The following is a 55,426-nucleotide window of genomic DNA, read 5'->3' as shown; positions in this document are numbered from 1 at the left end:
CCCGGGCACGGTGAGGATCCGGCGGCCGAGCCTGTCGATCAGAAGCACGCTGGTGACGACACCTGCGGCCGCAAGGGCGGACAGCCCCACTCCACCGGCCCAGCCGCCGCCGAAGCCGAACTGGGTGAGCACGTCGTCGGCGAAGGTCGCGATCGCGAAGTACGGAGTGACCGCGCAGAACCAAAAACCCGAGGTGAAGACGGTGGCGCGCCAGTGTTCCTTCGAGAACAGCATTCCGAAGGAGGCGTTTTTGATTTTGGTCCTGCCCTTTGCGGCCTGGGCCTCCTGGATCATCCGCAGGTCGATCTCCTCGGTGATGCTGTCGTGCATCTGCGGCGATTCGACATATTTGTGGGCGATTGCGAGTGCTTCGTCACGCCGTCCCTTGGTGATGAGCCAGCTCGGCGATTCGGGGAGGCCGATGCGGGCGAGGAACAGGACGAACGCGAGGATGGTGCTCGTCCCGATGACGACGCGCCAGGGGGTGCCGGCCTCGTGCAGGAGCGTGCCGATGATGAATGCCATCATGAAACCGACATACCAGGCGATCAGGGTCAGCCCGAGCAACCGCCCGCGGAGCTTCGGAGGGGAGAACTCGGACAGCAAGGGCCCGCCGATCGAGTACTCGCCGCCGATCGCGACACCCATCATGAACCGGATAATGGCCAGCTGGATCACGGCACCGTCTCCGGAGGTTACGAAGAACTGGGCCGCTGAGGCAACCAGGAACAGGCCCATGTCCACCAGGAACATGGGCTTGCGTCCGAACTTGTCAGTAGCCCAGCCGGCCAGCGGGGAGCCTACGAAGATCCCGGCCAGCGGGCCCGCGGCGATCATGCCCAGGGACAGTGCGTCGAGCTGGAGGTCTGACCGCATGGGGCCGGTGACGGGTCCGATGATTCCGAGGATGTAGCCGTCGAGGAACATCCCGCCGATAAAGACAGCGACGAGCCGCACCATGAAGCGGCGTTTGAATTTGGAGCTGGTCCCTTCGGCACTGCTTTGATCGATGGTGCTGGCACCTTTGAAAGTCATAAACAGTTTCCTTTAGTGATCTGGCGCTGCGGCATGGATGCGGACAGCGTGTGCGGCCGATGCGCGGGCCGGGCTCCCCTTCGGATCGGCCTTCATAAGTTTGTCCGTCTGCTTCCAGGGCCATCGCGGATGGCGTCGGAAGGGCGGGAGGAGCATATCCAGGTGAGCTACGTTCCGTGATAATCAACAACGTTCGCTGTATGCAACAAGATCGTGCGCTAGCTCACACTCAATGTCAAGAGTGTGTCCTGTGGAAGACGAAGCACGTAAGCGTTCCTGCCGCGTGCTCCGGGGGCACGCCCGTGGCGGGGTCCCGTTTTCCGAAAACGGTGCTTCGATGAGGAATACCTCCCCAGGTCTTAGGCCCATCGAAGCACCTTTCACGGAGAACGGGACGCCCGTTGCCAACGCCGTGGCGTTCTTAGCCCGCGGCTTCCAGGACCCGCGGCTCCAGGGCCTTGGGCGCCGGCGGCGCGGATGACACTTGCCTGCGTGCGGCCTCCACAGTGTGAAGGAGCAGCAACGCCGTGGTCACTGAGCCCACGCCGCCGGGAACCGGAGTGAGCGCCGCTGCCGTCCCGGTGACGCTGGCTTCGTGCACGTCACCCACCAGCGAGCCGTCGGGAAGGACGTTCGTGCCGACGTCGACCACCACCGTCCGAGAGGAGACGTCGCTGCCTCCCAGCAGTCCAGCGCGGCCGGCGGCCACCACCACCACATCGGCATCCTTCGTGTAGCGGGCCAGCGGGCCCGACCTGGAATGGCAGACCGTCACGGCGGCGTCGCGTGCCAGCAGCAGGAGGGACAAGGGTTTGCCCACTACGGCGGACCGGCCCACCACCACAACGCCCTTGCCCGCCAGCGGAATCCGGTAATGCTCCAGGATTTCGACGACGGAGCGCGCGGTAGCGGGTGCAAAGGCCGGCTGACCGACGGCAAGGCGTCCCAAGCTCAGTGGATTGGCGCCGTCAATGTCCTTTTCCGGGGCGATGAGGCCCACCAGGTTGTCGGTCCGGACACCGGGAGGCAGCGGTGTTTGCAGGATGATGCCGTTGACGGAAGGTTCGGCGCTGAGGTCCCGCAGGACGCTTGCCAGCACCGGCTCCGTTGCGTCGTGTCCCAGGTCGATGATCCGGCAGCCGACGCCGGCGCGCTCTGCTGCCCGCTCGATGGAACGGACGTACCAGTGCGTTGATTCGTCGCCGGTTGCCATGACCACTGCCACGACCGGTCGGACGCCCTCACGTTGCAGCGACCGGACCTCTTCCTGGACCTCCTGCTGGAATAGACCGGCCAACGTCTTCCCCGAAAGTACTGTTGTGCTCAACCAAGGATCCTTTCGCGCACGCGGGCCGAGAGGGCATCTGCCGCCAAGACCACCTTTTCCTCAATGCCGTCCGTCTGCCGCGCAAGCCGGGCGCGTGCCTCCGGGTCCTTGACCGCCACGACATTGATGTCGATGTTCACGCGTGCAGTAGTGGCGGCTGCCCTGGCGGCATCGGCGGCCGCCGCCACGTCGCTGATGACGTTGGCGTTGGCGACCTCGAACAGCTCCGTGGCCAGGTCCACGATGTCGCCGGACACCTTGACCAGCCGGGCGGGTGTTTCTGCCGCCTGGATGAGTGCGGACTGGATCCCGGCTGCACGTGCGGCCTTGAGCTCAGCCGTCTCGGACGGGAGTTGGTAGGAGTCGATGACTGCCTGGAACGCCGCCTCGTCCGCCTCGGCCAGCTGCAGCGCCTCCTCGATAAGGCCGTCGGCTTCCGCCGTGATGCGCTGCACCAGGGGCGCGTGCTGCTCGTACTTGGCGCCGGTGGTGTACCGCGCCACCATGGCCACCAACGCTGCACCCTGTGCGGCGTGCAGCGCCGCGGCAGCACCGCCGCCAGGCGTCGGCTGCTTGGCGGCCAGCCGGGCGAGGTAGCTGCCGATTGACTCTGAGCTGATCATGGCCCTACCCGCGGAGCCGGGTCATGGTCGGGTCGTACAGCGGGTCCTGGGTGACCGTGGCGACGATCCTGCGCCCGAAGTACTCGATCTCCACGGAGTCGCCGATCGAAACTTCGGCGGGCAGGTAGGAGTAGGCGATCGGTTTCCTGACCGAGTAGCCGTAGGCGGCGCTGGTCACGTAGCCAACTGCCTGGTCCTTGTAGAACACCGGTTCCTTGCCGAGCACCAGGCTGCGGCCGTCGTCGACCGTGAGGCAGCGCAGACGACGCGCGGAGTTCTCCTCGGTGCGGCCTTCCAGGGCCGCCTTCCCGACGAAGTTGTCCTTGGCCATCTTCACCGCGAAGCCCAGTCCGGCTTCGAAAGGATCGTGCTCGGTGGTCATGTCCGTGCCCCAGGAGCGGTAGCCCTTTTCCAAACGAAGCGAGCTGAATGCGGCCCGCCCGGCCGCGATGACGCCGAACGGCTGGCCGGCCTTCCAAAGTGCATCCCAGAGGCGCTGGCCGTTGTCGGCGCTGGTGTACAGTTCCCAGCCAAGCTCACCGACGTAGGACAGTCGCATGGCGGTGACCGGGACGCCGCCGATGACCACCTGCTTGGACCGGAAATACTTCAGGCCGTCGTTGGAGAAGTCGTCGCTGCTGACCGCACCGACCACCTCCCGGGCCAGCGGACCCCAGAGGCCGATGCAGCAGGTGCCGCCGGTGGTGTCGCGGACCTGGACCCAGTCTTCGGCGCTGCCGCTTGCTGTCTGGTGCCGGGCTGCCCGGTCGAAGTAGGCGGTGTCGATGTTGCCGTTGGCGCCAAGCTGGAAGGTCTGCTCGTCCAGGCGGGCCACGGTGATGTCGCTTCGGACCCCGCCCTGCCCGTCCAGCAGCAGCGTGTAGGTGACGGCTCCGGGCTTCTTGTCCATTTCTGCGGTGGTCAGTTCCTGCAGCAGCTTCAAGGCGCCGGGCCCGGAAATTTCGAGGCGCTTCAGCGGGGTCATGTCGTACATGGCGACGGCGGTGCGCGTCTTCCAAGCCTCAGCCGCGGCAATGGGCGAGCTGAACATGCCGGACCAGGAGTCGCGGGCCGGCGGCTGCCAGTCGGCGGGCATTTCCTTGAGGAGTTCGGCGTTGGCCTCGAACCAGTAGGGCCGCTCCCAGCCGGCACCTTCCAGGAAGAAGCCGCCCAGCTGCTTGTGCCGGGCGTGGAAGGGGCTGACGCGCAGATTCCGCGGCGAGAGCTTGGGCTGCAGCGGGTGCAGGACGTCGTAGATCTCCACGAAGTTCTGCTGCGAGGTTTCGCTGACGTATTCCGGGGTCAGCTGGACGTCCTCGAAGCGGTGGATGTCGCAGTCGCCCAGGTCGATGGAGGACTTGCCGTCCACCAGGAGCTCGGCCACGGCGCGGGCAATGCCTGCCGAGTGGGTGACCCACACGGCTTCGGCCACGAAGAAGCCGTCCAGTTCCTTGGACTCACCCACCAGCGAGCCGCCGTCCGGGGTGAAGGAGAAGATGCCGTTGAAACCGTCCTCGATTTCGCTTTCGCGCAGGGCAGGCAGAATCTGCTTGGTGGCCTCCCACGCCGGGAGGAAGTCTTCCACGGTGAAGTCCAGGCGGGAGGGCATGTGGTGTTCGCTGATCTCGTCCGGCTTGAAGCTGCCGAGTTCGTCCAGGTCCACGGGCATGGGCTTGTGGGCGTAGGAGCCAATGCCGTACCGGTCGCCGTGTTCGCGGTAGTAGAGGTCCTGGTCCTGGTGGCGGAGGATGGGGAGCTGTGCACCGTTGGGCAGCTCGTTCTTCCCCTTCAGGGCCGGCACCGGCGTGGTCTTGACGTACTGGTGTGCCAGCGGCAGCAGCGGCACGGACATGCCGATCAGCTCTCCCACCTTTGCGCCCCAGAACCCGGCGCAGGAGACCACGATGTCTGCCGGGATCACGCCGTCGGGCGTCTGGACTCCGGTGACGCGGCGGCCTGACTGTTCGAGGCCGGTGACTTCGGTGTTTCCGATGTACTTAACGCCGGCTGCCTCGGTGCGCTTAATCAGCAACTGGACCGCGCGGGCGGCGCTGGCCAGGCCGTCGCTGGGAACGTGGAGGCCGCCCAGGATGTCCTCGTCGTTGATGAGCGGGTAGAGCGCCTTGCATTCTGCCGGGGAGAGGATGGAGCCCTCGATGCCCCAAGCCTGCGCGTAGCCGAGCTTGCGCTTCAGGTCCGCGAGCCGGGTTTCGGTGGTGGCGACTTCCAGGCCACCCACCTGGTTGAAGCAGCTGACACCGTCTTCGGTGAGGGACAGCAGTTTCTCCACGGTGTACTTGGCGAACAGGGCCATGGACTTGGAAGGGTTGGTCTGGAAGACCAGTCCCGGAGCGTGCGAGGTCGAACCGCCGGGCATGTTGAGGGGCCCCTGGTCCAGGACGGTGATGTTGTTCCAGCCCCGCGTGACGAGTTCATCCGCGAGGTTGGTGCCGACGATGCCGGCTCCGATAATGACAATGCGTGGCGACGATTCCAAAGTGGTTTCTCCTGCTGCTTTACGGATTGTGCCTGGGTAAGGGCCGGTGCTCACCGGAACACCACGGTGCTGGTCTGGTCCAGCAGCACCCGGTGCTGGCAGTGCCAGCGGACGGCGCGGGAGAGGGCCAGCGCCTCAGCGTCCTGGCCCACGGTGGACAGTTGCGCCGGGCCATAGGTGTGGTCCACGCGGATCACTTCCTGCTCGATGATTGGACCCTCATCCAGGTCCGCCGTGACGTAGTGGGCGGTGGCACCCACCAGTTTTACGCCGCGGTCGTAGGCCTGGTGGTAGGGGCGCGCGCCCTTGAAACCCGGGAGGAACGAGTGGTGGATGTTGATGGCTCGGCCCTCCAGGGCGCGGCACAGGTCATTTGAGAGCACCTGCATGTAGCGGGCCAGGACCACGAGGTCGGCGTTGAACTCATCCACCAGCTCCAGGAGCCGGCGCTCGGCGTCGGCCTTCGTGTCCGGGGTGACGGGGACGTAAATGAAAGGCAGCCCTGCGGCTTCCGCCATGGCGCGGTGGGTTTCGTGGTTGGAAACCACCGCTACCAGCTCTGCGCCGAGGCTGCCGCCGCGCCACCGGAAGATGAGGTCGTTCAGGCAGTGGCCGAACTTGGACACCATGACCAGGACGCGCTTGGGGGTCTGGCCGTGGAAGCTGGCCTTCATGTCGAAGCGGCTGGCGATGCCGGCGAACTCTTCTTCGAGCATCGCCGGCGTGTAGCTGGGGGAGCCGGAGAACGCTGTGCGCAGGTGGAGCGTCTCGCGCAGGCTGTCGTCGAACTGCTGGTGTTCGTCGATGTTGAAGCCACGTTCGAAGAGGAATGTGGTCACGGCCTGCACAATTCCGGCCTGCTCACGGCAGGACAGGGTCAGCACGAACTTCTGCGTCTGCTCTTCCTTGAGCGCCGGCAGGGTGGCGGTTGCTGAAGCTGTTTCGATGAGGGTCATGTCCCTCCTCCTTCTTCTAGATATATTCAAAAGCTGCGGACTGATATATTAGATTGGATGCCAGCGTATACTGGTCCACAAGCGAGGTCAATAGTTTTTTCCAGGTTGCGAAGAAGGGGCTCAGCATGGCAATCGAAGCTTTGGCGGCGGCGGACGATGCCGGCAGGAAATCGCTGGCGGATGTCGCCTATGAGAGCATCCGCGACTGGTTGCTGATGTTGGAAATCAAGCCGGGCGAACTGCTCAACGACGAGCTCCTTGCCAAGAATCTGGGCATGGGGCGGACTCCGGTGCGCGAAGCCCTGAAGCGGCTGGAGCTGGACCGGCTGGTGAAGACCTACCCGCGGCGCGGTACTTTCGCCACCCGGGTGGACGTGACGGACCTTTCCTTCATCTCGGAGATCCGGGCCCAGCTTGAGCCCCTTGCGGCCGCCCGGGCCGCCCGGGTGGCCTCCCCTGCGGTCCGGGACGGGTTGCGGGCCACGCTCGAGAGGGTCGAGGCATTCGACGTTGCCGCGGCAACCGTGACCGAGACGCTGCAACTGGATGCCCGGGTGCACCGGGGTATCTATGCCGCCGCCGCCAACCCGCACCTGGAGGACATCCTGATCCGGTACGACAATCTGGCAACGCGGATCTGGTGCATGGTGATCGACCGCCTGCCGGACCTGTCGCACCACGTGCGCGAACACCTCGATCTGCTCCGGGCCGTCATTGACGGCAACGAGGAGCGGGCTTCCGAGCTTGCCAAGGTCCACGTGAGTGGCTTCGAGCATGCGGTGCGCGAGGCGCTCTTTAGCGCCTAGGTCCGCTGCGTCACCCGGCTGTTGACAAGCAATGTGACCTGCACCATACTCTGACTCCAGATTGATATATCAATCAAATATTAGTGTTGGATATTTGCGAGCGGCGATGGCGCCGGCGAACGGAGCGACCAGTGAATTCCCAGGCAACCCTCGAAGCCCCATTTCGCGCCTCAAGCCTCGACCTCCAGCAGGGTGGTCCGGACGGCGGCATGTCGAAGAAGCCCCTCGGACTGCGGACGGACTGGGCCCGGCTGCCCGGCCGCAGCGTCGAAGTATGGCTGCTCGGTGAGCTTGTGGCCAGTGGCGTGGTGGACCAGGCCGCGGAGGACGGCTCGGTGCTCTGGATAGCCGCCGAAGGCATCAGCACGCGACGGATCTTCGACAAGTCATCGGGCTACCAGGTCTGGGTGTGACCCTGCGCTGCGGCCGGCCCATGTTCGCGGCGCCAGCCAAGAGCCCCGCCCGTCGTCCCGGCGGTTGATCAGCGGGTTCCTGAAGCCTGGGCCGCATCGCGTGCGCGGCTGGAAGAACCAGGGGAAGCAGTCCGGCGCTGAAATCCTCCGGGCTGCTTCCCCTGGTATGGCCCTGGGAACGCGTGTCAGCTAAGCCAACCATCCACCACGCTCTGGTGGGCATCCACCCACTTCTTTGCCGCCGCTTCAGGCGTCATGCCGCCTTGGATATCCGTAGCAACCGAGTTCTGGTCCTCGTTGGTCCAGGTGAATGCCTTGGCCAGCTTGGCAGCCGGCGAGCCGCTGTCCGCCAGCTTTTTCGACATGACTTTGTTGAGCTTGTAGGTCGGGTAGTCGCACGCAACCTTCTCGGGGTTGGAGTCGCAGCCCTCGGTCCACGCCGGCAGGTTCACCTTCTTCAACGGAACCTCGGAAAGGAACCACTGCGGCTCGTAGAAATAGCCGAGAAGGGGTGTCTTGTTCTGCTGCGCGGTCCGGAATGACTGGATGAGTGCCGCCTCCGACCCGGCGAAGACCACCTTGTAGTCAAGATTCAGGTTCTTCACCAGTGCCTCGTCGTTGGTGACGAAGGCGGGGTCGCCGTCAAGGACCTGCCCTTTACCGCCGGACTCCGACGTCGTGAACATCGACGCGTATTTGTTGAGGTTCTGGCCGTCGGTGATGTCCGGGTACTTCTCTGCCATCCATGGCGGAACGTACCAGCCGATGTGCCCTTCGTTGCCGGTTGGGCCGGCATCAACGGCCACCTTCTGGTCGGTGATGTACTGCTTCGCCAGGTCGGCGTGCCCCCAGTTTTCGATAATGAGGTCCACTTCCCCTGAGGCGAAGCCCTGCCAGGAGACCTGCTCATTGAGGTCCTTCTGGACGACGCTGCATCCGAGCTTGTTCTTCGCCACGTAGCTGTAGACGGCCGCGTCAGCGGTGTAACCCACCCACGCGTTCATGGCGACGTTCACATTGCCGCAGGGCGTTCCCGTGGCACCGCCGGCCGCAGCGGCCTGGTTTACCGATGCACCGCCACAGCCTGCGAGGAACAGTGCGGCGGCAGCAGCTCCGGCCATTGCCGGCAAGGTGCGTTTTATCAGCCTTTCAGCTTTCTTCATGGTGGGTCTCCTTGTTAGGGCATACGGGACTTCTCGCCTGGGAGCAGGCAAGTTTTCAGGGGGCATTTCGGGGCGTAAGCGGGGCTGGGACGCTTACGTGGCGGACGTGGACACCGGGATTCTGCGCGTCGGAGCGGCGGCGGCGGCCTGCGTCATCCTGTCCATCATGATTCCAAGGAACACGATGGCCAGGCCGGCCGCGAGGCCCTTGCCGAAGATGGAGCTTTGGACGAAGCCTGCCACCACGTCGTAACCGAGGCCGCCGGCGCCCACCAAGGCTCCCACCACCACCATGGCCAACACATAGATCAGCCCCTGGTTGGCAGCGAGCGCCAGTGATTGCCTGGCCATGGGCAGCTGCACCTTGGTGATCACCTGCCACGGCGTCGACCCACTGGCGATTGCCGACTCGACGACCGTTGGGGAGATCGCCGCGATTCCATCAGCGGTGATCTTGATGGCGACCGGGGCGGCGTAGATGATGCCCGCGATGATCGCAGTGAAGCGGGTGGCTCCGAAGAGGCCAAGGAAGGGCACCAGGTAAACGAAGGAGGGCATGGTCTGGCCGGCGTCGAGCAGGGGCCGCATGAGCTGGTCGACGCGGCTGGACCGGCCCATGGCCACGCCAAAGACAATTCCCAAAACCATCACCACGGCGGTGGCAACGAGGGTTCCGGCGAGGGTGACCATGGCGTCACTCCAAAGCCCGAGGTAGATGATGACTCCCAGGCAGGCGGTGGTTACGGCAGCGAGTTTCCAGCCGCCCAGTGCGTAGGCCACGACGGCGACCACTGCGACGAGGATGAAGAAGGGCGTCTCGGTCAGCAGCGACTGGAACGGGTTGAGGATTGTTCCGGTAACACCTTCACGCAGGGATACCGTGAACAGTGACACGTTCGATTGCAACCAGTGGCTGGCGGTGTTCACGGCCTGCACGATGGCCGGCCCCACGTTCAGGTCCTGGGGAAAGGCTGCCGCCCACAGCATGGTCCTGGACAACTGAACCATGACCAGGACCACTGCCAGCGCTATCCCGAGGAGTCCGGCGCGGGCCTTGCGGCCCAGGCGGCGTTTGGCGGCTGCGCCGGGTTCCGCTCGGCGGCTGGCTGCTGTGGTTACCCGGTCCAGCACGATGGCCAACAGGACGATGGAGAGGCCGGCGTTGACTGCAGTACCGACGTCCAGGGACTGCAGGGCCCGGACCACCGTCTGGCCAAGGCCCGGAGCGGCGATCAGGGCGGCGATGGTCACCATTGACAGGGCGGCCATGGTCCCCTGGTTGATGCCCATCACGATGGTCCGGCGCGCCATGGGCAGCTGCAGTGTCAGCAGCCGTTGCAGGCCGGTGGTGCCGAGCGAGTCGGACGCTTCGCGGGTGTTCTCTGGAATGCGGCGGATACCGTGGGCCGTAAGGCGTATGACGGGTGGAGCAGCGTAGATCACCGTGGCGATCACCGCCGACGCCGGCCCGATCAGGAAGACCAGGGCAAGCGGGGCGAGGTAGACGAAGGTGGGCAGCGTCTGCATGAAGTCCAGCACGGGGGTGATGACCCGGGCTACCCTGCCGTAGATGCCGGACAGTACGCCAAGCGGGATGCCCACCAGCAGGGTCAGCAGCACGGACGTCAGAACCAGGGCGAACGTGTAGGTGGCTTCCACGAACAGCCCTTGAAATCCGAAGAAGGCAAACACCACGGCCGTCAGCAGGGCTACCCGGACATTGCCGACTGCAAGTGCGATCCAGGTGAGCAGGCCTACCGTTCCCAGCCAGCCGATTTCCGGAAGGCGCAGGCCGGTGGAGGTTGCTGCGAAGGTGGTGGTAAACAGGTTAGCCACCGCGTCCACGGCCGTCCGAAGCGGCGTGAAAAAGTAGAGGAAGACCGGGTTGTCAGCCCGGTTTGCTGCCACCCAGGCGTTGAATTGATTCAGCGAGCGGTGCAGGTCAGTCAGTTCCGAGGCCGGCAACGCCAGGGTTGCCGTGCCGTTGAGGAGCAGGAATCCCAGGATCCAGAGTGCGCCGGCGGCCAGCAGGAGGACTGCCTTTCTGCTCGGCCTGCGGCGTGCTTCAAGGATGATGGGGGCAGCCTGGACGGTGTTCTGTTTTTCGAGGAGGGCAGACATCAGGCCGCCGCTTCTGCCGGTTGCAGCACCGAAAGAATGCTGTCGCGGTCGATCTGTCCGGTGATCCTGCCGCCCTCTTCGACAAGGACCGGGCAGGCGGAGTGCATGACGGCCGGGATGGCGTCCCGGATGATCATCCTGGAGTTGAGCACTGCGGCATCCCTGGGCGTGCTGTCGGCCAGCGGTCGCGTGATCCATTTGAGGGTCAAGACGTCGGCGCGCGGAACTTCGGAGACGAAGTCCGCGATGTACTTGTCCGCCGGGGATCCTACAAGGTCGTCACCGGTGCCGCACTGGACAGGCTCACCGTTGCGCATGATCAGGATCCGGTCTCCGAGTTTCAGCGCTTCGGCGAGGTCGTGGGTCACGAACACCATGGTCTTGCCCATTTCCTTGTGGAGCCGGATGACTTCCGCCTGCATGTCACGCCGGATGAGCGGATCCAAGGCCGAAAAGGGCTCATCGAAGAGAATGGTGTCGGGGTCTCCGGCCAATGCCCGGCCCAAGCCGACCCGCTGCTGCATACCGCCGGACAGTTGGTCCGGGTAGTGCTGTTCGTAGCCTTTGAGCCCAACCAGTTCGATGATTTCCCGGGCCTTGGTGTGGCGTTCGTTCTTCGCCGTTCCGCGTATCTGCAGCCCGTACGAGACGTTGTCCAGGACCGTGCGGTGCGGCAGCAGCCCGAAGTGCTGGAAAACCATCGACACTTTCCGCCGGCGGAGCTCCCGAAGTTCAGCCACGCCTGCCTGCAGGACATCGTTGCCGTCCACCAGGACCTGTCCGGACGTGGGCTCGATGAGCCTGGTGAGACAACGGATCAGGGTGGATTTGCCTGATCCGGACAATCCCATGACCACGAAGACTTCGCCTTTTGCGACGTCGAAACTCAGGTTGCGGACCGCCGCAACGCAGCTGGTGCGTTCAAGCAGTTCTGCAGAGCCAAGGGCGGACAGTTCCGGGTTTCCCGGGATCTTCTCTCCCCCTGGTCCGAAGACCTTCCAAAGGTCGCGAACTGAGATGGCGGGGTTGTTCATGGCTGTACTCCTGCTTGGGTGGAGGCTGGAACCGCATGCTTTGGGTGGGGTAGAGATTTTGCCGCGCGCCGGCGCAGGGAGAATCCGTTCCGGCTCCGGGCCCAACATCGGGGACGTCTCGAATTGTGCTCGCTGCACGGCGTCGAAACGGGGGGTAGGGCAGCCAGGCTGCGATCGACTCTTCTGCAATTCGGGTGACTCGGTGAGTTGTGTTAGCAGCAACGCACTTCGTCTTACGCAACAGAGTGATTTACGCCACTCCCTTTGTCAAGGGTTCTTTCTTGAAATCCGGATGTTACGGGGCTGCCGGCCGCGTCCCCGGATAACTATTGACAGCGCCGCATTCCAGGGGCTAGACGTTGCGCAATGCGCTATTAGTTGCGCAAGAAAGGTCAGTTTGAGGCTCAATGAGCCAGCCGCGGGCGCGGCAGAGGCGCGGGGTGTGGCGGCGGAATAAGCCCGCGCTGATCACGGAACGGGCCGTTAAATGCAGCCGGTGGACGGGCTCGCCGGAACCGGATTCCGACAAGCCCATCCACCGGTAGGGCGTTTAGTGGCCGTGGTAGCCCATGTTGGCGCTGACCTTCAGGCCTGCTTCCTTCAATGTATCCAGCAGGCCTGGGATTCCTTCGGGGTCGAAGCGGAATGCCGGCCCCGAAATACTGATGGAGCCAATCACGGTTCCCTGGTGGTTGCGCACGGGAACGGCAACGGCATTCAAGCCGATCTCGAACTCCTCGCGCACCACGGCATACCCGTCGGCCGCTGCCTTGAGCAACTGCGCGTCCAGTTCCTTGCGGCTGGTGATGGTCCGGGCGGTCCGGGCAGCCAGGCCGGTCTCCTTCAGGATGCGGTCCCGGTCGTCGGCCTCCAGCGCGGCCAGGAGGACCTTGCCGCTGGACGTGGCGTGCAGCGGCGTCAGGCTCCCCACCCAGTCGTGGGTGGCCAGTGTTGAGGGTCCCATGGCCTGGTCAACGTTAACGGCGTAATTCGAACGCAGCACCGCCAGGTTGACGGTCTCCTTGAATTCGTCCGCGAGGCTTTCCAGGACCGGCCTTGCCTCGTGGACCAGGCTGAGCCGCCCGGGAATGGAACTGGCCAGCCGGAGGATCCCGAAGCCAAGCTGGTACTTGCCCCGTTCGCTGTTCTGGTGGACCATTTGGCGGGTCACGAGCGAACCCATGAGTCGCGAGACGGTGGACTTGTGGATCCCCATTTCCTCGGCGATCTCGCTCACGCCCGCATGGCCGTCCCGGGCCAGGATTTCCAGGACGGTCAGGGCGCGCTCCACGGATTGCACCCCGCCGGACTGGCCGCCCTCGGCGTCGGTATCAGATTCAGGGTCTCTATTCGAAGCCATACTTCCAGATCCTATGCCGGAACTGTGACCGCCGTGACATTCGGTTTACGTGCTTGACACGCCGGCCCTGGCGGCCGGGCTAGCTCCCGCGGTACGTCGAGTAGGCAAACGGGCTCAGTAGCAGGGGGACGTGGTAGTGCTCAGGGCCGGTCACTTCGAAGACCAGGTCCACCTCGGGGAAGAAGGTGGCTGTACGCAGCCCGGCGTAGTACTTTCCGGTGGCGAAGTTCAGTTTGTACTGCCCGGGTTCCAGCTGCTCGGGCCCCAGGTCCTTTGCCCGGCCGTCGGCGTCGGTACTGGAGGCGGCCAGCTCGTGCCAGGTGCCGGCGTCGTTCTTTGAAAGGACGACGGCGACCCCCGCGGCCGGGCGCCCTGCGCCGGTATCAAGGATGTGGGTGGTGACGTGGGAAACGCTCATTCGCTGATCAGTCCTTCAAGCCGCAGCACGGCAATTTCGCGCAGCTGCTGGGCCACGATGGTGTCTTCTTCTTCGGGGGAGTTGGCGAGCCGCTGGTTCAGGGCCTGCAGGATTTCCGGCGCGGTGCGTCCGGCGGCGCGGATGAGGAAGACCCGGCCGAATTTTCCCTCGTATTCCCGGTTCCCCCTGGCGAGGGCCTCTGCGGCTTCAATATCCGCGGGGTCAACCCCGGCCTGCTCGGAACGGGACATGGACGCCTCGGTGCCGGCCGTCGTCGGGCGTTCCCCGATCCGCGGGTGGTGGGCCATGGCGGCCTCGACTTCGGCGGGAGTGAACGGCTTGGCTGCGTCCGCGGCGAAGGCCAGGAGCCCGTCCCGGCTGGCGAACGGCCTGGCTCCAGCCACTGCCTCCACCCAGCGGGTGACGTCGATGCAGGGCCGGAGGGTGGCTTGGGCCGCGGCGGGCTCCGCGGTGTTGAATTCGGCAAGCTTCATGCTGGCGTATTCCTTGGTGGTCATGCTGGCATCCATGGTGACGGCTATGCGGGTGCCGGGTGACCCGGCGCCGATCATCCGAGCGGCTTCCGCATCATGGAACTGTTATTTCAGCATACGTAATATCTAAGGACAGGCTGGCGCCCGTGTCAAGAGCGTACATCAGCCGTTTGGGCCAGCCGGTAGGATCACGGAAGGGCCACGTGCCGACGCTGATGATACTGGGGGCATAAGGGAATTATGGACGGGGCGGCTATGCAGATGCTGACCGATCAGGATGCAGGACGCGACGCGGGCCTGCGGGCGTACGGGCTGGTGCCATTGGTGGCGGGAGACACGCCGGGTCTTTTTGATGACGGGGCGCAGGAGGCGCTCGACAACCTGGTGCGCCTCGCCGCCTCGCTGTGCGGGGTGCCGTACAGCGTGGTCAACATCATCACGTCAAGTGAACAGGTCCAGATCGCTGCGCATGGCATCGACCCCGGGGTCTGCGCCCGCGAGGACTCCATGTGCGCCGTGGTCTTCCTCGACCACAGCACCACGGTGGTCCGGGACGCCTCCCAGGATCCCCGGTTCGCCGCCAACCCGTTCGTCACCGGCCGCATCGCCGACGTCCGCTTCTACGCATCCGTGCCGTTGGAGACATCCTCTGGACTGGTCCTTGGGTCGCTGTGCGTGTTCTCCGATGAGGCGAAACTCCCCGCGCCGGAGCAGATCGAACTGCTGGAGGTGCTGGCACACCAGGTAGTCGAACTCCTGGAACTGCAGCACCGCACCCTCCAGCTCAACGACGCCCTGGCCGAACTGCGGCGCAGCAACGACCTGCTCTCCGAATTCGCCGGGCGGGTCAGCCATGACCTTCGCACTCCACTGACCACCATCCTGGGCTATGTGGAGCTGGCACAGGACGATCCCGGAATCACGCCGTCAGACCCATCCGCGGAATACCTGGACCTGATTGGCAACGGCGGCCGGCGCATGCTGGGCATGCTGGAAGAAGTCCTATCCTATGCCCGGGCCGACGGCGAAATCCGGCCTGAACGGGTATCCCTGCTGGCCATCACCGCCGAGGCCGCGCAGGACCTGGGGTTGGACCTGGGCTACGGCAGCGGCATCTCGTGCGAGGACGCGGAAATCTTCGCTGACCGGGCCCAGTTGCGGACGCTTGTGCAGAACCTGTTGGCGAATTCCTTGAACTACGGCCGCGCCGACCGTGCGCTGCAAATAACCGTCAGCGCCAGCGAAGGACCCCAAGGTGCCACCCTTACCGTGGCCGACAACGGCAAGGGGATCCTGCCCGCTGACCGGGAACGGGCAGTACAGCCGTTGGTCCGCCTGAACCGGCCCGGCGACGGGCCTGGGACCGGGCTGGGACTGGCGACATCGCGCCGCATCGCCCAAGCGCACGGCGGCGAACTGGCCATCGGCGACACGCCGGGCGGTGGCGCAGCGGTATCGGTGCTGTTCCCCGCCCGACCGTAGCCGTCCGGGACCCTGGTCCTGGGAGGACGGTCCGGGACCCTAGTCCTGGGAGGACGTCCGGGACAGCACCCACGTGTTGGTGCCGTCCTGGCGTTCAAACGTCACAGTGGTCACCAACGCCTCGATCAGCGCCAGGCCCCGCCCTGATTCGGCGTCCTCGTCCGGGGTGGAAGCCTCCATCGGACCGAACGGCGGCTTGGCGTAGTAGGCACTGACGCGGGCCTGCAGCAGCGCGGGCTGCACGGTGGTTTCCACGCCCAGCTCCACGTCCCGTTCCCCGGCCGGCTCGGCATGTTGGACGATGTTGGACGCGGACTCGATCACCGCGGTGGTGAACGTCATCTGGTCCATGTCGTTGACGAATGGAACATCCAGCCACAGGCTGTCGAGGTCGTTGTGGACTGCTTCGATGGCATCCTCGGCGGCCGCTCCCCGGAAGCTGCGCGAGGCCAGGATCTCAGTCATTGCCGAACGCCTCTTCGGCCGTGGCGTACGCCGTGAGGACCTTGTCCATACTGGTCAGCTTCAGGACCATGTTCACCTGCGGCTGCACCGCGGCGATCCGGAGGTCACCGCCAGCCTGCCGCGCCGCCTTCAGGCACCCGATCAGCGCGCCAAGGCCCGAGGAGTCCATAAATGCGGTGTTTTCCAGGTTGACCACGATCCGGTTCGATCCGCCGGCGATCACATCGGTGACGAACTCGCGCAGCTTTGGCGCGGAGACCATGTTCAGCCGTCCGTCCGCCTTGACCTCCGCGTATGAGTCTTTGACCTCATAACTGAACTCCATCAGGATTCCTCTCTTGTTTCAGGTTCTGCGGCCGGTTGGTACCCCTTGTAGAGCACGGCGCGGACCAGGATGCTCATGACCACCAGGTCAAAGACCACCCAGATGACATTGACCAGGGTGCCCAGCGGTTCCGCCAGCCCGGTGGCCAGGCGGATGATGCCGACGACGGCGGCGACGGCCAGCAGGATGGACACCACGATCTGGGGCCGGATCAGGCTCCAGCTGGGTCCGCCGCTTTGGCGCGCCTTGGGGGTGACCGCAAACCCGAGGGGACGGCCGAACCATACGTTGCGGGCCGCCGTCGTGCATGCCTTGATCCACGTGGGGAACAGGGCAAGGCTGTACTGCTGGCCGCGCCAGGTGGGGATGCCGCGGCCGGCCACGGCGAACAGCAGCTGGTTGACCACCATGAACGGGATAAACCGGATGAAGAAGTCCCAGCTCAGGCTGCTCACCGGCAGGATGCCCAGCAGCAGGTAGATGATGGGGGCGGCAAAGTAGATGACGGCAGCGAACCCGCTCAGGTACGTCCACATGGTGGCGAAGTACATCAGGCGCTGGCCCAGTTTCAGCCCCTTCTGGACCAGCGGGTTTTCGCGGAGCAGCACTTGGATGGTTCCCTGCGCCCAGCGCAGCCGCTGGGTGAGCATGGTCTTCAGGTCCTCCGGCGCCAGGCCATAGGCCAGGATTTCGTGGTGGTAGACGCTCTCCCAGCCCATCGCGTGCATGCGCATGGCGGTGGCCATGTCCTCGGTCACGGAAATGGTGGCCAGCGGCATCACCGGCTGGGCCTCGCCGGTCCGCTCCACGGTCAGGGCGTCCAGCACGGCCTGGACGGACTCCAGCGCGCCCAGCGGCGACCAATCGCGGGCGGACATGCGCTGGACGGCGTCGTCCGCCACCATGGGCACGCCGGACTCACCCACGTGCGCCAACTCCATGGCGGCGATCTCTTCGAGGTCTGCCTGCAGCGCTGCGACGTCGGCCTGGACCAGGGTCTGCACCGCGGCGTCCACGCGGCGGCGTACCCGGTAGGTGACCTCGGCAAGGGGCCGGCCGGCATCCACTTCCTGCTGGGCTTCACGGGTGGCGGCCTCCACCTCGTCCAGCACTTCGGCCACCAATGTTGATTCGATGTCAGTGGACTTGCGGGCCTGCCGGATGGCTGCGCGCGACGCGGCCAGGGCACGCCGGATGCTCTTTTCGGTTTCCTTGACGTAGCCCACCAAGCCCAGCTGCATCAGGGCCTCCCGGCGGAGGATCGCGTTGGAGCCGCAGAAGAACGCGGCGTTCCAGCCGTCCTTGCCCTGCTGGATGGGGCCGTAGAACAGGGGCGCCTGGCTGCCCAGGGGGTCGCTGGCCGGGACGTTGCTGAAGTACTGGGGAGTCTGGACCAGGGCCACCCGGCGGTTGTTGAAATAGCCCAGGGTCTTTTCCAGGATGTCGGGTTCGGGGATCTGGTCCGCATCCAGGATCAGGAGGAACTCGCCGTGGGTGACCATCAGCGCGTTGTTGAGGTTTCCTGCCTTTGCGTGCCGGGGGAGGTCCTTGGTCCAGTCCTCGCTGCGGGTGACGTAGCCCAGGCCGTGCTGTTCGCACAGGGCCTGGAGTTCGGGCCGGGCACCGTCGTCAAGGATCCAGGTGCTGTGCGGGTGCCGGATCCTCTGGGCCGCCAGCGCCGTGGTCAGGACCATGTCCAGGTCCTCGTTGTACGTGGTGATGAAGACGTCCACAGTGGCGTCATGGGGCGGATCGGGGGCGCCCTTGCGGATCTTCAGGTTCCACACGGTCATCCCGAAGAGCATGACGTCGATGAGGCTGTAGGTTTCCGCGGCCACCAGCGGCAGCGCGATCCACCACGCGTCCCAGTTCAGGGAGGACATCCAGCGCCAGGCAATGTAGTTCAGGCCCGTCAGGACGGTGAGGACCACCACCAGGCGGGTCCAGAAACGGGTCATGCGGCCGCGTCCTCAGCGGGCAGCCGGCGGACCACGACCACGGTGACGTCGTCCTCCGCCGTGTCGGCCGGAGCCAAGGCCAGGATGGCGCCGCTGGCCTCTTGCGCGGAGCCCGCGGACTGCGTGGCCGTCCGGACGGCGTCGGTGAAGTCCTCCACCGATGCGAAGACGTCCAGGACGCCGTCGCTGACCACCACCAGGGTGTCCCCCGGGGCCAGTTCCAGTTCCGCATGCGGCCATTGTGTCCCGGGCCAGGCGCCTATCGGTGGTCCGCCGGAGGGAAGGCGTTCGGCCGGCCCGACGGGCTGGATATGCAGCGCCAGGCCGTGGCCGGCGTCGACGTAGCTGACCTTTCCAGAAGCTGCATCGAGCCGGGCATGGAACAGGGTCACGAAGGAGTTGGAGGAATCCAGGTCCGTGGCGATCGCCTTGCTGGCGGAGGCGAAACCGGCGTCGAGGTCCTGCCGCTGGCCGGTGGAGCGCATGACGGCCCGGACGGTGGCCGCGATCAGTGCCGCGCCCATGCCCTTGCCCATGGCGTCTGCGAACGTCAGGTGGAGGCCTTCCGGCGTCTGGTACCAGTCGTAAAAGTCGCCGCCCACGTTACGGGAGGGGCGGAAGATTCCGGCCACGTCATAGCCGTCCACCCGGATGTCCTCCTTGGGCAGCAGGCTCTGCTGTACCTCGGTGGCGCGTTCCAGCTCGCCCCGGGCCGCGGATTCGGCGGCGGCGGAGGGCCGGCGCCGGAACAGTGCGTTGATGCGGGACTGCAGTTCCCGCGGGCTGAACGGCTTGCTGATGTATTCGTCGGCGCCGTTGTCCAAGCCTGTCAGCTTGTCCAGTTCGTCGGCCCGTGCCGTGAGCATCACGATGAAGGCGTCAGAGAATTCGCGCAGGAGTTTGCACACCTCCAGACCGTCGAGGTCGGGCAGGTTCAGGTCCAGGGTCACCAGATCTGGCTTGCGGAGGCGGACTTCCTCCACCCCGGGCAGGCCGGCGCCGGCGTGGGTGACATCGAAGCCCTGCTTCGCCAGGACACGGACCAGCAGGCCGCGGATGTCCGGGTCATCTTCGATGACCACCGCACGGCGGGATTCGGAGGGAGAGACCATAGCTCTACTTAACCGTATTAAGCCGCACGGGGCATGTCTTATGCTTCACAGTTTCCGGTGACTTGCCTGACAGGACGGTTTCCTGTGCCTCTGCCCCGCCAGGGCACCCAGCAGATCTTGCGGAAATCTTGGCACCTGCTTGCCGCGACGTTGAGGAACCCCGCGCACACTCGAAGGAACGCAGCAGCTTCCGGGCATCAGGATACGACGACGACCGCGCGGAGGCTGTACAGCTTGCGGAAGGCGGGGAAGCCCATGGAAGAAGTCAGGATCAGAGGGGCGGACAAGGCCAGGGCCCTGGTCCGCCTGTACTTCCACTCACGGAAAGTGCGGGCCGCGGCCAAGGACCTGGAGCAGGCGCTCGCCGAATCGCGGGAGGTTTCGAGCTGGCCCGGCGACCGACTCCCCGTGGGGGAGGAAATGTCCCGGCTCGTGGAGAAGCTGACCCTGCGGCTCAAGGTGGAGACCGAGGCGCACAGCAGGTTCGCGAATCTCTTGAAGACTGCGGGAAGTGGGCATTCCTTAGCGGCACTGTAGGTGCCAGACTTAGCAGCAATCGATTGGCTGGGGATAGTCAGGAGATTGCAGTGGGCTTGTTGGCAGGCTGGGCGTACCTTTTGGCGGGACTCATGACCATGGACGCGCTGTTGTTGGCGCTGTGGGCCATGCAGGTTGACTGGGGGAAGTACTGGCGCCGCAAGTAGCACCTGCCACGTCCGGGTCCCGGGCCGGGAAGGTTCAGGCCAGCTCCAGCCTCATCAGCACACGGGGGAAGCCATTGAGCACCGACCCCGTGTCCGCGGCCTTGGCGAACCCGGCGTCTTCGAAGAGCTTGCGGGTGCCCACGAAGGCCATGGTGAGGTCCACTTTCCTGCCGTCGTTATCCACCGGATACCCTTCGATTGCTGGCGCCCCGTAGGAGCGGGCCATCTCCACCGCACCGGCCAGGAGGACGTTCGAGATGCCCTTGCCGCGGTGTCCGGGACGGACGCGCAGGCACCACACGGACCAGGCGTCCAGTCCGTCCACGTGCGGGATATTCCGGTTCCGGGCGAAGCTGGTGTCCGCACGGGGGTGGACCGCTGCCCACCCAACCACCTCGCCACCGTCGTACGCCAGGACACCCGGCGGAGGGTCCTGGGCCACCAGCTCCTTGACCAGCGCGCCACGATCCTCAGCGCGCAGCGCGACGTTCTGCCTGGACGGTATCCGGTAGCTCAGGCACCAGCAGACCGTCGCGTCCGGGCGCTTGGGCCCCACCATGGTCCTGACGTCCTCGAATACAGTTGCCGGGCGTACCTCGATGGCCATCCCGCCATCCTTTCACCGGCTCCTGGCCGCACGCAACGCACGCGGAAGTGCCGCCCCGGGAACGCCGAACGCCCTTGCACCAAGTGCAAGGGCGTTCGGGAAAAGCTCCGGGAAGCGGTGGCGGGCCTAGATGCCGAGGGCTTCCTTCAGGCGGGCGACGTGCCCGTCGGCCTGCACCTGGTACTGGGCCAGCGTGACCTTGCCTTCGGGGTCCACCACAACGGTGGAGCGGACGATTCCTTCGTGGATTTCGCCGTTGACCAGCTTCTCGCCCCAGGCTCCGTAGGCCAGGGCGACAGCGTGGTCGGGGTCCGAAAGCAGGGGGAAGGTCAGGGAGAAATCACCGGTGAAGCCGGCCAGGGCCTCCTGGGCGTCGGGGGAGACGCCGACAACCTCGTAGCCCTTGCCCTGCAGGGAGGACAGGCTGTCGCGGAAGTCGCAGGCCTCCGTGGTGCAGCCGGGAGTGGCGGCTTTCGGGTAGAAGTACACGATGACGTTCTTGCCACGGTAATCGGCCAACGAGGTCTCGCGGCCCTGGGCGTCCCGGAGGGTGAACTCAGGAGCCGGCGTACCGGGCTGAAGCTTGGTGGTCAGGGTGGGGCTCATGGCGTTCCTTTGTAAGACTCGGTCAGTGATGGCCAAACATCCAGTGAAGCGGTTTGCCGCTTGGTGATACAACTCCTGCGTCATATGCAGTATTCCGCCGGACCCCGAACGGTTGCGTGCGGACCGGGAACGAACTGGTAGCCGCCGCCGCGGACGGTGGCCACGGCGTGGCGGGCATTGCCCAGTTTCCTGCGGATCCTTCCCACGTACACGTCGATGGACCGTGCGGTGGCTCCGGGAAACGCCAGGGATTCCAGGAACTGTTGCAGTTCCTCCCGGCCTACCGTGCGGGACAGGTGGGTCACCAGGTAGTGCAGCACCTTGTATTCGACGCCGGTGAGGGCCACCGGCGTCCCGTCCAGCAGGACGGCATCGGCCGCGAGGTCCACGGCCACCCGGCTGACGGGACCGGCCGACGGCGGGAGCAGGGTGCCGTCGTCGTCCCCCGGCTGTGCCGGGCACGGAGCCTCCGCCGCGGAGGGAGTGCGGGAGGAGTGGTTTGCGGCTCCCTCCGCGGCGGACGTGGGGGCTCCGGCGGCAGGCCAATGGACTTCCGCCTCCGGAGCAGTCTGCAGGGCTTTGGCGAGGACCATACGGGCGGCGTGGCGCAGGAGTTCCGGGCTCGCGCCTTCAGCCGGAACCACCCACAGGGCCAGCCCGTAGGCGGTGGCCCGCCTGGCTGGAACCTGGTGCGCGGCCGCCGGCCGCGGATGATGGGCTTCCACTGCCATGGCCGGTCCTTATACGCCGCCGCGGCGGATCAGCTTGCCCGTGGGGGTTTGGCCGTCCACCACGGCGCCGCGGAGGAAGGTCTTGCGGACCACGCCGGACAGGGCCTTGCCGTCGTAGGGAGTGATGGGGTTTTTGTGCTTGAGCTTGGAGACGTCCACCACGAAGGCCTCGTCCGGGGCGAAGACGGCGAAGTCTGCGTCGTAGCCAAGGGCCAGCTGGCCCTTGTTGCCGAGCCGGGCCAGGTTGGCGGGCTTTTCGGCCATCCAGGACACTACCTGCTCCAGCGGGATGCCGCGCTGCCGCGCCTCGGTCCAGATCAGGGACAGGCCCAGCTGCAGCGAGGAGACGCCGCCCCAGGCCACGGCGAAGTCGCCGTTCTCCAGGTCCTTCAGGTCCAGGGTGGACGGGGAGTGGTCGGAGACGATGCAGTCGATGGTGCCGTCCTGCAGCCCCTCCCAGAGGAGCTCCCGGTTGGAGGCCTCGCGGATGGGCGGGCAGCACTTGTAGGCGGTGGCGCCGTCCGGGATTTCCTCCGCCATCAGGGTCAGGTAGTGCGGGCACGTCTCCACGGTGAGCTTGACGCCGTCGCGCTTGGCGCTGGCGATCATGGGCAGGGCGTCCGACGACGACAGGTGCAGGATGTGCGCCCGCGCACCGGTCCAGCGAGCTCGTTCAATCACCTCGGCGATGGCCTTGTTCTCGGCGCCGCGGGGGCGGGAGGCCAGGAACGTGGAGTAGTGGTCGCCGCCGGGGTGCGGTGCGCGGTCGATCGCGTGCGAGTCCTCGGCGTGGACGATCATGAGCGAGTCGAAGGACTTGAGTTCGGCCATGTCCTCCTCCATCTCGTCCGCGTCCAGGTGCGGGAACTCGTCCACGCCGGAGTGCAGGAGGAAGCACTTGAAGCCGAAGACGCCCTCGTCGTGCAGGGGGCGCAGGTCGGCCTTGTTGCCGGGGATGGCGCCACCCCAGAATCCGACGTCGATGAACGCCTGGTCCTCGGCCACCTCGCGCTTGAGCTTGAGGTTTTCCACGGTGGTGGTGGGCGGGACGGAATTCAGCGGCATGTCGATGATGGTGGTCACCCCGCCGGCTGCCGCGGCCCGGGTGGCGGACGCGAAGCCCTCCCATTCGGTGCGGCCGGGCTCGTTGACGTGGACGTGCGTGTCCACCAGGCCCGGGAGCAGCGTCTCGTCGTCAGCGAGTTCGATGATTTCGGCGCCGGCAAGGCCGTTGCCGAGCGGTTCGAGGGCCACGATCCTGCCGTTGCGGACGCCCACCTCGCGTGGGGCGATACCGGCGGTGGTCAGGATGCGCCGGCCCCGGATGACGAGGTCAAAACGTTCTTCAGACACGGAGGTCCTCCTTGGTACTTGCGGTGGCAGGACTGTTGGCCGCCAGCCCCGCACTGATTTGGGTGCCCAGCTGCTCCAGCAGCGGCCCTGCCTCTGCTATGCACCTGTTTACATCTGATTCGAGCGCCGTCAAAGCGTAAACATCGTCGAATCCTGCGGCTGTCGCCTGCCCGTGGTCCAGGGTGGTCCGGCCGCAGACGGCGATGACCGGAACGCCCTGCGCCGCCGCAGCCCGGGCAACACCCATGGGGGTTTTGCCGAGCAGGCTTTGTTCGTCCAGGCTGCCCTCGCCGGTAATGACCAGGTCGGCGCCTGCCAGGCGGTCCGCCAGTCCCGTGAATTCAAGCACGACGTCGATGCCCGGCCGCCGCGTTGCGGCCAGGACGGCGATGGCGGCGTAGCCCACGCCGCCGGCCGCCCCGGCTCCGGGAGCCTCTGCGGCCTTGACGGCGCGGAATCCGATTTCCCTGGCCAGGACTTCGACAAACCTGGCCAGGGCGGCGTCGAGCATGCCGACGTCTTGTGGTGTGGCACCCTTTTGCGGGCCGAAAACCGCCGCGGCGCCCTGGGCGCCCAGCAGGGGGTTATCGACGTCGGATGCCAGCACGAAGCGGGTGTCCACCAATCGCGGTTCAAAGTGGGTGAAATCGACGCTGTGCAGGTTGGCGAGCGCCGCACCGCCGGGTGGGAGTTCGTTGTTCCTGCTGTCCAGGAACCGGGCGCCGAGCCCCTGCAGGAGTCCCGCGCCGCCGTCGGTATTCGCGCTGCCCCCAACGCCCAGTACGATGCGGCGGCAGCCGGCGTCCAAGGCTGCCCGGATCAGCTGCCCGGTTCCCAGGGACGTCGCCGCGGTGGCTGCTGCCGAGTCCGGCCTGCCGCCCTTGCTGGTCCGCGGCACCAGGGCGAGTCCGGATGCGGTGGCCATTTCGATGACCGCTTCGTGCCCGCGGACGGCGAAGTCCGCGTCCACCTGCTGGCCGGTGGGGCCGGTGACCGTTGCCGTGCGGCGGGTGAAGCCGGAGCCGACGGCGGCGTCGAGGGTGCCCTCGCCGCCGTCGGCAACCGGAATCCGGACCACGTCAAGGTTGCCGCCCGCGCCTCGCTGCAGGCCCTTCTCAAGGTGGGCACACACGTCCGGGGCGGAGAGGGATCCCTTGAACTTGTCCGGGGCAATAACCACGCGCATGGTTATGCCTGCAAGGCCAGGATGGCGGTGGGGGCGTCGGCGCTGCTCTCTGCCAGTTCCTCGAACTCGTTCACGGCGTTGATTTCCACGCCCATGGAGATGTTGGTGACCTTCTCCAGGATCACTTCCACCACCACGGGAACCTGGAACTCGCCCATCAGGGCCTTGGCCTTGTCGAAGGCGGCGGCGAGGTCGCTGGGGTCCTCCACGCGGACGGCCTTGCAACCCAGTCCTTCGGCCACCTTGAGGTGGTCCACGCCGTAGCCGCGGGTGTCCTCGGAAAGGTGCGCGCTGTTGATGTTCTCGAACGCCAGGGAAACGTTCTGCTCCATGTTGAAACCGCGCTGGGACTGGCGGATCAAGCCCAGGTAGGAGTTGTTCACCACCACGTGGATGTACGGGAGGTTGAACTGCGCGCCCACGGCCAGTTCCTCGATCATGAACTGGAAGTCGTAGTCGCCCGAGAGGGCCACCACAGTCTGGTCCGGGTTGGAGCGGGCGACGCCGAGGGCGGCCGGGGCGGTCCAGCCCAGGGGGCCTGCCTGGCCGGCGTTGATCCACTTGCGCGGGCCGAACACGTGCAGCATCTGCGCGCCGGCGATCTGCGACAGCCCGATGGTGGACACGTAGGTGGTGTCGCGGCCGAAGGACTTGTTCATCTCCTCGTACACGCGCTGCGGCTTGATGGGGATGTTCTCGAAGTGGGTCTTGCGGTGCAGCGATGCCTTCCGGTCCTGGCATTCGGCAACCCAGGCGCTGTAGTCCGGCAGGGAACCGGCAGCTTTGCGCTCCTTGGCGAGCTCAACCAGCCCGGCCAGCGCCGCGCCGGCGTCGGACGCGATGCCCAGGTCAGGGGAGAACACGCGGCCGATCTGGGTGGGTTCAATGTCGATGTGCACGAACGTGCGGCCGGCGGTGTAGGTTTCCAGGCCGCCGGTGTGGCGGTTGGCCCAGCGGTTGCCGATGCCGATCACGAAGTCGCTCTGCAGGTAGTTCTCGTTGCCGTAGCGGTGCGAGGTCTGCAGGCCCACCATGCCGGCCATCAGCTGGTGGTCATCCGGAATGGTGCCCCAGCCCATCAGGGTGGGGATGACCGGCACGTTCAGGGTTTCCGCCAGCTCCACCAGCTGCGCGGAGGCGCCGGCGTTGATGATGCCTCCGCCGGCCACGATCAGCGGGTGCTTGGCGGCGAGGAGCATGTCCAGGGCCTTTTCCAGCTGTTTGCGGGATGCCTTGGGCTTCTCGACGGGAAGGGGCTCGTAGGTGTCGATGTCGAATTCGATCTCGGCCATCTGCACGTCGATGGGGAGGTCCAGGAGAACCGGGCCGGGACGGCCGGACCGCATCAGCTGGAACGCTTTCTGGAAGGCGCCCGGAACCTGGCCCGGCTCCAAGATGGTCATGGCCATCTTGGTCACGGGCTTGGCGATGGACTCGATGTCCACGGCCTGGAAATCTTCCTTGTGCAGCTTCGCCACCGGCGCCTGGCCGGTGATGCAGAGCATGGGGATGGAGTCGGCCCAGGCCGCGTAGAGGCCGGTGACCATGTCGGTGCCGGCGGGGCCGGAGGTGCCGATGCAGATGCCGATGTTGCCGTCCTTGGCGCGGCTGAAGCCGTCGGCCATGTGGCTGGCGCCTTCGACGTGGCGGGCCAGGGTGTGGCGGATGCCGCCGTGGGCGCGCATTGCGGAATAGAAGGGGTTGATGGCGGCGCCTGGCAGGCCGAACGCCTCGATGGCGCCTTCCTTTTCCAGGATGGCCACCGCTGCATCAACGGTACGCATCTTGCTCATGGGGTGCTCCTTGAAAGCTTGTGGTCGGGCCCGGTGGTTGAGCCCGTCGAAACCTGTTTTTGGGTGTGGTGGTGGGACCGCCGTCGTAATCCACGACGGCGGGCTCCCTGCTTTGGTGCTTGTTTCCGCGCTTTTTGTCCCGGCTGCGCGGGGGAGTGGTTACTTCCTGCCGCTGAGCTGGAGGACCTGCTTGAAGAGTCCGGAGTGGTCCAGTGCGCCGTCGCCCTGGTTGACGGTGGCGGCGACGAGCTGGGCGGCGATGGCGCCGAGCGGGATGGCCACGTTGGCTTCGCGGGCGGCGGAGGTGACGATGCCCAGGTCCTTGTGGTGCAGGGCAAGGCGGAAGCCGGGGTCGAAGTTGCGGTCCAGCATCTTCTGGCCCTTCTGCTCCAGTACCTTGGAGCCGGCCAGGCCGCCGCCGAGGACTTTGAGGGCGGCGTCGGTGTCCACGCCGTAGGCCTCGAGGAAGGCGATGGCTTCGCCGAGGACTTCGATGTTGACCGCGACGATCAGCTGGTTGGCTGCCTTGACGGTCTGGCCGGAGCCGGAGGGGCCCACGTGCACGATGGTCTTGCCGACGGCGTTCAGGACGTCCTGGGCGTCGTCGAAGTCTGCCTTGTCGCCGCCCACCATGATGGAGAGGACGGCGTCGATGGCGCCCTGTTCGCCGCCGGAGACCGGGGCGTCGAGGGGGCGGATGCCGGCTTCCTTGGCGTCTGCGGCGAGGCGGACGGCGACGTCGGGGCGGATGCTGGAGGCGTCGATCCACAGGGCGCCCTGCTTGGCGTTGGCGAAGACGCCGTCCTTGCCGCTGACCACACCTTCAACGTCGGGGGAGTCCGGCACCATGGTGATGACGACGTCGGCATCCTTGACGGCGTCCGCGATGCTCGTGGCGCCCTGGCCGCCTTCGGAGACAAGCTTCTCGATCTTGTCCGTGCTGCGGTTGAAACCGGTGACGGTGTGGCCGGCCTTGACCAGGTTGATGGCCATGGGCAGGCCCATGATTCCGAGTCCAATGACTGCAACGTTGCTCATGATGGTTCTCTTTCTGAAAGTCTGGAGGGTCTTGCGTGTGCGGCGGTGGTTACCGGGCTACGTGTTCGCGGATGGCCCAGCTGAAGGCGGTTTCCTGCGGTTCCTTGTACTCGAGGCCGATGTAGCCCTGGTATCCGAGTTCGCGGCTGCGGGCGATCCATTCGCCCAGGGGGAGGGTGCCCGTGCCCGGGGCGCCACGGCCGGGGTTGTCAGCGATTTGGATGTGGCCGAAGTCCTTGGCGTGCTTTTCGATGACGGATTCGACGTCGTCGCCGTTGACGGCCAGGTGGTAGAAGTCGGCGAGGAGCTTGATGTTCCCGGCACCGGTCTCTTCCTTGACGCGGGAGATGACGTTGAGTGCGTCGTTGGCGGTCAGGAGCGGGTACTTGGGTGCGCCGCTGACCGGTTCGAGGAGGACGGTGCCACCGATGCGGGCGACCCCCTGGGCTGCCGCCGCCAGGTTCTTGACGGCGAGCTCGTCCTGCTCTTCGGGGGTGAAGTCGTCCTGCCGGTTGCCGTAGAGGGCGTTGAAGGCCTTGCAGCCCAGGCGCTCGCCGATGCCGGCCACCACGTCGATGTTGTCCTTGAACTCCGAGCAGCGTCCCTTCCAAGAGACCAGGCCGCGGTCACCGCCGGGCATGTTGCCGGCGTTGAAGTTCAGGCCGGTGAGCTGGACGCCGGCGTCCGTGATGGCGTTCTCGAACTTCGTGATCTCGCTGTCGGCCGGGACGGAGGTTTCGAAGGGCCACCAGAATTCGACGGCGTCGAAGCCGGCTGCCTTGGCGGCCGCCGGGCGCTCAAGCAGGGGCAGCTCCGTGAGGAGGATGGAGCAGTTCACTGTGTACGTCATCGTAGGTCCTTCCGAGGAGGGGCTTTGATCTATCTTCCCTTGCTTCCCGGCCTTTACCGTTTCCGCTTTGTGGAATTTAGATTCTGCTTTATGAAAAGTGTAGGGATCGCAGGGTGGGGTAGTCAAGGGGGCGCCGGGGGCAGGACACTGGAAGGAGGTAAGCCCGCTCGTCAGGAATGGAGTCAATCGACCATGGCCGGTGCCCGCCTGCGTGTTCTGGCTTGGGTGGTCGCCCTGGCCGGATTCCTCGCGGCCTGCACGCCGACGGCGGCCGTTCCCCGGACAACTGGCGAGCCTGCGGCCGCATCCGCATCCGCATCCGCGACTGCGGTTGCGTCCGGAACGGCGCCTGCCGGTCCGGTGGTGGCCGAAGCTGGCGGCGCCCCGACTCTGCCGCCTGCGCCAACGACGGCATCGGCCCCTGGTTCCTCGCCGGCTGCGGAGCCGCCCCCGGCTCCGCCTGCACCGGCTCCGCAGCCTTTCGCCCTGAACCTGTACCGGGAAGGTGACTTCGTTCCCCAGTACACCTTCGACTGGTGTGTGGCCGCGAGCATCCAGATGGCCCACAACCTCGTCGACGACACCGGGGGAGGCGCCTGGGCTGACCGGGCTCAACAGGGCGATTTGTGGGAGATGGCCCGCGCCCGCTCGTCCGACTCGTTCAATGGCGCCAATCCTTACGGCTGGGCCCAGGTGCTTTCCGAATCGGGAATGGGCCCCTACCGGGTGGTCAGCATCTCCGACTACGGCGAGGCGCTCCGCGCGGCCTCACGCGCCATTACCCAAACGGGCAGGCCGGTGGGGCTGGTCATGTGGAGCGGCCGCCATGCTTGGGTGATGAGCGGCTTCGAGTCGCTGGGCGATCCCCGGCAATTCCCCGACTTCTCCGTGACGGGCATTCACGTCCTGGATCCCCTGTATCCCTACGGCAGCACGCAGTGGGGGCCATCGCCGGCGCCCAACAGCCTGCTCAGCCCCGAGCAGCTGGCGACGCAGTTCGTGATCCGCGAGCCGCGGCGCTGGAGCAGCGGACTGCCGGCCGGGTACCTCCTCGTGTTGCCGGTGGCTGCCTGACGGGGTTTCCATGTGGACCCGCCACTTTTAGTTGACGCTCGGAGCGGGCGACGTGCCAACCTAAGCCAAAACGATTCTTCTCTGCAACGGGAACCACGCTAGGTCCGCATCCCTCGCTGCGTCAATGGCCGAATTTCCAGCCGGTGTGACACTTGACACTCCGCGGAATGGAGTCCTACAGTGGTGCCAAGTCGTTTTGGCAAAACGATTTTTCACCCCAAGCTCATTCTCACCATTCCGTTCGAGAGAAAGTGAGTCGACAGCGATGTCCACTCGTAAATTCATCAACAGGCTTGCCATCGGCGGCATCTGCACCGCTGTCGCCCTGGTCGCCTCCGGGTGCGGCGCAGGGGGCCCGGCCGCCACGTCGGGAAGTGCCGGCACCAACACGGTCAACGTCCTGGTCGAGGCCGGCGGCCACGCAGAGCTGACCGGCGTCGCCGAACAGTGCAAGAAGGAAGCCGGCGTCGACGTCAACTTCGTCGAACTGCCCTATGACGGCATGTTCAACCGGCTCTCCAGCGAATTTTCCTCCGGCAACGTCTCCTTCGACGTCGCCGCCCTGGACTCAGTCTGGCTCCCCAGCTTCAAGGACGCGGTCCAGCCCATCGACGAACTCTTTACCGATGAAGCCAAGAAGGATATTTTCCCGGCGTTGGTGAAGGAAGCCAACGTTGACGGCCACTTCATCGGCATGCCCGCCTGGACGAACGCCGAGATCATCCTTTACCGCAAGGATCTTTTCGAAGATGCCAAGAACAAGGCCGATTTCAAGGCGAAGTACGGTTACGACCTGGCAGCTCCCACCACATGGAAGCAGTACCAGGACATTTCCGCGTTCCTCACCAAGGACGGCATGTACGGCACCGACGTCAAGGGCGGTGTGGAAACCGAGTGGCTGGCCCACGTAGCGCAGGCGGGCTCACCCATGGTGCTGGACGCTAACAACAAGGTGGTCATCGACAACCCCGCCCACAAGGAAGCCCTGGACTTCTACACCAGCCTGGTCAAGGACGCCCCCTCGGGTGCAGCCCAGGTGGACTGGGCCGCGGCACAAAACCTGTTCAACCAGGGCAAGACGGCGATGACCCGGTTCTGGGCCCACGCCTACCGGCAGATCCCCAAGGACTCCCCGGTGGCCGGCAAGGTCGGTGCCGCTCCCATGATCGCCGGGTCCGCCGGCGTCGGCGGCGTTCCCGGGCCTTGGTACCTGACCGTTCCGAAGGCGACCAAGAACACCGAGGCGGCCAAGAAGTTCGTCAAGTGCGCCTACGACTACAACGACAAAGGCATTGAATCCACCCTCGGCCTCGCCGCCCGCATCTCCGCGTACCAGAAGTACCAGGACCAGCCGGGCTACGAGAGCTTTAAGCCGCTGATCCAGACGCTCAACGGTAAGGCAACCGAAACGCGACCTGCTACCGAGAAGTGGCAGCAGATCGTGGACTCCGTTCTGGTTCCCATGCTTCAGAAGGCTGTTGCCGGTGGTGACTCCGCAACCCTCCTCGCCGATGCCAAGAAGCAGATCGAGGATCTACTTAAGTAAGACCCCCGCGGCCGGCGCCTGAACTACCGGCGCCGGCCGCGGCCCCAACCAGCGGAAGAGAAAACCGTGCGTATCTCCGATCGCCGCTTCGCATTGTTCCTGATGACACCAGCGGCGCTGTTCCTGGCAGTTTTTGTTGCCTTCCCGCTGTTCCGCCTTGTCGCGGACAGCTTCTTCAAGATCTCCCCGATCGCCGGCGGCCCCCGCGAATTTGTGGGCCTGGACAACTACGTCCGGGCCTTCGCCTCCGAGGCCTTTACCGGCGCCGGATGGCGGACGCTGGCCTACACACTGGTTGTGGTCACGCTCGAATTCGCACTTGGCCTTGGCATGGCACTGCTGTTCACCATGCTGGGCAGGAGCTCCCAGATTTGGCGGACCGTATTCATGTATCCGCTCATGATTGCCCCGATCGTGGCCGGCCTGCTGTGGAAGTTCCTGATGATCGACAACTTCGGGCTCATTGGCACCCTCCTGCACCAAGCCGGCATCCTCTCCGACCCCAACCAGATCGGCTGGCTGTCGGACCCAAACATCGTGCTCTTTTCGGTGGCGATCCCGGACATCTGGCTCACCACGTCGTTCATGTGCTTGGTGCTCTTCGCCGGACTGCAGAACATTCCCGGGGATCTCATCGAGGCGGCCCGGCTGGACGGTGCCCGCGCCCCCGCGCTCCTGTTCCGGATCATCCTTCCTCTCCTCCGGCCGGTCATCGCCGTGGCTCTCGTGGTCCGGGGCATTGACGCTGCCCGGGCCTTCGACACCATCCTCATCCAGACCAACGGCGGCCCGCAGTCGGCCTCCGAGACCATGAGCCTGTTGATCTACCGCACCATGATCCGCTTTGGCGATCCGGGCCTGGCCAGTGCCATGGGCACCATCTACCTGCTGGCGATGCTCGCCGTCGCATTCTTCGCGGTGGCCACCATCTGGCGGCCCGGAAAGGACACCTGATGAGCACCGCAGAACGAACCACGTACGACGGCGGAACGCGGCACAAGGCGGCGCCGGCACCTTCGGCGCAGACCGGCACCGTCCAGCCCCGCAAGCGCCGCGGCGTCAACCGGGAAGGACTGGAAGCCGGCAGGCGAGGGACCCGCACCCTGCTCTGGATCCTGCTGGCGGCGGCCATGGTGCTGTACGGCTTCCCCTTCCTGTATTTGCTGTTCACGTCGTTCAAGACCCCGATCGACACCATTGCGGTTCCACCCACCATCCTCCCCAGGGAGTGGACCCTGGAGAACTACGCCAATGCCCTGGGCCGGAACGGAGTCCTGGCCTCGTTCATCAACAGCATCCAGACCGCAGTGATCAGCACGCTGCTTTCCCTTGTGCTGGCGGTACCGGCGGCCTATGGCATCACCCGGTACAAGACCCTTAGCGGCCGGATCTTCATCATGGCCGCGCTGGTGACCCGCATGGTGCCCCCGGTGGCCATCGGCATCCCGCTGGCGTCCATGATGGCGTCAATGGGCCTTTCCGATACCCCGATCGCCCTGTCCATCGCGCATACCACCATCTCGCTGCCGCTCTCGATCTGGCTCATGTCCAGCTTCTTCGAGGCGGTGCCGAAAGACCTTGAAGAAGCTGCCACGGTTGATGGCTGCAGCCGGCTGGGCGCGTTGTGGCGGGTGGTGATCCCCGTGGTGTCCGGCGGTGTCGCCGTCACCGCGATCTTCGCCTTCCTGGCGTCCTGGAACGAGTTCCTTTTCGCCCTGTTGATGACGGCCATCCGTTCCCAGACAACGCCCGTGGTCATAGCCAACTTCCAGACCCAATTTGGCCTGGACTGGGGTTCCATGACGGCGTTGGCCGCCGTCTACTCCATCCCGGTCATCCTTTTGACCCTGCTGCTGCAGCGCAAGATCGTGGCGGGCATGACGCTCGGCGCCGTCAAGGGTTAGACCCCCAGCAACGAGTAGCCTACTGGTAACCCCCAGGGGCATCACCAACCATAAGGACGTGGGACGCAGATGAGTAACAGGAACATCGGGATCAAGGACGTGGCCGTAGCCGCCGGCGTGTCCGTGACGACTGTTTCCCACGTCCTCAACGAGGTTTCCTATGCCCGGATCAGCCCCGAAACCAGGGACAAGGTCCGGTCCGCCGCCGAGCAGCTGGGTTATGGCCCCAACCGGCTTGCGCAGGCCCTCCGGACCCAGCGGACCGGGATGCTGGGGCTGGTGAGCGAGGATATCGCCACCACGCCCCACGCCGGCCGGATCATCCTGGGTGCCGATGAGGCGGCGAAGGCCCGGGGGTACAACCTCATGATCATCAACACCTCCGGTTCCGCCAGCCTCGAATCGAGGCAGGCGGATGTTGAGGCCCTCCTGGAGCGCCGGGTGGACGGGATCCTCTACGCCACCATGTACCACCGCACCGTGAAGCTGCCGGCGAACCTGGGCACCGTGCCCTCCATCCTGGTTGACTCGGTGGCCACGGACGGCAACATCACAGCCGTGATTCCGGACGAAGAAGGTGGCGCACGCGCGGCTGTGGGTGCGCTCCTCGAGGCCGGCCACACGCGCGTGGGCTACCTCAACAACACCGACGATGTCCCGGCGACACGGCAACGGCTCCACGCCTTCCGGGCCGCACTGGATGAGGCAGGGCTCGATGGCGGCACGGCGCCCGTGGAGGCGGCGGCCTCGGAGGTCCAGGGCGGTTACGAGGCGGCCCTGCGCATCCTGGCCCACGACGACCGCCCCACCGGGCTCTTCTGCTACAACGACCGCATGGCGATGGGCGCCTACCGGGCCGCCGCGGAGCTGGGACTTTCCATCCCGTCCGACCTCTCCGTGGTGGGCTTTGATGACCAGGAACTCATCGCCGCCAACCTCTACCCGGGCCTCAGCACCGTCGCACTGCCCCATTACGAGATGGGCGCCTGGGCAACCGAACACCTGATTGACGCCGTCGAGGGGAAGACGGACCTGTCCCTCATGGCACTGCATCCGACCATCCTGGGCTGCCCGCTGGTACGCCGCGATTCCATCGCGGCCCCACGCCACTGAGCAGCCAACCCTTCCACGTCCCGGAGGACCGCACCAACATGTCCACCTTCCTTGATGCCGCACGCCCGGAAACACCGGCCGGAACCGCCAGGTTCCGTCCAGCCATCCATTTCACGGCGAGGGACACTTGGCTGAACGATCCCAACGGCCTGGTGTTCCACGACGGCAAGTACCATCTCTTCTTCCAAAACAATCCGTTCGGCAACGTCTGGGGCAACATGTCCTGGGGCCACGCCACCTCGACCGACCTGCTGCACTGGACTGAACACCCGGTTGCCATCGCCTGCGACGACGAGGAGGACATTTTCTCCGGCAGCGTCGTGGTGGACGACGGCAACACGGCCGGCTTTGGCTCTGCGGAGCAGCCCGCACTCGTGGCCATCTACACCAGTGCCTTCAAAGCCGCCTCAAAACTGAACGGCACGCAGGCCCAGTCCCTTGCGTACAGCACCGACGGCGGCATGACGTGGCAGAAATACGACGGAAACCCTGTCCTCACCAGGAATTCGGCGAACTTCAGGGATCCCAAGGTGTTCCGCTACCAAGGGGACCAGGGCGCGTACTGGGTCATGGTCGCGGTCGAAGCGCATCACCAGCAGGTGGTCTTCTACCGTTCGGACGACCTCAAGTCGTGGGATTTCCTGAGCGATTTCGGCCCGGCCAACGCCGACGCCGGTGACTGGGAGTGCCCCGATCTCTTTCCCCTCGCAGTGGACGGGGATCCGGGCAACACCAAATGGGTCCTGATCGTCAACGTCAACCCCGGCGCAGTGGCAGGGGGGTCCGGCGGCCAGTACTTCGTGGGCCAGTTCGACGGCGCCCGGTTCGTTCCGGACGCGGGTTCCCTCGTGGCTCCGGCCGGGCTGCGTACCGTCCCGGACCCTTCGGAGGCTGCGGCGGCGCTGCGGGAATGCCTCTGGCTTGACTGGGGACGCGACTGCTACGCCTCTGTCTCCTTCAGCAACGCCCCGGACGGCCGCCGCATCGTCATCGGCTGGATGAACAACTGGGATTACGCCAACGAACTGCCCACCGCACCCTGGCGGTCGTCCATGACCCTGGCCCGCGAATTGCGGCTCGCCACGGTCAACGGCTCCGCCCGCCTGGTCCAGCAACCAGTCCTGGCAGGGCGAGGCCAGGAGGGAAGGCTCCCGCGTGCCACAGAGCTGACGGACGCGGGATTGCGTGAGCTGAACGCCGCAGGCCTGCGGCTGCCGGACGCAATCCCCGGCGCCGCCCAGATCATCGAGGCCGAGCTTGCTCCTGGCGGTGCTGACCGGATCGAGGTGCGGATCTTCGGCAGCAGTGACCGGACAACGGGCGCTGTCCTGAGCTACGACACAGCCAGCGCCCGGCTCAGCCTTGACCGCCGCCACTCAGGCGACACCGGCTTCCATGCCAAGTTCGCCTCCGTCGAATCAGCCCCGCTGGTCCTGGAAGACGGTGTCCTCAAGCTGCAGATCGTCGTCGACCACTGCTCCGTGGAGGTCTTTGCACAGGGGGGCAAGGTGGTGATGACCGACCTCGTCTTCCCTGGCGCCGGGCACCTGCAGACCTGGCTCTCGGCCGACGGGGGCCAGGCAACCGTGCTGCACCTCGCGGTTTCATCACTTACCTAAGGAAGGGTCCAGAATGTCAACAGCCCCGCACCTCCACGGTGGTTCCGGTCCGGACGTGATCGTGGTCGGTGAAGCCTTGGTGGACATTGTCGCCTCACCCCACGGCACGGCTGAACATCCGGGTGGATCACCGGCAAACGTCGCCTACGGACTCGGCCGCCTGGGCGTCGATACCGCACTCCTCACCTCGATCGGCGTGGACCGCCATGCAACAGCCATCGAAGAACACCTTCGAAGCGCCGGCGTACGCCTCCTGCCCGGTTCCAGGCGGCCGGGCAGGAGCGCTACCGCCACCGCCGTCCTGGCTGCGGATGGATCAGCCCGGTATAACTTCGACATCCACTGGGACCTGCCACAAACGGCGCCTGCCACGCTGCCCAAAATCCTGCACACCGGTTCCATTGCCTCCTTCCTGGCACCGGGAGCGGCAGCGGTCCGGGACCTCCTTGAGCAATCACACCGGCGCTGCGTTGTGACCTACGACCCCAACATCCGCCCCGCGCTGCTCGGCAGCCACGTCCAGGCGAAGACCACCTTCGAGGAACTCATCCCGTTCACCGACGTGGTCAAGCTCAGCGACGAGGACGCCCACTGGCTCTATCCGCGGCGGCCACTGGAGGAAGTGTCACGCCATCTCCTGGCCTTGGGCGCCGGGCTTGTCGCCATCACCAAGGGATCGGACGGCTCCATGCTGGCAACACGGGACGCCCAAGTGCTGGTTCCCCCGGTCACCGCCGCGGTGGCTGACACCATCGGGGCCGGCGACTCCTATATGTCCGCCCTGATCTACGGGCTCCTGATGCGCGGCGCAGACGGACTGGCGCCGTCAGTCCTCGAAGCGCTGGGAGGGATGGCGTCAAAGGCCGCCGCCATCACGGTTGGCCGCCCCGGTGCCCAACCGCCAACATTGGATGAACTGCAGTCAGACGCGCCTCAATACCAGCCGGCGAACCAGTGAGAACACCAAGGAAAGAAGCTATGTCCAGCAGCAACTACTACGACGTGACGGCGTGGCCCATCGGAAACCCGGCCCAGGACGTCGGGGAAGTCATCAACAGCATCATCGCGGACGTCAAGGAACGGCAGACCGCCACCGATGTGGACCACGGCGGAAAGCCGGGGGCGGTGATCTACCTGCCCCCCGGAGACTACCGGCTCCGTACCCAAGTGGTGATCGACGTCAGCTTCCTCAAGATCCAAGGTTCGGGACACGGCTTCACGTCATCGAGCATCCGATTCAATGTTCCCGAAGACGAATGGCCCGACCTGCACGAACTGTGGCCGGGAGGCAGCCGGATCCTCGTGGACCTCGTTTCCGGTGATAAAGCAGGGGACGCGGCGGGAGCCGCCTTCCTCATAAAGCGGGACGGCAGCCCTCGGATCAGCTCCGTGGAGTTCTCCAATTTCTGCATCGACGGCCTGCACTTCGTTCAGGACGGTTCGGGCCTTCACCCAGAGAACACCTACGTCAACGGCAAAACCGGCATCTATGTGGCGACCGCCAACGATTCGTTCCGCATCAACGGCATGGGGTTCGTCTATCTCGAGAACGCCTTGACCATCCACAACGCGGACGCACTGTCCATCCACGACAACTTCATCGCTGAATGCGGAAGCTGCATCGAACTGCGCGGCTGGGGACAGGCATCGAAGATCACGGACAACCTGGTGGGAGCCGGCTTCAAAGGCTATTCAATCTATGCCGAGAACCACGGCGGACTGTTTGTCACTGCCAACAACGTCTTTCCCCGGGGTGCGAGCAGCGTCCACCTCAGGGCGGTCACGCGGTCAAGCGTGAGCAACAACCGGCTGCATTCCTTCTACCCGGGGATGGTGGTCCTGGCGGAAGGCAGTTCCGAGAACCTTGTGGCCACCAACCATTTCCTGCGCGACCATGAGCCCTGGACGCCTTTCCTGGGAATCGGCAACGGGCTCGATGACCTCCACGGGCTGCTGTCCGTCAGTGGCAACAACAATTCGATTATCGGCAACCACTTCTCCGAAGTCATCGATTCGCAGGCCATCCGGCCGGAGGGCGCCACACCGGTGATCATTCGGCTGGTGGAAGGGTCAGCCAACTTCGTCTCCAACAACCATGTGGTTGCCCTCGACGTCAATGCCACCTCGAGCGACTCCTGCTTTGAGGCGCAGGTGGACGCCCTCCTGGCCACAGACGCTGCCGACGGGCTCGCCGTCACGGCCGTACAGGTCGATGCCGGATCCACCCGCAATACGATCCTTGACTCCGGAACCGAAGCCCAGGTGGCCGCCGACAGGGCAGCCAACGCTGTCAGGGCAACCCCGTCAGTAGGTGTCCGGGCTGTTACGGGGCCGGCGGGCCAGTAGGGAAACGACCGGTGCAGCACAAGGTCCCCGGTGCCGGTACCGGCGACCGGGGACCTTCTGCGGAGGGGCAACCTAGTGCGTCAGGTCCTTGCCCTTGGTTTCCGGGATGGTGAACACGACGGCCGCACTGATCACCAGCAGGAGCACCGCATAGACGTTGAACACCTGCGGTGCGCCCAGCGTGGACCCCAGCCACTGCTGCAGGTAGGGGGCCGTGCCGCCGAAGACCGCCACGCAGATCGAGTAGGGGACGCCAACGCCCACGGTGCGGATCGACGTCGGGAACAGCTCTGCGTAGACCGCCGGGACGATTGCTGCGCTCGCCGCCACGAAAATCAACATCACGGACATGCTCACCGCCAGCTGCCAGGCGGAGTCCTTCAACAGCCAGGTCATGGGGAAGTGCAGCACGGCGGAGCCGATTGCGCCGGCCCAGAGGACTTTCTTGCGGCCGATCCGGTCTGAGAGCTTGCCCCAGACCGGCAGCGCCGCGATGAAGACGATGTTGGCGACCACGCCTGCCCAAAGTGCCTCGCCGCGGTCGATCTTCAGCGCCGTGGTCGCATAGCTTGGGGCCACCACACCCCAGATGTAGTAGATCACCGTGAGGCCAACCGTCAGGCCGATCACCTGCAGCGCCTGCTTGCGGTAGCGGACAATCTGCGGCCAGATCGCCGCACGCCTGGCCGTGGTTGCTTCACCCTCAAACGCTTCGGTTTCATGCAGCCGTGACCGCATGATCAAGGCATACAGGCCCATGGCTGCGCCGATCAGGAACGGGATCCGCCAGCCCCAGGCGTTCATTGCCTCGGTGGTCAGCGCCATGTTCAGGACAGCCCCCAGGAGGGTGCCGAACAGGATCCCCACGGTTCCCGACGTATAGATCAGCGTGGCCCAGAATCCGCGGTGCTCCTTGGGCGCCATTTCGGACAGGTACGTCTGCGACGACGGCAACTCCCCGCCGTGCGCCAAGCCCTGGACCAGCCGGGCCACCAGGAGCATGAGGGACGCGAACGCGCCCACGCTGGCGAAGGCGGGCGCAACACCGATCATCAGGCTGCCCAGCGAGGCGAGGCCCACGGCGAGCGTCATGGAAGTCTTCCGGCCCACCCGGTCGCCGATCCAGCCGAACAGGAACCCGCCGAACGGCCGGGCCACGAAACCGACGGCGAAGATCGCCAGCGTGGACAATACGGCCGATGCCGGGTCTTCCTTGCTGAACAGCTGGCTGGCAATGAAAGGGGTGAACGTGGCATAGATTGCCCAGTCGTACCACTCAACGGCGTTTCCGATGCCGGTGCCGACGATGGTTTTCGCGGTGGACATGCGTCCAGTCTGGGGCTTGCTTACTGCGACGGACATGGTGTTCTTCCTGGTCGGTTGGGTCGGGGGGAGGCAGGTTGCGCTGGTTCCGGAGGCTAGGAGGCCGGGGCGAGGGCGCCCAGCCGTGACATGGCGAGTTCCGCGTACAGCGCGGCCCCGTCAGCCAGCACGCCGTCGTCGAACGTTGCGTACGGTGAGTGGTTGAACGGTGAGGTGGCCGGATCGCCGCCGGGGGCCACGGCGCTGAGGCCTACGAAGGTGCCGGGCACCTCGGCCAGCACCCTGGAGAAGTCCTCGGAGCCGCTGAGCGGGGTTGCCCAGCGTGAGAGCCGGCGCTCGCCGAACAGTTCGGTGATCACCTTTTCGGCCGTGTGTGTTTCGTCCTCGCTGGTGATGGTGAGGGGGTATTCCTGCAGGTAGTCGACGGCCACCTCCACCCCGTGCGCTGCGGCGATCCCTTTCAGCAGGCGCGGGACGGCGTCCATCATCTTGTGGCGTGACGCCTCGGAAAAGGTCCGGATGGTGGCCTCGATGCGGGCGGATTCGGGGATGACGTTCCGTTTGGTGCCGGCATGCAGCACGCCCACTGACAGGACCACGGGATCGAACATGTTGAACTGCCGTGTGACCATCACCTGCAGGGCGGTCACCATCTCCGCGGCAACGGTGACCGGGTCCTTCGCCGAATGCGGGGCGGAACCGTGGCCGCCTGCGCCGAGCACTGTGACTTCCAGCCCGTCCGAGGCGCTGAGCATGACGCCGGGCTTGGTGCAGAAGGTGCCGTGCGGCTCCAGCGAGGAGAACACGTGCATTCCGTAGGCTGCCTGGACTCGGGTTCCGGCGGCGTCCAAGACGCCTTCGCGGATCATGTAGCTTGCGCCGTCGAACCCTTCCTCGCCTGGCTGGAACATGAGGACGACGTCGCCGCCAAGCAGGTGCTTCTTGTCGGCCAGGAGCGTGGCGGCTCCCACGAGCATGGAAGTGTGCAGGTCGTGGCCGCAGGCGTGCATGGCCCCGTCCGCCTGCGACGTAAAGTCGACGCCGGTCTTCTCCTGCACGGGCAGCCCGTCCATGTCGGCGCGCAGCAGGACCGCGGGGCGGGGGCCGGCGGCTTCCCTTCCGGCGGCCTCCCCGCCGGGGTGCCCTCCGCGCAGGACTGCGGTGACCGACGTCGTGTCCTTGCCCAGCGTGATCTCAAAGGGGAGTCCGTCCAGTGACTGGAGGACCTTCTCCTGGGTGCGGGGGAGGTGGAGCCCGATTTCCGGTTGGCGGTGAAGGTCGTGGCGCAGGCGGATGAGGTCTTCCTGCAGGTCCTTGGCGTCGGCGGTCATGGGCACGTGGCACTCCTTGGCAATTGGCGTTCGGGCTTGGAGACTATTCTGGAGTGGCATGGTTCACACTCGGCCAAACCGCTGGAATTATGCTTCAAACCGCGCCTTGGAACAGGATTCACGCAATGGGAGAGTTGTGTCAGAAGAGCTGAGCGAAGACGATTTTGCCCTGATCCAGGTCCTGCAGTCCTCCCCGCGGCTGGGCTGGGCGGATGCCGCCAAGGTCCTCGGCGTACATCCCACCACGTTGGCCGCCCGCTGGGAGCGGCTGACCTCAAGCGGCGCATCGTGGGTTACCGCCCACCTTGCCGGGGATCCGAAGCAGATGCTCCTTGCCTACGTTGCGGTGGACTGCGAGATGACCCGGCGCGAAAGCGTCACGGCCCAGCTGGCAGCCGTCCCCGAGATCGTCACCGTGGAAGAGGCGGCCAGCAACCGGGACCTGATGCTGACCGTCATCACCCGCTCGCTGGAGGAATTCAGCGCCAAGATCATCTCCAGGCTCAAGGCCATTGAGGGCCTGACCAAGTACCAGGTGGCCCTTTGCACGCGGCTGCACAGCAGCGGGGACGACTGGCGGCTGAACGTCCTGAGCCGGTCCCAGCTGGCTGCGCTCCGGGCGCTCGGCACCCAGCCCGGGACCGAACCGGGGCCGGCTGCGGGCCGGCTGCCTGAGAGCCACCTCGACCTCCTGCCGTTCCTGGCGCGGGACGGCCGTGCCACCGCCGCGGACATTGCGCGCGCGCTGGGCCGCCACCCGGCCACGACGCAACGCCAGCTGAACCGGGTGCTGTCCAGCGGCATCCTGTCCTTCCGCTGCGAAATCGCCCAGCGCTATTCGTCGTTTCCGGTGACGTGCCAATGGTTTGTCAACGTACCGGCAGGCGGGCACGAGGCCGCGGCGGCGGAAATACGGGCTATCAGCAATGTCAGGCTGAGTGCCTCAACAACCGGACCCACCAACTTCGTGATCATCATGTGGCTGCATTCGCTCGCCGACATCATGTCTGCCGAGTTGGCGTTGCAGCAGAAGGTGCCCGGCATCGAGATCGTCGAAAGCGCAGTGATGCTGCGGACAGTCAAGCGGGTGGGCTGGATGCTGAGGGAAGATACGACGGCGACCGGCGCCGTGGTGCATGAAGCGAGCCTGGGCGCAGCAGAGTGAGGGAGCTGTGCGCTACAGAGTGCGGGAGCTGTGCGCTACGGCGACCGGCGCCGTGGTGCATGAAGCGAGCCTGGGTGCTGCAGAGTGAGTCCGCGGTGCGCTACGCCGTGCGACCGGCGTCGGCCTCGATGCTTGCCTGCCGCATATTCTTCCTGTCCCGGATGCTGAAGAGCCCTGCTCCCGCGGTCCCAATGCCCAGGGCCACGAGGATGCTGGGCCCTGCTCCGCCCGCCGGCCCGAGGGTGGCCGCCAGGATCTGGCGCGACAGCACGGCCATCTCCTGGAAGTCGCCAAGGTAGACGCGGGTCCCGAGGACGTAGTTCACGCTGGTGAAGAGCGCTGGAACAAGCCAGAGCAGGGCCACGTCGGCTGCCCACACCAGGAGCCGGACGAGCGGCCTGAATCCACACCACGCCAGGGCCAGGCCAATCAGGACCGCCGGAAGCCAGCGCCAGGCCATGCTGATCGGGGCGGGGACGGCGTCCGCGCCCGCCATGAAGGTGGTGGCTGCGGCCAGCCAGGAAGCGAAGGGCACCGCCATGAAGCCGACGCCCAACGCGGCCACGGCGCGCGACCTTGCAGCGAGCATCAGCAGCGCCAAGGCGCCGGCAGCTGTGGCCGCGATGGTGCCGCCCAGCAGGCCGGCGAAATACAGGGCTGAACTGGATCCGGGCGCCAATCCGTCGTTGAGTGCGGTGAACGATTGGACGGTGGCACCTATATGGACCAGCAGCACACCAAACAGGGCGCCCGCCGTGGCAAGGCCGCGGCGGCCCGGTTTCCATACGCGGAGGGCCAGGCCCGCGGCCGCTGCGCCAACGGTCAACAACGCCACAATGGTCGTACCCCGGTATTGGCTCAGCGGCAGGAACGTGAGGGGCATGTCCGCCGGAAGGGCGTCGCTGGCCCATAGATTTTGCAGCGGGAGCCGGGCTCCTGTAACCAGCCACGGGGCGAGTCCCACGAAGGCGGCAGCGATGCCGAGCAGGACGGCGGTGCCGGTTTCCGCGGCCGGAGTCCGGCCCGCGGGTGTGCGGGGGGTCCGGCCGGGGCGCCGGGAAGCTGGGTCCGAGACGGATGTTCCGGTGTCCTGGTGTGGGCCGGTCTTGTCCTGCGCGGGGTCTTCCATGGGGGTCCCTTTGTTCGCCGACGTTGCTGGTTCGCCGAGGTTGTTGGTTCGCCGGTGCGGCCTGAGCTGGATGGACTATAGCCGCAGCAATAATACAGCGTTTGGAATAAATACTTTAATACTTCCGCATTACGGATTTATCTTTCCGGAAACATGCATTCCCTAGTTTTGGGATGACCCTGCGGCGTTCCGGCGCCGCCATCCGAAGCAGACGCCGCTCCCGTGCGGTGTCCCTCCCAACGAACAGGCACACAGCATGAAGATCACCGCCTCCGCCACCACGCGGCCGCCGGCCCAGGATGCACGCAGGAAACCGTTGTACAGGTCCCTTTTCGTCCAGATCCTCGTGGCGGTGGTGGCAGGCGTCCTCATCGGCCACTTCTGGCCGGACCTCGGCGCAGGACTCCGCCCGCTCGGCGACGGCTTCATCCAGCTGATCAAGATGATCATTGCGCCGCTGATCTTCCTGGTGATCGTCACCGGGATCGCTGCGGTCAGCGACGTCAAGGCCGTGGGCCGGGTGGGCGTCAAAGCCCTGGCCTACTTCACCGGCGCCACGCTGTTTGCCCTGGTCTTCGGGCTCGTCGTCGCCAACCTGGTGCAGCCCGGCGCCGGCCTCAACATCGATCCCGCCACCCTGTCCCAGGACGCACTCAACGCCAAAACCTCCACCGCCCCGCCCAAGGATGCCGGTGCTTTCCTGCTCGGCATCATCCCCACCAGCGTTGTAGGCGCCTTCGCCGGCAACAACCTCCTCCAGGTCCTCTGTTTCTCCGTCTTCTTCGGCGTGGCGATCGTCGTCGTCGGCCGTGACCGCTGCCTGCCGGTGATCACCCTGATGGAAACCGTGCTCGAACTGTTCTTCAAGATCATGGGCTGGGTGATGCGTGCCGCGCCGGTGGGAGCGTTTGGCGCCATGGCCTTCATCATCGGCCAGTATGGCCTCGATTCCCTCGGGACCTACGCGGTGCTGATCGCCGCCTGCTACGGCGCCGCAGTGGTGTTCATCGGACTCCTCTTCGTGGTGGCATGGGCCTACCCCCGGGTGCCGTTGTGGCAGTTCCTCAAGTACACCCGCGAGGAATTCCTGCTGGCCTTGGGTACGGCATCCACCGAGTCCGTCCTGCCGCGGATCATGACAAAACTGACCAACGCGGGCTGCTCCCGTGCCACCACGGGCCTGGTGGTTCCCACCGGCTACTCGTTCAACCTCGACGGCGCAGCCATCTACCTCTCCATCTCCCTGCTCTTCCTGGCCCAGGCCTTTGGCTACAACCTTGACCTGGGCCAGCAGCTCGCGGCCCTGGGCATCCTGATGCTGACGTCCAAAGGCATGGCTGGAGTTCCCGGATCTGCTTTCCTTGCCCTGTCCGCCACCGCTGGTGCGCTGGGCATCTTCCCGGTAGCCGGCGTCGCGCTCCTCCTCGGCGCCGACCGCCTCATGGACTCCATGCGGGTGGTGGTGAACCTGCTGGGGAACTGCGTGGCAACGTTCGTAGTGGCCAAATGGGAAGGACAGTTCGATCGCGAGGCCATGGTCCGGGCGTTCGCCGGTGGGGACGCGGCGACGGAATCCGCCGGTGCAAGCACGACGACGGCAGTGGCCGGACAGCCGCACGTTGCCACGGTGCCGCACGGGGAAGCGGCGGGAACCGGCGCCGAGATCACGCACCCGGGCGCAGTCTCTGCGCAGCCGGCAACCGCTTCGCCGGCGGCAGTCCGGTAGGTACGCGCGCCCCGCTTTCCTGGGCTGCCTTCCGCACCCGCGCTGTCGCCCCGGCCCGGCCCGACCGACCGTCCCCGGAGACTGTTGTCCGGCCCGTGTTGCACACTGTCCCTATGACTTTTGCCAATGTGGGAATGCTCGGAACCAAGCCCGGCCAGCGCGATGCCCTGGTGGCCATACTGCTCCGGCCCAAGCCCGGGATGAGGGAAGCCGGCTGTCTGCTGTACGAGGTGGGGATCAATGACGACGTTCCGGACACGGTGTTCGTCTCCGAACTCTGGGAATCCGCGGAGGCGCACCAGGCATCACTGCAATTGGACAGCACGCGCGCAGCCATTGCCGAGGCCATGCCGCTGCTGTCCGGGGAAATGGCCGGCCACCGGTTCACGGTGCTGGGCTCGCCGCTGCAGTAGGGGCTGGTGTGCCACCGCTGCAGTAGGGCCGGTGTGCCACCGCTGCAGTAGGGCCGGTGGCGCCACTCCGTAGGGCCGGTGGCGCCACTCGTCGCAGTGCCCGGAAGCCCGAGGCCGGAAATTAGGTTCAGCTTTCGGGTACCGGGCCAGCCTGAGTGGACTACGGTAAGCGGGGTAAGGAGGACACATGAAACCGCTGCCCGCGCTTGAACTTGTCACCCGCCTCGAGGATGCCGACTGGCTTGATCCCCTGGCCAAGAGTGTCCGGAAAGCCGTAAAGAAGGCCATCCCGGCCCGTTGGGCCCGCGATGTCCTGCACGGCGTCCCTGTCGGCCACCCGGTCCATCCCCTCGCCGTCCAGGTGCCAATTGGCGCTTGGCTTTCGGCCGGCGTGCTTGATGCCGTTCCGGGAGGCGAGAAGGCCGCCAGGCTCCTGATTGGAGTCGGCGCGGCCAGCGTGGTTCCGTCCGCCCTGGCGGGGTTCACCGACTGGTCGCAGCTGCACCCGCAGCAGCAACGGGTGGGGCTGGTGCATGCGGCGGCCAACGTCACGGCTACCGGCCTCTACCTTGCCTCGCTGGTCCAGCGGGCAAGGGGCAGCCAAGGCAGCGGCAAGGTCCTGGCTTACCTGGGGCTGGCCACGGTGAGCGCCGGTGGCTTCCTGGGTGGCCACCTCACCTACCGGCAAGCCGCCGGTGTGAACCACAGCGAGGAAATCCCGCACCGTTTCCCGTCCGGCTGGCATCCCCTGGCGCCGCTGGTTGACCTCCCCGAAGGCGGCCTCCACAAGCGCGACGTGGCCGGGATCCCGCTGCTGGTCCACCGCGAGGGTGACACCGTCAACGTCCTGTCCGACGTTTGCAGCCACCTTTCCGGACCGCTTCATGAAGGCAAGGTCAAGGACGACGGCGGGGACCCGTGCGTCGTCTGCCCCTGGCACCGGAGCACTTTTTCGCTGCGGACCGGCGAGGTCAAGGCCGGGCCTGCCACTGCCCGCCAGCCGGTCTTCGAAACGCGCACCAACGGCGGCCTCGTGGAGGTGTGCCTGCCCGGGGCTGACTGAGCGGGCAGCCTCGGCCCGCGAGCCAAGGCCGTTCGGCCCTACTGCGCGGTACGGAACGGCGAAAGAATTGGCTTATGGCGGGTGCCGGCGGAGTGGAACCATGAGTCAACGCCGCAGCGTCAACATGGAGCTGCGCTCGGTGATTCGCCACGCGGGGGTGCGACTGGACGATGCGTGTTTCTGAACCCCGGGAGATCGCTTCCGGCCTCCTGCTCCTGACCTCCGGCAGCGGGCCGATGGCTTCGAACTTCTACCTTGTCCGGTCCGGGCCGGCCTGGGCGCTCGTCGACTGCGGTTGGGGAGGCAGCGCGGGACCAGCACGCATTGCCGTTGAGCGCGTCCTCGGGCCGGGGGCGAAACCTGACGCGATCTTCCTGACCCACATCCACCCGGACCATTCCGGCGCCGCAGGTCCGTTGGCCCGGGCGTGGGAGGTGCCGGTGTACGCCCACCAGGCCGAGTTGCCCATGGCTGCCGGAAGATATGTCCCCGCGCGGTCCATGCCGCTGGACCGGTGGATCACAGCCCCGCTGATGTGGTCGCTGCCGGCCCGTGCGCGTCGCAGGATTGAGGCCGCGGGTGACATTTCGGACCGCGTGCGGCCCCTTCCCCGCAGCGGCGAAGTGCCGGGCCTGCCCGGGTGGGTGGCGGTGCCCACGCCGGGCCATACCGCCGGGCATGTTGCCTACTGGCGCGGCGGCGACGGCGTCCTCATCACCGGCGACGCAGTCGTCACGGTGAATCTGAACTCCGTCCGTGGGATCCTGCTGGGATTGCCCGACCTGTCCGGGCCGCCGTGGTACACCACATGGAATATGGACATGGCAAAGGACTCCGTTGCGCGGCTCGCTGGACTGGGACCCCGCCTGCTGGCACCCGGGCACGGGCAGCCCTTGGCTTTTGGGATCGTTCCCCGGTTGAGGGCCCTGGCCGCGAAGGAGCCAAGGCGGCGGACCGCAATTCGCCGGCGCGCCGCGGGAGCACCCGGGGCTGTCTAATGCGCGGAGATCGAAGCGTCGCCGCTTTGCGGCTGCGGCTCCTCCGGGGCTGTCAGGCCTAAAGTTCTCAGTCAGCACAGGAACCACAACAAAATGCTCAAACGGAGGCCATCATGACGAGCGATAAGAACCGGCCTGACGTCTTTACGCGTTTCACCACCAGGACGGCCAAGATACTCGGACACGCCTGGGTATTCGTCCTCGCCGTGGCTGTACTCATCGTGTGGGCCTTGACCGGTCCGCTGCTGGGGTTTTCAGACACCTGGCAGCTGGTCATCAATACCAGTACGACCATCGTGACGTTCCTGATGGTGTTCATCATCCAGAACACCCAAAACAGGGACACCGCCGCCCTGCAGGTGAAACTCGATGCGCTGATGCTCGAACTCAAGATCAGCAACGCGAAGCTGTACGAGGCCGAAGAGGAAGGCGAAAAAGAAATTGAGCGGCAGCGCCGACGGATCGAGGAAGCCGCCGAAGACGGCGGATAGCAGGGTTCCTCGCGTAGGTGCTGGACGAGCCGGCAGCGGCTGCATAGCCTGAAATTGACCGCACCAATGGAACTGCGATAGGGCGGAGGTCCCCTCATGACCATCAAGCTGAACGACGCCGCGCTGCGTCTGGCCCGGAAGCTGATCAAGGACTCCAGAATCGCGCGCGATGCCCGCGACGACTGGAGCGAACATGCACCGGACGCTGACCAGGAAAATGCGTTCATAGACAAGCATGGCTACACGGAATACGCCACCTGGCACCTTGGCGAAGACAGCGACAAGACCCCCGAAACGAAGGGCAGGTACAGCTTTCCCTTCGGGGATTTCCGCCGGCTGCACAGGTGCGCCGTGCTGGCCATCGAAAGCCGGGCCGCCCAAAACAACTACGACGACATCGCCAAGGCGGCTAAGTCCCTGCTTGAGGAACTCGACAAGGACTAGTCGGCCCGGCCACATCTGCCATGAACGCAGATGATGAGCCCGGGACCATGCTGGACCGGGCCCAAGCACCCACGGAGCCTTCCCCGATTGCTCAGCTGGGTGCGCTGACCCATTGGCCCCTGCGCAGCACTGCCGCCAGGCTCAGGTCCTGGTCAAGGACCACGACGTCGGCCTGCATCCCGGCGCGCAGGTCACCGGCCTGCGTCGAGAGACCCAACAATGATGCGGGGACGGCGGAGGCGGAGGTGACGGCATCCCGCAAGGGAACGCCGGCAGCCACGCAGGAGCGGATGACATCCAGCAACGTGCTGGTACCCCCGGCAATGGCACCCGTGGCGTCAACCCGGGCTACGCCGCCGGCAACCGTCACGGCGAGGGAGCCCAGCATGTACTGTCCATCCTCCAGGCCGGTGGCGGCCATCGAATCGGTCACCAGCGTGATGTTCTCCGGCCCCACGAGGTCAAACACCAACTTCACGGTCTCCGGGGCAAGGTGCACGCCATCGGCAATCAGCTCCACCACCGCCTGCCCGGCCTTGGCCGCACTGAGGCTCGCCGATACCGGCCCGGGCGAGCGGTGGTGCAGTGGCGGCATGGCATTGAACAGGTGGGTCACCGTTGGGCGGTTCCGCCCGGTCGCGTTGCCGGCCGAATCCATAGCCTCCGCCGCGAGCGCCAGGAAAGCTGCAGCCGTCGCATGGTCAGCTGCGGTGTGGCCCAGGGACGGAATGATCCCTTGGGTCGCAAGCCGGACCGCAAGTTCGGAGGCACCCGGCAGCTCCGCCGCGAGGGTCATCGATGCCAGGGTTGGCCCCGCCGCGGCCAGCATGCGGGCCACCAGGTCCGGATCAGGTTCCAGGAGCAGTCCGGGATCGTGCGCACCGCACTGCTGGCCCGAGAGGAAAGGACCCTCCAGGTGCGAGCCCGCAATGATCCCCAGGCCCGCCAAATCCCGCAGCATTCCAAGGTTCCGGACCAGCTCCCCGGGCTTGCCGGTGACCAGGCTTGCCACCACCGTGGTGGTTCCACGGCTGTGCAGGTAGCGTGCCGCGCGCTCGGCGCCATCGGGATCGCCCTCCGAGAAATCCGAGCCATAGGCGCCGTGGCAGTGCACGTCCACCAGCCCGGGCACCAGGACGCGGCCGGCGGGTGCCTCGGGCGGAAGTACCCCGGGGAAGCCCTGCGCCGGCCCGGCGAAGGTGATCAGGCCGCCGTCGGCCGCCACCACTCCGTCCGCAATATCCAGCGAGGCGGTGACTATGCGGCCGCGAAGAACAACATCATCGCCCATGATTCAAGGTCCTTTGTTCATTGAAAGCATCGGTGGACACCGCAGCGGCAATGCGTGCTGCCAGTGTGGGATCCGCGGCGCCGGACCGGTCTCCGCCGCCCGCAGCGCCGCCGTGCCGCGGCCGCGCCGAGGTGTGCACGGCATGGACTCCGGCTTCAAGGAGCGACGGTACCAGTCCCAGGGTGACGCCCCCGCCGGCCATGACCTGGACCGAGGGCGCACTGCGGCGTCCCTGCTGCACAAGCCTGCCCAGCATCTCCAACCCCGCGGCGCAGTCGGGGGCGCCCCCACTGGTGAGGACGCGGTCCACTCCGGCGCGCTCCAGCCGGGAGAGTGCCTCGGCAGGGTCGATGCCGGCCGCCAGGGCTGCGTCGAACGCGCGGTGGAATGTTATGGCGGCATCCGGCTTGACGGCCCGCGCTGCCGCCGCGATGCGGCGGAGCGACGGGACGTCCGGGCCGCCATCGGGGGACAAGACGCCAACCACCACGCCCGAGGCTCCGGCTGCCAGGGCCGCGGTGGCATCGCGCTCAATGACATCGAGCTCTTCCGGCGTATACGTGAAGTCGCCGGGCCGCGGACGCACCAGGACATGGACGGGAAGGCCCAGGCCGCACGCCTGCCCGATGGTGCCGATGCTCGGCGTGATGCCCTCTGTTTCCGCCAGGGCGCCGCACAGTTCAACGCGGGCCGCGCCCACGGCCGCGGCAAGCCGGACGCCGCCGGCATTCTCCACCGCCAACTCCAGCTGCGCCCCGGTCCCGGCCGTGGGCACCTGGCCGGAGCTCAGAGTCCCTGCCATGCCGGCTTCCGGTCGAAGGTGTCCTGGTAATACTCGCGGTGGGTGAGCCGTGAGGCCGCGGCCTCGTCCACCAGCACCGACACGTGCGGGTGCAGTTGGAGGGCCGACGCCGGGCAGGCCGCCGCGACGGGACCTTCGACGGCGGCCGCCACGGCTTCTGCCTTGGCCTCGCCCATAGCCAGCAGCAGCAGGTGCCGGGCCTCCCGGATGGTGCCCAGGCCCTGGGTCAGCACATGGTCGGGGACGTCCTCCGGGGCGTCAAAGAAGCGTGCATTGTCCTGGCGGGTCTGGCGGGTGAGCGTCTTGATCCGCGTGCGGGAGGCCAGCGAGGACATGGGCTCATTGAAGCCCACATGGCCGTCCGTCCCGATGCCCAGAATCTGGATATCCACCCCTCCGGCGGCGGCGATCCGGGCCTCGTAGGCGGCGGCCTCCGCCTGCGGATCCCGGGCCATACCGTCCAACCCGTGGACCGCGCCGGCGCCGAAGTCCACGCTTGCCGTGAATTCATCCCGGATGACCGAGTGGTAGGACTGGGGATGACCGGCTGGCAGGCCCACGTACTCGTCCAGCAGGAAGGCCTGGGCCGAAGCGAAGCTCAGCCCGCCATTCCGGTGCCGGTCGATGAGTTCGCTGTAAGTCCCCAGGGGTGTGGATCCGGTGGCCAGTCCCAGGACGGACGGGCCGCGGCGGACCTGTTCCTCGATGGCATCCGCGGCCGTGCGGGCCACGTCGTCAGGGGTGGGCAGAATGATGATTTCCATGCGGTGTGATGCTTTCGGCTGGAGGGCTGTTGGTGGGCGGTCTACTTTGCGGCTTCGGTTTCCACGGTCACTTCGTCGTCCTCACGGCCCGGCGTGCGCAGGTTCCAGCGCTTGATGACGAACGAGAAGAGGAAGTAGTAGATGGCCGCGTAGCCCAGGCCGATCGGGATCAGCATCCACGCGTTCTGTGCTTTGCCGAAGTTGAGGACGAAGTCGATCAGGCCGGCTGAGAACGTGAAGCCGTCGTGGATGCCCAGTGCGTTCACCAGGGCCATGGAGGTTCCGGTCAGGGCGGCGTGGACGACGTAGAGCGGGAACGCGACGAACATGAACGAGTACTCAAGGGGCTCGGTGATGCCGGTGAAGAACGCCGTGAGCGCGGTGGAGAGCATGATGCCGCCCACGATCTTCTTCTGCGACGGCTTGGCGTGGCGCCAGATGGCCAGGGCTGCGGCGGGCAGGCCGAACATCATGATGGGGAAGAAGCCGGTCATGAACGTACCTGCCGTGGGGTCGCCGGCGAAGAAGCGGTTGAGGTCGCCGCGGACCAGGTGGCCGGAGGCGTCCGTGTAATCGCCGATGAGGAACCACACGCCCGAGTTCAGGATGTGGTGGAGACCGGCGGGGATGAGCATGCGGTTGGCGAAGCCGTAGATTCCGCCGCCGAGTACCGCGTTGCCCGCCACAGCCTGTCCCACTGCGGAGAGGCCTGCGTTGAAGAGCGGGTACAGCAGGGCCAGGACGACGCCGGCCACCAGGCTGGTGACGGACGTCAGGATGGGGACCAGGCGGCGGCCGCTGAAGAAGCCAAGGAAATCGGGCAGCTTGGTGCGGTAGAACCGCTGCCACAGGCCGGCGGACAACAGGCCCACCACGATTCCGGCGAGGACGCCGTAGTTGATCATGGCAGGCTTCCCCGCGGGGTCCAGTTGGCCGTCCAGGACCAGGGGAGACATCGCCTTGAAGACGCCGTCGATCACCATGTAGCCCACCACCGCTGCGAGTGCGGTGGAGCCGTCTGCCTTCTTGGCCCAGCCGACGGCGATGCCCACCGCGAAGATGAGGGGCAGCCAGGTGAAGACGGCGTTGCCTGCGGCGGAGATGACGGACGCGCCGCCTTCGAAACCGGGGATGGCGCCGAGCAGGTCGGCCTGGCCGATGCGCAGCAGGATGCCGGCGGCGGGAAGGACGGCGATGGGGAGCATCAGGCAGCGGCCCAGCCGCTGAAGGGTGGCGAAGGCCCTGTTTGGCTTCTTCTCTGGGGCCAGGGCGGTGGTCTCGGATGTTGGCATGGTTGCACCTCTGCGGGGTTCGGGTGGGGGCTTGTGAAGAACGGGTTCCAGCCGGTACTGTCTGGTTATGACCAGTTCAGTGTGATTCATCCCACGGCCCGGTGTCAAGGAAGGAATAGTTCCCTCCAGGACGGGCCGCCCGTGGCGAAAGAAGCCATCATTGGTCGTACCGGGGCCGCCGGCCCAGGTGTAGAAAGATGTGCTCCGTACGGGCACCGTCAGAAAGGGCAGCCATGTCCAAAGCAGAAAAAATCATCGAAGGCCTGGGCGGAGCCGGCAACATCGTGGAAGTGGAAGCGTGCATCACGCGGCTGCGCACCGAGGTGAAGGACTCCTCGCTGGTCAACGAGGCCTCGCTCAAGGCTGCCGGAGCCCATGGCGTCCTGGCCGCCGGCACCGCCGTGCAGGTCATTGTGGGCCCGGAGGCGGACACGCTGGCCGAAGACATCGAGGACCTCCTCTAGTGGCGCAGTCCTTGCCGGTCCTTGCCCCGATCGGCGGCTCAGTCATTCCGCTGGCCGACGTGCCGGACCCCGTCTTCGCCGGCCAGATGGTGGGTTCCGGCGCAGCCGTGGAGCCGCCCGCCGGGGTGGCGTTCGACGTCGTGTCCCCCGTCGCGGGGAAAGTGGTCAAGATGCTGCCGCACGCCTTCGTGGTGGTCGAGTCGTCAGGCCGTGGCGTCTTGACGCACGTGGGCATCGACACCGTCAAGCTCAAGGGCGAAGGCTTTAAGGTGCTTGTGGCCCAAGGGGACGTGGTCGCCGCCGGCGAGCCGGTCATGCATGTGGATCCCACTGCAGCCCTGGCCGCGGGCTACTCAATGGTGAGCCCCGTCGTCGTCCTGGATACCAAGCCGGACACAGCCACCTTGGTGGAGGCCGCCAAGGTCACGGCGGGCGAGCTGTTGTTTACGCTCGGCTGAACCGCCTCACAAGCGGACCTCCATGCTGAGGGAGTAGCGGTCCGAGCGGTACCAGGAGCGCGAATGCTCGATGGCCAGCGCGCCCGAATAGGACACGCGGTCAAACGCCAGCACCGGCGCTCCGGTGCCCGTCCCCAGGAGGGCCCCGATGTCGGCCGGGGCGCCCTCGGACCGGACGCTTTGGCGCGCCCGGTCGATCTGGTGGCCGAACTGCGCAGCCAGGGCCTTGTAGACGGAGCCGGTGAGGTCGATGCCCAGCAGCCCCGGCGCATGCTGGGGGTTGTACCAGGCGTCGTCCACGCTCACCGGGCGGCCGTCCGCGAGGCGGAGCCGCTTCAGGTGGAACGCCTCCGCGCCCGGGGAGAGGCTGAGTGCGGCTGCCGTGTCCTCGGGGGCCGGGACTTGTTCGGCCACCAGGACCACCGTGCTGGGGACGTGGCCCATCGCCTCCATCTCCTGCGTGAAGGAGGCCAGGTGCAGCGTGGACTGGACCGGGGAGTCCGCCACGAACGTACCCTTCGCCGGAACCCGCACCAAGTGCCCTTCGTTGACCAGGCGGCCGATCGCGGCGCGCACGGTGATGCGGCTGACGCCGTAGGAATCCATGAGGGTCCGCTCGCTGGGAAGCCGGGCGCCGGGCTCCAGCTCCTCCTTGGCAAGTTTGAGGATGATGAGCCGGAGCTGCTCATGCTTGGGGACCTGGGTGTTATTGATGGGCGCGGTGGCCGCCTGCGCCGCGTTGCCTGGTGTGGCGGACATCCAGCCCCTCCTTCGTCTGGAGCGGTCCGGTTAGGACCACTTCCTCGGATTATTCCACACGGAGCCGTCCAGGGAGCGACGTGCCGCCGGCGGGCGGCCGGGCGCCTGTCCGGCAGCAGCGGGAAAGAGGGGCAGGCCAGGACGTTGCTGTCCTGGCCTGCCCCTCTTATGCCCTTACTTGCCGGGCAGGATGCCTACTGTGCCTTGCTGCCGAGCCCTACGCGGGCACTCCCGTCCGCCGGGAGTTCCGGGATGACGTCGCGGGTTGGCGCGCCGCGGAACTTCGGCGAAGGATCCTGGCCCTCGGTCAGGCGCTGCAGCTCCTGGCCTTCGAAATCCTCTTCCTTGCCGAGCAGGATCGCGGAGTCATGGTTGGTGATTTCACCTTTGAAGGCCCGCACCATGACGCTGTGGTCGAACTGGCCCTCCCACTTGGACACCACGAACGTTGCCACGCAGTTCCCCAGCAAGTTGACCACCACCCGCATCGAGTCCATAAGGCGGTCGGCGCCGAGGAGGAGCGCGACGCCGGCCACCGGGAAGATGCCCAGTGCGGCGGCCGTGGCCGACAGGGCCAGGAAGGACGATCCCGGGACCCCTGCCATGCCCTTGGATGTCAGCAGCAGTACGCCCAGGGCTGCCAGCTGCTGGCCGAGGTCAAGGTGGTGGCCGAAGGCCTGGGCAAGGAACAGCAGGGAGATTGACAGGTAGATCGCCGCGCCGTCCAGGTTGAAGGAGTAGCCGGTGGGAACCACCAGGCCAGTGGTGGCGCGGGAGCAGCCCGCGTTGGTCAGTTTGGTCATGATCCGGGGCATCACCGCTTCGGTGGATGCGGTGCCCAGGGCCAGCAGGAATTCTTCCCGGGTGTATTTGAGGAAATGCCAGAGCGGCACCCGGGCAAAGCCCCAGGCCACGACGAACAGCAGGCCAATGAACACCAGCGCAGCGCCGTAGCAGGCGGCGATCAGGACCGCATACGTGCTCAGCGTATCCAGCCCGTATTGGCCGATGATGAAGGCCATGGCACCGAAAGCGCCGAGGGGAGCCACTTTCATGATCCAGGCCATGATCTTGAAGATCAGTTCCAGGACCGTTTCCATGACGTTGACCACCGGCATGCACCGCTCGCGGCCGATCACGACGATCGCGGCGCCGAAGAAGACGGAGAAGAAGAGGACCTGGAGGAGGCTGTTGCTGGCGAAAGCGCCGATGACGCTGGCGGGGATGATGTCAAGGATGAACGACGCTGCATCCTTGGGCGCCGCGGACCCGGTCTTGGCGTCCAGGTCCGCCTGGGAGAGCGTGGACGGGTCGATGTTCAGGCCGGCGCCCGGTTGGACGATGTTGCCCACGATCAGGCCGAAGACAAGGGCGAACAGTGTGGCCCCGGTGAAGTAGAGCAGGGCCTTGACGCCAACCCGTCCGACCGCCTTGACGTCGCCTACGGCCGAAAT

Annotated in this window: 53 protein-coding genes (2 of these 53 only partly in view); 21 read left to right on the top strand and 32 right to left on the bottom strand. The window is 66.1% G+C overall.

Going from position 1 to position 55,426, the window contains the following annotated elements; genetic code table 11:
- The 5 genes from QRM95_RS12195 to purU form a co-directional block, all read right to left on the bottom strand.
- Positions 1-1,035: the 5' portion of an MFS transporter gene (locus QRM95_RS12195; protein WP_285247852.1), read on the bottom strand. Its footprint begins 372 nt before the window's first position; only the first 1,035 of its 1,407 coding nucleotides appear in the window; its start codon is at positions 1,033-1,035; its stop codon lies beyond the left edge, outside the window.
- Between the two features lie 421 nt (positions 1,036-1,456).
- Positions 1,457-2,362, bottom strand: a complete 906-nt coding sequence (locus QRM95_RS12190) for a bifunctional 5,10-methylenetetrahydrofolate dehydrogenase/5,10-methenyltetrahydrofolate cyclohydrolase (RefSeq protein WP_285247851.1) — start codon at positions 2,360-2,362, stop codon at positions 1,457-1,459.
- Complete coding sequence (locus tag QRM95_RS12185) at positions 2,359-2,985, bottom strand: cyclodeaminase/cyclohydrolase family protein (RefSeq protein WP_285247850.1); 627 nt, start codon at positions 2,983-2,985, stop codon at positions 2,359-2,361. Before QRM95_RS12185 ends, QRM95_RS12190 begins: the two co-directional genes overlap by 4 nt.
- Before the next feature lie 4 nt (positions 2,986-2,989).
- Positions 2,990-5,482 carry a GcvT family protein gene (locus QRM95_RS12180; RefSeq protein WP_285247849.1) on the bottom strand — a complete coding sequence of 831 codons (2,493 nt, stop codon included), beginning with the start codon at positions 5,480-5,482 and terminating at the stop codon, positions 2,990-2,992.
- A 50-nt stretch (positions 5,483-5,532) separates the two neighbouring features.
- Positions 5,533-6,438 carry a formyltetrahydrofolate deformylase gene (gene purU / locus QRM95_RS12175; protein ID WP_285247848.1) on the bottom strand — a complete coding sequence of 302 codons (906 nt, stop codon included), beginning with the start codon at positions 6,436-6,438 and terminating at the stop codon, positions 5,533-5,535.
- A gap of 125 nt (positions 6,439-6,563) precedes the next feature.
- Here purU and QRM95_RS12170 point away from each other — a divergent pair, with 125 nt between their 5' ends.
- Both QRM95_RS12170 and QRM95_RS12165 read left to right on the top strand, forming a co-directional pair.
- A complete protein-coding gene (locus QRM95_RS12170) occupies positions 6,564-7,244 on the top strand; it encodes a GntR family transcriptional regulator (protein WP_285247847.1) in 681 nt (226 codons plus the stop codon).
- Positions 7,245-7,375: 131 nt separating this feature from the next.
- Positions 7,376-7,657: a hypothetical protein gene (locus QRM95_RS12165; protein WP_285247846.1), complete on the top strand. Its 282-nt coding sequence runs from the start codon at positions 7,376-7,378 to the stop codon at positions 7,655-7,657.
- A gap of 185 nt (positions 7,658-7,842) precedes the next feature.
- Here QRM95_RS12165 and QRM95_RS12160 read toward each other — a convergent pair whose 3' ends face one another.
- From QRM95_RS12160 to uraD, 6 genes are all read right to left on the bottom strand, one after another.
- Complete coding sequence (locus tag QRM95_RS12160) at positions 7,843-8,820, bottom strand: ABC transporter substrate-binding protein (protein ID WP_206073928.1); 978 nt, start codon at positions 8,818-8,820, stop codon at positions 7,843-7,845.
- Positions 8,821-8,913: 93 nt separating this feature from the next.
- The gene (locus tag QRM95_RS12155; RefSeq protein ID WP_285247845.1) at positions 8,914-10,941 is read right to left on the bottom strand and encodes an ABC transporter permease; all 2,028 of its coding nucleotides are present in this window, start codon (positions 10,939-10,941) and stop codon (positions 8,914-8,916) included.
- Positions 10,941-11,975: a quaternary amine ABC transporter ATP-binding protein gene (locus QRM95_RS12150; protein ID WP_285247844.1), complete on the bottom strand. Its 1,035-nt coding sequence runs from the start codon at positions 11,973-11,975 to the stop codon at positions 10,941-10,943. The genes QRM95_RS12155 and QRM95_RS12150 overlap by 1 nt, the downstream gene beginning before the upstream one ends.
- Positions 11,976-12,525: 550 nt before the next feature.
- On the bottom strand, positions 12,526-13,335 hold the full coding sequence (locus tag QRM95_RS12145; protein WP_285247843.1) for an IclR family transcriptional regulator: 810 nt from the start codon (positions 13,333-13,335) through the stop codon (positions 12,526-12,528).
- Between the two features lie 79 nt (positions 13,336-13,414).
- Complete coding sequence (uraH, locus tag QRM95_RS12140; RefSeq protein ID WP_285247842.1) at positions 13,415-13,753, bottom strand: hydroxyisourate hydrolase; 339 nt, start codon at positions 13,751-13,753, stop codon at positions 13,415-13,417.
- Positions 13,750-14,247, bottom strand: coding sequence for a 2-oxo-4-hydroxy-4-carboxy-5-ureidoimidazoline decarboxylase (uraD, locus tag QRM95_RS12135; protein ID WP_285248025.1), 498 nt, complete (start codon positions 14,245-14,247; stop codon positions 13,750-13,752). Before uraD ends, uraH begins: the two co-directional genes overlap by 4 nt.
- Before the next feature lie 255 nt (positions 14,248-14,502).
- On the opposite strand from uraD, the gene QRM95_RS12130 reads away from it, so the two are divergent.
- The gene (locus tag QRM95_RS12130) at positions 14,503-15,729 is read left to right on the top strand and encodes a GAF domain-containing sensor histidine kinase (protein ID WP_285247841.1); all 1,227 of its coding nucleotides are present in this window, start codon (positions 14,503-14,505) and stop codon (positions 15,727-15,729) included.
- A 39-nt stretch (positions 15,730-15,768) separates the two neighbouring features.
- Here QRM95_RS12130 and QRM95_RS12125 read toward each other — a convergent pair whose 3' ends face one another.
- The 4 genes from QRM95_RS12125 to QRM95_RS12110 are packed head-to-tail and all read right to left on the bottom strand — an operon-like array spanning position 15,769 to position 19,589.
- The gene (locus tag QRM95_RS12125) at positions 15,769-16,194 is read right to left on the bottom strand and encodes an ATP-binding protein (protein WP_285247840.1); all 426 of its coding nucleotides are present in this window, start codon (positions 16,192-16,194) and stop codon (positions 15,769-15,771) included.
- Positions 16,187-16,519: an STAS domain-containing protein gene (locus tag QRM95_RS12120; protein ID WP_018771766.1), complete on the bottom strand. Its 333-nt coding sequence runs from the start codon at positions 16,517-16,519 to the stop codon at positions 16,187-16,189. The genes QRM95_RS12125 and QRM95_RS12120 overlap by 8 nt, the downstream gene beginning before the upstream one ends.
- A complete protein-coding gene (locus QRM95_RS12115; protein ID WP_285247839.1) occupies positions 16,519-18,477 on the bottom strand; it encodes a glycosyltransferase family 2 protein in 1,959 nt (652 codons plus the stop codon). The genes QRM95_RS12120 and QRM95_RS12115 overlap by 1 nt, the downstream gene beginning before the upstream one ends.
- Positions 18,474-19,589: a PP2C family protein-serine/threonine phosphatase gene (locus QRM95_RS12110; RefSeq protein WP_285247838.1), complete on the bottom strand. Its 1,116-nt coding sequence runs from the start codon at positions 19,587-19,589 to the stop codon at positions 18,474-18,476. Before QRM95_RS12110 ends, QRM95_RS12115 begins: the two co-directional genes overlap by 4 nt.
- Positions 19,590-19,844: 255 nt before the next feature.
- Here QRM95_RS12110 and QRM95_RS12105 point away from each other — a divergent pair, with 255 nt between their 5' ends.
- The gene (locus QRM95_RS12105) at positions 19,845-20,126 is read left to right on the top strand and encodes a hypothetical protein (RefSeq protein ID WP_285247837.1); all 282 of its coding nucleotides are present in this window, start codon (positions 19,845-19,847) and stop codon (positions 20,124-20,126) included.
- A 201-nt stretch (positions 20,127-20,327) separates the two neighbouring features.
- Here the strand turns inward: QRM95_RS12105 and QRM95_RS12100 are convergent, their stop codons facing one another.
- The 8 genes from QRM95_RS12100 to QRM95_RS12065 form a co-directional block, all read right to left on the bottom strand.
- A complete protein-coding gene (locus QRM95_RS12100) occupies positions 20,328-20,900 on the bottom strand; it encodes a GNAT family N-acetyltransferase (RefSeq protein WP_285247836.1) in 573 nt (190 codons plus the stop codon).
- A gap of 126 nt (positions 20,901-21,026) precedes the next feature.
- Positions 21,027-21,506 carry a thioredoxin-dependent thiol peroxidase gene (gene bcp / locus QRM95_RS12095; protein WP_285247835.1) on the bottom strand — a complete coding sequence of 160 codons (480 nt, stop codon included), beginning with the start codon at positions 21,504-21,506 and terminating at the stop codon, positions 21,027-21,029.
- An 80-nt stretch (positions 21,507-21,586) separates the two neighbouring features.
- A complete protein-coding gene (locus QRM95_RS12090) occupies positions 21,587-22,237 on the bottom strand; it encodes a winged helix-turn-helix domain-containing protein (RefSeq protein ID WP_285247834.1) in 651 nt (216 codons plus the stop codon).
- Between the two features lie 9 nt (positions 22,238-22,246).
- Complete coding sequence (gene allB / locus QRM95_RS12085) at positions 22,247-23,590, bottom strand: allantoinase AllB (RefSeq protein ID WP_285247833.1); 1,344 nt, start codon at positions 23,588-23,590, stop codon at positions 22,247-22,249.
- Complete coding sequence (locus tag QRM95_RS12080; protein WP_285247832.1) at positions 23,583-24,776, bottom strand: glycerate kinase; 1,194 nt, start codon at positions 24,774-24,776, stop codon at positions 23,583-23,585. Before QRM95_RS12080 ends, allB begins: the two co-directional genes overlap by 8 nt.
- A gap of 2 nt (positions 24,777-24,778) precedes the next feature.
- Positions 24,779-26,569 (bottom strand): glyoxylate carboligase, encoded by a 1,791-nt coding sequence (gene gcl / locus QRM95_RS12075; protein ID WP_285247831.1) that lies wholly within the window; start codon positions 26,567-26,569, stop codon positions 24,779-24,781.
- A 159-nt stretch (positions 26,570-26,728) separates the two neighbouring features.
- Positions 26,729-27,607, bottom strand: coding sequence for a 2-hydroxy-3-oxopropionate reductase (locus QRM95_RS12070; RefSeq protein ID WP_285247830.1), 879 nt, complete (start codon positions 27,605-27,607; stop codon positions 26,729-26,731).
- Between the two features lie 49 nt (positions 27,608-27,656).
- On the bottom strand, positions 27,657-28,457 hold the full coding sequence (locus QRM95_RS12065) for a hydroxypyruvate isomerase family protein (RefSeq protein WP_285247829.1): 801 nt from the start codon (positions 28,455-28,457) through the stop codon (positions 27,657-27,659).
- A 192-nt stretch (positions 28,458-28,649) separates the two neighbouring features.
- Here QRM95_RS12065 and QRM95_RS12060 point away from each other — a divergent pair, with 192 nt between their 5' ends.
- From QRM95_RS12060 to QRM95_RS12025, 8 genes are all read left to right on the top strand, one after another.
- Complete coding sequence (locus tag QRM95_RS12060; RefSeq protein WP_285247828.1) at positions 28,650-29,531, top strand: hypothetical protein; 882 nt, start codon at positions 28,650-28,652, stop codon at positions 29,529-29,531.
- Between the two features lie 265 nt (positions 29,532-29,796).
- Positions 29,797-31,077, top strand: coding sequence for an ABC transporter substrate-binding protein (locus QRM95_RS12055; RefSeq protein ID WP_285247827.1), 1,281 nt, complete (start codon positions 29,797-29,799; stop codon positions 31,075-31,077).
- 66 nt (positions 31,078-31,143) lie between these two features.
- Positions 31,144-32,031, top strand: a complete 888-nt coding sequence (locus tag QRM95_RS12050) for a carbohydrate ABC transporter permease (protein ID WP_109045611.1) — start codon at positions 31,144-31,146, stop codon at positions 32,029-32,031.
- Positions 32,031-32,981 (top strand): carbohydrate ABC transporter permease, encoded by a 951-nt coding sequence (locus QRM95_RS12045; RefSeq protein WP_285247826.1) that lies wholly within the window; start codon positions 32,031-32,033, stop codon positions 32,979-32,981. The genes QRM95_RS12050 and QRM95_RS12045 overlap by 1 nt, the downstream gene beginning before the upstream one ends.
- 69 nt (positions 32,982-33,050) lie before the next feature.
- Complete coding sequence (locus QRM95_RS12040) at positions 33,051-34,094, top strand: LacI family DNA-binding transcriptional regulator (protein WP_285247825.1); 1,044 nt, start codon at positions 33,051-33,053, stop codon at positions 34,092-34,094.
- 38 nt (positions 34,095-34,132) lie between these two features.
- Complete coding sequence (locus tag QRM95_RS12035) at positions 34,133-35,713, top strand: glycoside hydrolase family 32 protein (protein WP_285247824.1); 1,581 nt, start codon at positions 34,133-34,135, stop codon at positions 35,711-35,713.
- 13 nt (positions 35,714-35,726) lie between these two features.
- Positions 35,727-36,671 (top strand): carbohydrate kinase family protein, encoded by a 945-nt coding sequence (locus QRM95_RS12030; RefSeq protein WP_285247823.1) that lies wholly within the window; start codon positions 35,727-35,729, stop codon positions 36,669-36,671.
- Positions 36,672-36,691: 20 nt separating this feature from the next.
- Positions 36,692-38,059 (top strand): NosD domain-containing protein, encoded by a 1,368-nt coding sequence (locus QRM95_RS12025; protein ID WP_285247822.1) that lies wholly within the window; start codon positions 36,692-36,694, stop codon positions 38,057-38,059.
- A 72-nt stretch (positions 38,060-38,131) separates the two neighbouring features.
- Here the strand turns inward: QRM95_RS12025 and QRM95_RS12020 are convergent, their stop codons facing one another.
- Together QRM95_RS12020 and QRM95_RS12015 are read right to left on the bottom strand one after the other, a co-directional pair.
- Positions 38,132-39,385 (bottom strand): MFS transporter, encoded by a 1,254-nt coding sequence (locus QRM95_RS12020; protein ID WP_502934959.1) that lies wholly within the window; start codon positions 39,383-39,385, stop codon positions 38,132-38,134.
- Between the two features lie 92 nt (positions 39,386-39,477).
- A complete protein-coding gene (locus QRM95_RS12015; RefSeq protein ID WP_285247820.1) occupies positions 39,478-40,719 on the bottom strand; it encodes a M20 metallopeptidase family protein in 1,242 nt (413 codons plus the stop codon).
- Positions 40,720-40,849: 130 nt separating this feature from the next.
- Here QRM95_RS12015 and QRM95_RS12010 point away from each other — a divergent pair, with 130 nt between their 5' ends.
- Positions 40,850-41,878, top strand: coding sequence for an Lrp/AsnC family transcriptional regulator (locus QRM95_RS12010; protein WP_285247819.1), 1,029 nt, complete (start codon positions 40,850-40,852; stop codon positions 41,876-41,878).
- Between the two features lie 100 nt (positions 41,879-41,978).
- Here the strand turns inward: QRM95_RS12010 and QRM95_RS12005 are convergent, their stop codons facing one another.
- Positions 41,979-43,007, bottom strand: a complete 1,029-nt coding sequence (locus QRM95_RS12005) for a hypothetical protein (RefSeq protein ID WP_285247818.1) — start codon at positions 43,005-43,007, stop codon at positions 41,979-41,981.
- Positions 43,008-43,263: 256 nt separating this feature from the next.
- Between QRM95_RS12005 and QRM95_RS12000 the strand changes: the two genes are divergently transcribed.
- The 6 genes from QRM95_RS12000 (at position 43,264) to QRM95_RS11975 (ending at position 48,142) form a co-directional block, all read left to right on the top strand.
- On the top strand, positions 43,264-44,733 hold the full coding sequence (locus QRM95_RS12000) for a cation:dicarboxylate symporter family transporter (protein WP_285247817.1): 1,470 nt from the start codon (positions 43,264-43,266) through the stop codon (positions 44,731-44,733).
- Positions 44,734-44,846: 113 nt separating this feature from the next.
- Complete coding sequence (locus QRM95_RS11995; protein WP_285247816.1) at positions 44,847-45,146, top strand: putative quinol monooxygenase; 300 nt, start codon at positions 44,847-44,849, stop codon at positions 45,144-45,146.
- A 187-nt stretch (positions 45,147-45,333) separates the two neighbouring features.
- Positions 45,334-46,209: a Rieske (2Fe-2S) protein gene (locus QRM95_RS11990; RefSeq protein ID WP_285247815.1), complete on the top strand. Its 876-nt coding sequence runs from the start codon at positions 45,334-45,336 to the stop codon at positions 46,207-46,209.
- 170 nt (positions 46,210-46,379) lie between these two features.
- Positions 46,380-47,207 (top strand): MBL fold metallo-hydrolase, encoded by an 828-nt coding sequence (locus QRM95_RS11985; RefSeq protein ID WP_285247814.1) that lies wholly within the window; start codon positions 46,380-46,382, stop codon positions 47,205-47,207.
- 113 nt (positions 47,208-47,320) lie between these two features.
- Positions 47,321-47,698 (top strand): low affinity iron permease family protein, encoded by a 378-nt coding sequence (locus QRM95_RS11980; RefSeq protein ID WP_285247813.1) that lies wholly within the window; start codon positions 47,321-47,323, stop codon positions 47,696-47,698.
- 96 nt (positions 47,699-47,794) lie between these two features.
- Positions 47,795-48,142, top strand: a complete 348-nt coding sequence (locus tag QRM95_RS11975; protein ID WP_285247812.1) for a hypothetical protein — start codon at positions 47,795-47,797, stop codon at positions 48,140-48,142.
- A gap of 91 nt (positions 48,143-48,233) precedes the next feature.
- On the opposite strand, the gene QRM95_RS11970 is transcribed toward QRM95_RS11975, so the two are convergent.
- The 4 genes from QRM95_RS11970 to QRM95_RS11955 are packed head-to-tail and all read right to left on the bottom strand — an operon-like array spanning position 48,234 to position 52,291.
- Entirely contained in the window at positions 48,234-49,433 is a 1,200-nt protein-coding gene (locus tag QRM95_RS11970; RefSeq protein ID WP_285247811.1) for an N-acetylglucosamine-6-phosphate deacetylase, read from the bottom strand.
- A complete protein-coding gene (locus QRM95_RS11965; RefSeq protein WP_285247810.1) occupies positions 49,423-50,235 on the bottom strand; it encodes a copper homeostasis protein CutC in 813 nt (270 codons plus the stop codon). The genes QRM95_RS11970 and QRM95_RS11965 overlap by 11 nt, the downstream gene beginning before the upstream one ends.
- On the bottom strand, positions 50,220-50,999 hold the full coding sequence (gene nagB / locus QRM95_RS11960) for a glucosamine-6-phosphate deaminase (protein WP_285247809.1): 780 nt from the start codon (positions 50,997-50,999) through the stop codon (positions 50,220-50,222). Before nagB ends, QRM95_RS11965 begins: the two co-directional genes overlap by 16 nt.
- 41 nt (positions 51,000-51,040) lie before the next feature.
- On the bottom strand, positions 51,041-52,291 hold the full coding sequence (locus QRM95_RS11955; RefSeq protein WP_018760886.1) for a PTS transporter subunit EIIC: 1,251 nt from the start codon (positions 52,289-52,291) through the stop codon (positions 51,041-51,043).
- A 233-nt stretch (positions 52,292-52,524) separates the two neighbouring features.
- Between QRM95_RS11955 and QRM95_RS11950 the strand changes: the two genes are divergently transcribed.
- Together QRM95_RS11950 and QRM95_RS11945 are read left to right on the top strand one after the other, a co-directional pair.
- On the top strand, positions 52,525-52,755 hold the full coding sequence (locus QRM95_RS11950; protein WP_018760887.1) for a PTS sugar transporter subunit IIB: 231 nt from the start codon (positions 52,525-52,527) through the stop codon (positions 52,753-52,755).
- A complete protein-coding gene (locus QRM95_RS11945) occupies positions 52,755-53,213 on the top strand; it encodes a PTS sugar transporter subunit IIA (protein ID WP_285247808.1) in 459 nt (152 codons plus the stop codon). The genes QRM95_RS11950 and QRM95_RS11945 overlap by 1 nt, the downstream gene beginning before the upstream one ends.
- Positions 53,214-53,219: 6 nt before the next feature.
- On the opposite strand, the gene QRM95_RS11940 is transcribed toward QRM95_RS11945, so the two are convergent.
- Both QRM95_RS11940 and QRM95_RS11935 read right to left on the bottom strand, forming a co-directional pair.
- Positions 53,220-53,972 carry a GntR family transcriptional regulator gene (locus QRM95_RS11940; protein ID WP_285247807.1) on the bottom strand — a complete coding sequence of 251 codons (753 nt, stop codon included), beginning with the start codon at positions 53,970-53,972 and terminating at the stop codon, positions 53,220-53,222.
- Between the two features lie 194 nt (positions 53,973-54,166).
- Positions 54,167-55,426, bottom strand: partial view of a cation:dicarboxylate symporter family transporter gene (locus QRM95_RS11935; RefSeq protein WP_285247806.1) — the 3' portion only. 228 nt of this gene lie beyond the right edge of the window; 1,260 of the gene's 1,488 nt are visible here — the last part of the coding sequence; its start codon lies off the right edge, out of view — the gene reads right to left on this strand; its stop codon occupies positions 54,167-54,169.

Source organism: Pseudarthrobacter sp. efr-133-R2A-89 (genome assembly GCF_030209315.1).
Classification (GTDB): domain Bacteria; phylum Actinomycetota; class Actinomycetes; order Actinomycetales; family Micrococcaceae; genus Arthrobacter.
This window is presented reverse-complemented; position numbering and strand designations above follow the sequence as displayed.

What these genes read in the sequence shown, in the direction of transcription:
- QRM95_RS11970 (WP_285247811.1), bottom strand. Translation starts at nt 49,433, where the DNA reads ATGGGCGATGATGTTGTTCTTCGCGGCCGCATAGTCACCGCCTCGCTG.
- QRM95_RS11950 (WP_018760887.1), top strand. Translation starts at nt 52,525, where the DNA reads ATGTCCAAAGCAGAAAAAATCATCGAAGGCCTGGGCGGAGCCGGCAAC.
- QRM95_RS12100 (WP_285247836.1), bottom strand. Translation starts at nt 20,900, where the DNA reads ATGGCCATCGAGGTACGCCCGGCAACTGTATTCGAGGACGTCAGGACC.
- QRM95_RS12055 (WP_285247827.1), top strand. Translation starts at nt 29,797, where the DNA reads ATGTCCACTCGTAAATTCATCAACAGGCTTGCCATCGGCGGCATCTGC.
- QRM95_RS12065 (WP_285247829.1), bottom strand. Translation starts at nt 28,457, where the DNA reads ATGACGTACACAGTGAACTGCTCCATCCTCCTCACGGAGCTGCCCCTG.
- QRM95_RS12020 (WP_502934959.1), bottom strand. Translation starts at nt 39,385, where the DNA reads ATGTCCACCGCGAAAACCATCGTCGGCACCGGCATCGGAAACGCCGTT.
- QRM95_RS12120 (WP_018771766.1), bottom strand. Translation starts at nt 16,519, where the DNA reads ATGGAGTTCAGTTATGAGGTCAAAGACTCATACGCGGAGGTCAAGGCG.
- QRM95_RS12025 (WP_285247822.1), top strand. Translation starts at nt 36,692, where the DNA reads ATGTCCAGCAGCAACTACTACGACGTGACGGCGTGGCCCATCGGAAAC.
- QRM95_RS12045 (WP_285247826.1), top strand. Translation starts at nt 32,031, where the DNA reads ATGAGCACCGCAGAACGAACCACGTACGACGGCGGAACGCGGCACAAG.
- QRM95_RS12185 (WP_285247850.1), bottom strand. Translation starts at nt 2,985, where the DNA reads ATGATCAGCTCAGAGTCAATCGGCAGCTACCTCGCCCGGCTGGCCGCC.
- QRM95_RS12080 (WP_285247832.1), bottom strand. Translation starts at nt 24,776, where the DNA reads ATGCGCGTGGTTATTGCCCCGGACAAGTTCAAGGGATCCCTCTCCGCC.
- QRM95_RS12155 (WP_285247845.1), bottom strand. Translation starts at nt 10,941, where the DNA reads ATGTCTGCCCTCCTCGAAAAACAGAACACCGTCCAGGCTGCCCCCATC.
- QRM95_RS11980 (WP_285247813.1), top strand. Translation starts at nt 47,321, where the DNA reads ATGACGAGCGATAAGAACCGGCCTGACGTCTTTACGCGTTTCACCACC.
- QRM95_RS12160 (WP_206073928.1), bottom strand. Translation starts at nt 8,820, where the DNA reads ATGAAGAAAGCTGAAAGGCTGATAAAACGCACCTTGCCGGCAATGGCC.
- QRM95_RS12060 (WP_285247828.1), top strand. Translation starts at nt 28,650, where the DNA reads ATGGCCGGTGCCCGCCTGCGTGTTCTGGCTTGGGTGGTCGCCCTGGCC.
- QRM95_RS12000 (WP_285247817.1), top strand. Translation starts at nt 43,264, where the DNA reads ATGAAGATCACCGCCTCCGCCACCACGCGGCCGCCGGCCCAGGATGCA.
- QRM95_RS12040 (WP_285247825.1), top strand. Translation starts at nt 33,051, where the DNA reads ATGAGTAACAGGAACATCGGGATCAAGGACGTGGCCGTAGCCGCCGGC.
- QRM95_RS12110 (WP_285247838.1), bottom strand. Translation starts at nt 19,589, where the DNA reads ATGGTCTCTCCCTCCGAATCCCGCCGTGCGGTGGTCATCGAAGATGAC.
- gcl (WP_285247831.1), bottom strand. Translation starts at nt 26,569, where the DNA reads ATGAGCAAGATGCGTACCGTTGATGCAGCGGTGGCCATCCTGGAAAAG.
- nagB (WP_285247809.1), bottom strand. Translation starts at nt 50,999, where the DNA reads ATGGAAATCATCATTCTGCCCACCCCTGACGACGTGGCCCGCACGGCC.
- QRM95_RS12170 (WP_285247847.1), top strand. Translation starts at nt 6,564, where the DNA reads ATGGCAATCGAAGCTTTGGCGGCGGCGGACGATGCCGGCAGGAAATCG.
- QRM95_RS12005 (WP_285247818.1), bottom strand. Translation starts at nt 43,007, where the DNA reads ATGGAAGACCCCGCGCAGGACAAGACCGGCCCACACCAGGACACCGGA.
- QRM95_RS11990 (WP_285247815.1), top strand. Translation starts at nt 45,334, where the DNA reads ATGAAACCGCTGCCCGCGCTTGAACTTGTCACCCGCCTCGAGGATGCC.
- QRM95_RS11985 (WP_285247814.1), top strand. Translation starts at nt 46,380, where the DNA reads ATGCGTGTTTCTGAACCCCGGGAGATCGCTTCCGGCCTCCTGCTCCTG.
- QRM95_RS12150 (WP_285247844.1), bottom strand. Translation starts at nt 11,975, where the DNA reads ATGAACAACCCCGCCATCTCAGTTCGCGACCTTTGGAAGGTCTTCGGA.
- QRM95_RS11965 (WP_285247810.1), bottom strand. Translation starts at nt 50,235, where the DNA reads ATGGCAGGGACTCTGAGCTCCGGCCAGGTGCCCACGGCCGGGACCGGG.
- uraH (WP_285247842.1), bottom strand. Translation starts at nt 13,753, where the DNA reads ATGAGCGTTTCCCACGTCACCACCCACATCCTTGATACCGGCGCAGGG.
- QRM95_RS12145 (WP_285247843.1), bottom strand. Translation starts at nt 13,335, where the DNA reads ATGGCTTCGAATAGAGACCCTGAATCTGATACCGACGCCGAGGGCGGC.
- bcp (WP_285247835.1), bottom strand. Translation starts at nt 21,506, where the DNA reads ATGAGCCCCACCCTGACCACCAAGCTTCAGCCCGGTACGCCGGCTCCT.
- QRM95_RS12125 (WP_285247840.1), bottom strand. Translation starts at nt 16,194, where the DNA reads ATGACTGAGATCCTGGCCTCGCGCAGCTTCCGGGGAGCGGCCGCCGAG.
- uraD (WP_285248025.1), bottom strand. Translation starts at nt 14,247, where the DNA reads ATGAAGCTTGCCGAATTCAACACCGCGGAGCCCGCCGCGGCCCAAGCC.
- QRM95_RS11955 (WP_018760886.1), bottom strand. Translation starts at nt 52,291, where the DNA reads ATGCCAACATCCGAGACCACCGCCCTGGCCCCAGAGAAGAAGCCAAAC.
- QRM95_RS11975 (WP_285247812.1), top strand. Translation starts at nt 47,795, where the DNA reads ATGACCATCAAGCTGAACGACGCCGCGCTGCGTCTGGCCCGGAAGCTG.
- QRM95_RS12105 (WP_285247837.1), top strand. Translation starts at nt 19,845, where the DNA reads ATGGAAGAAGTCAGGATCAGAGGGGCGGACAAGGCCAGGGCCCTGGTC.
- purU (WP_285247848.1), bottom strand. Translation starts at nt 6,438, where the DNA reads ATGACCCTCATCGAAACAGCTTCAGCAACCGCCACCCTGCCGGCGCTC.
- QRM95_RS11940 (WP_285247807.1), bottom strand. Translation starts at nt 53,972, where the DNA reads ATGTCCGCCACACCAGGCAACGCGGCGCAGGCGGCCACCGCGCCCATC.
- QRM95_RS12130 (WP_285247841.1), top strand. Translation starts at nt 14,503, where the DNA reads ATGCAGATGCTGACCGATCAGGATGCAGGACGCGACGCGGGCCTGCGG.
- QRM95_RS12115 (WP_285247839.1), bottom strand. Translation starts at nt 18,477, where the DNA reads ATGACCCGTTTCTGGACCCGCCTGGTGGTGGTCCTCACCGTCCTGACG.
- QRM95_RS12070 (WP_285247830.1), bottom strand. Translation starts at nt 27,607, where the DNA reads ATGAGCAACGTTGCAGTCATTGGACTCGGAATCATGGGCCTGCCCATG.
- QRM95_RS12035 (WP_285247824.1), top strand. Translation starts at nt 34,133, where the DNA reads ATGTCCACCTTCCTTGATGCCGCACGCCCGGAAACACCGGCCGGAACC.
- QRM95_RS12030 (WP_285247823.1), top strand. Translation starts at nt 35,727, where the DNA reads ATGTCAACAGCCCCGCACCTCCACGGTGGTTCCGGTCCGGACGTGATC.
- QRM95_RS11995 (WP_285247816.1), top strand. Translation starts at nt 44,847, where the DNA reads ATGACTTTTGCCAATGTGGGAATGCTCGGAACCAAGCCCGGCCAGCGC.
- QRM95_RS12090 (WP_285247834.1), bottom strand. Translation starts at nt 22,237, where the DNA reads ATGGCAGTGGAAGCCCATCATCCGCGGCCGGCGGCCGCGCACCAGGTT.